Annotated in this window: 54 protein-coding genes and 1 pseudogene (2 of these 55 only partly in view); 47 read left to right on the top strand and 8 right to left on the bottom strand. The window is 45.8% G+C overall.

Features of this window, described 5'->3' with window-relative positions:
• Positions 1-372, top strand: the final stretch of a protein-coding gene (gene alsS / locus WH46_RS02690) for an acetolactate synthase AlsS (protein WP_046225748.1). The gene continues 1,305 nt to the left of window position 1, outside the view; the window shows 372 of its 1,677 coding nt (coding positions 1,306-1,677); its start codon lies beyond the left edge, outside the window; its stop codon occupies positions 370-372.
• A 75-nt stretch (positions 373-447) separates the two neighbouring features.
• Positions 448-1,173 (top strand): acetolactate decarboxylase, encoded by a 726-nt coding sequence (gene budA, locus WH46_RS02685; protein WP_046225581.1) that lies wholly within the window; start codon positions 448-450, stop codon positions 1,171-1,173.
• Positions 1,174-1,411: 238 nt separating this feature from the next.
• On the opposite strand, the gene WH46_RS02680 is transcribed toward budA, so the two are convergent.
• Both WH46_RS02680 and WH46_RS02675 read right to left on the bottom strand, forming a co-directional pair.
• A complete protein-coding gene (locus tag WH46_RS02680) occupies positions 1,412-2,119 on the bottom strand; it encodes an AIM24 family protein (protein ID WP_082208287.1) in 708 nt (235 codons plus the stop codon).
• A gap of 60 nt (positions 2,120-2,179) precedes the next feature.
• Positions 2,180-2,593 (bottom strand): hypothetical protein, encoded by a 414-nt coding sequence (locus WH46_RS02675; RefSeq protein WP_017812812.1) that lies wholly within the window; start codon positions 2,591-2,593, stop codon positions 2,180-2,182.
• A 424-nt stretch (positions 2,594-3,017) separates the two neighbouring features.
• Here WH46_RS02675 and WH46_RS24200 point away from each other — a divergent pair, with 424 nt between their 5' ends.
• Both WH46_RS24200 and WH46_RS02670 read left to right on the top strand, forming a co-directional pair.
• On the top strand, positions 3,018-3,182 hold the full coding sequence (locus WH46_RS24200) for a hypothetical protein (protein WP_197088240.1): 165 nt from the start codon (positions 3,018-3,020) through the stop codon (positions 3,180-3,182).
• A gap of 281 nt (positions 3,183-3,463) precedes the next feature.
• Positions 3,464-4,303: an EcsC family protein gene (locus tag WH46_RS02670; RefSeq protein WP_017812814.1), complete on the top strand. Its 840-nt coding sequence runs from the start codon at positions 3,464-3,466 to the stop codon at positions 4,301-4,303.
• Positions 4,304-4,453: 150 nt separating this feature from the next.
• Here WH46_RS02670 and WH46_RS02665 read toward each other — a convergent pair whose 3' ends face one another.
• Entirely contained in the window at positions 4,454-4,954 is a 501-nt protein-coding gene (locus tag WH46_RS02665; protein ID WP_046225580.1) for a hypothetical protein, read from the bottom strand.
• A gap of 254 nt (positions 4,955-5,208) precedes the next feature.
• On the opposite strand from WH46_RS02665, the gene WH46_RS02660 reads away from it, so the two are divergent.
• The gene (locus WH46_RS02660; RefSeq protein ID WP_017812816.1) at positions 5,209-5,922 is read left to right on the top strand and encodes a metal-dependent hydrolase; all 714 of its coding nucleotides are present in this window, start codon (positions 5,209-5,211) and stop codon (positions 5,920-5,922) included.
• Positions 5,923-6,177: 255 nt separating this feature from the next.
• Here WH46_RS02660 and WH46_RS02655 read toward each other — a convergent pair whose 3' ends face one another.
• The gene (locus WH46_RS02655) at positions 6,178-6,591 is read right to left on the bottom strand and encodes an ImmA/IrrE family metallo-endopeptidase (protein ID WP_046225579.1); all 414 of its coding nucleotides are present in this window, start codon (positions 6,589-6,591) and stop codon (positions 6,178-6,180) included.
• 107 nt (positions 6,592-6,698) lie between these two features.
• On the bottom strand, positions 6,699-7,139 hold the full coding sequence (locus WH46_RS02650) for a helix-turn-helix domain-containing protein (RefSeq protein ID WP_046225578.1): 441 nt from the start codon (positions 7,137-7,139) through the stop codon (positions 6,699-6,701).
• A 461-nt stretch (positions 7,140-7,600) separates the two neighbouring features.
• Here WH46_RS02650 and WH46_RS02645 point away from each other — a divergent pair, with 461 nt between their 5' ends.
• The 19 genes and pseudogenes from WH46_RS02645 to WH46_RS02560 all read left to right on the top strand — a co-directional run bounded on the left by WH46_RS02645 (position 7,601) and on the right by WH46_RS02560 (position 23,296).
• Positions 7,601-8,107 carry an ArpU family phage packaging/lysis transcriptional regulator gene (locus WH46_RS02645; protein ID WP_046225577.1) on the top strand — a complete coding sequence of 169 codons (507 nt, stop codon included), beginning with the start codon at positions 7,601-7,603 and terminating at the stop codon, positions 8,105-8,107.
• A 329-nt stretch (positions 8,108-8,436) separates the two neighbouring features.
• Entirely contained in the window at positions 8,437-8,910 is a 474-nt protein-coding gene (locus tag WH46_RS02640) for a hypothetical protein (protein ID WP_017812820.1), read from the top strand.
• Positions 8,911-9,234: 324 nt separating this feature from the next.
• The gene (locus WH46_RS02635) at positions 9,235-9,660 is read left to right on the top strand and encodes a phage tail terminator family protein (protein WP_046225576.1); all 426 of its coding nucleotides are present in this window, start codon (positions 9,235-9,237) and stop codon (positions 9,658-9,660) included.
• Positions 9,661-9,707: 47 nt separating this feature from the next.
• Positions 9,708-9,869 carry a YqzN/YkzM domain-containing protein gene (locus tag WH46_RS23975; RefSeq protein ID WP_017812822.1) on the top strand — a complete coding sequence of 54 codons (162 nt, stop codon included), beginning with the start codon at positions 9,708-9,710 and terminating at the stop codon, positions 9,867-9,869.
• A complete protein-coding gene (locus tag WH46_RS02630; protein WP_046225575.1) occupies positions 9,870-11,186 on the top strand; it encodes a phage tail sheath family protein in 1,317 nt (438 codons plus the stop codon). It begins immediately after the preceding gene.
• 1 nt (position 11,187) lies between these two features.
• Positions 11,188-11,649, top strand: coding sequence for a phage tail tube protein (locus tag WH46_RS02625; RefSeq protein ID WP_046225574.1), 462 nt, complete (start codon positions 11,188-11,190; stop codon positions 11,647-11,649).
• Between the two features lie 181 nt (positions 11,650-11,830).
• A complete protein-coding gene (locus WH46_RS02620) occupies positions 11,831-12,253 on the top strand; it encodes a phage tail assembly chaperone (protein WP_046225573.1) in 423 nt (140 codons plus the stop codon).
• A 182-nt stretch (positions 12,254-12,435) separates the two neighbouring features.
• Positions 12,436-14,367: a hypothetical protein gene (locus WH46_RS02615; RefSeq protein WP_046225572.1), complete on the top strand. Its 1,932-nt coding sequence runs from the start codon at positions 12,436-12,438 to the stop codon at positions 14,365-14,367.
• A 1-nt stretch (position 14,368) separates the two neighbouring features.
• Entirely contained in the window at positions 14,369-15,124 is a 756-nt protein-coding gene (locus WH46_RS02610) for a LysM peptidoglycan-binding domain-containing protein (protein ID WP_046225571.1), read from the top strand.
• Positions 15,121-16,086, top strand: coding sequence for an XkdQ/YqbQ family protein (locus WH46_RS02605; protein ID WP_046225570.1), 966 nt, complete (start codon positions 15,121-15,123; stop codon positions 16,084-16,086). The genes WH46_RS02610 and WH46_RS02605 overlap by 4 nt, the downstream gene beginning before the upstream one ends.
• A gap of 2 nt (positions 16,087-16,088) precedes the next feature.
• Positions 16,089-16,376 carry a DUF2577 domain-containing protein gene (locus tag WH46_RS02600; RefSeq protein ID WP_017812829.1) on the top strand — a complete coding sequence of 96 codons (288 nt, stop codon included), beginning with the start codon at positions 16,089-16,091 and terminating at the stop codon, positions 16,374-16,376.
• Positions 16,373-16,783: a DUF2634 domain-containing protein gene (locus WH46_RS02595; RefSeq protein ID WP_017812830.1), complete on the top strand. Its 411-nt coding sequence runs from the start codon at positions 16,373-16,375 to the stop codon at positions 16,781-16,783. Before WH46_RS02600 ends, WH46_RS02595 begins: the two co-directional genes overlap by 4 nt.
• Before the next feature lie 4 nt (positions 16,784-16,787).
• Positions 16,788-17,867 carry a baseplate J/gp47 family protein gene (locus WH46_RS02590; RefSeq protein ID WP_046225569.1) on the top strand — a complete coding sequence of 360 codons (1,080 nt, stop codon included), beginning with the start codon at positions 16,788-16,790 and terminating at the stop codon, positions 17,865-17,867.
• Positions 17,860-18,447: a putative phage tail protein gene (locus tag WH46_RS02585; RefSeq protein ID WP_046225568.1), complete on the top strand. Its 588-nt coding sequence runs from the start codon at positions 17,860-17,862 to the stop codon at positions 18,445-18,447. Before WH46_RS02590 ends, WH46_RS02585 begins: the two co-directional genes overlap by 8 nt.
• On the top strand, positions 18,444-18,725 hold the full coding sequence (locus WH46_RS02580; RefSeq protein ID WP_046225567.1) for a hypothetical protein: 282 nt from the start codon (positions 18,444-18,446) through the stop codon (positions 18,723-18,725). The genes WH46_RS02585 and WH46_RS02580 overlap by 4 nt, the downstream gene beginning before the upstream one ends.
• A gap of 2 nt (positions 18,726-18,727) precedes the next feature.
• Entirely contained in the window at positions 18,728-20,920 is a 2,193-nt protein-coding gene (locus WH46_RS02575; RefSeq protein WP_046225566.1) for a hypothetical protein, read from the top strand.
• A 588-nt stretch (positions 20,921-21,508) separates the two neighbouring features.
• Positions 21,509-21,907, top strand: a pseudogene (locus tag WH46_RS02570) (phage holin family protein); the annotation flags it as partial.
• Positions 21,908-22,034: 127 nt separating this feature from the next.
• Complete coding sequence (locus tag WH46_RS02565; protein WP_046225565.1) at positions 22,035-22,994, top strand: glycoside hydrolase family 25 protein; 960 nt, start codon at positions 22,035-22,037, stop codon at positions 22,992-22,994.
• A 23-nt stretch (positions 22,995-23,017) separates the two neighbouring features.
• Complete coding sequence (locus WH46_RS02560) at positions 23,018-23,296, top strand: holin (protein WP_046225564.1); 279 nt, start codon at positions 23,018-23,020, stop codon at positions 23,294-23,296.
• A 256-nt stretch (positions 23,297-23,552) separates the two neighbouring features.
• On the opposite strand, the gene WH46_RS02555 is transcribed toward WH46_RS02560, so the two are convergent.
• The gene (locus WH46_RS02555) at positions 23,553-25,448 is read right to left on the bottom strand and encodes a 5'-nucleotidase C-terminal domain-containing protein (protein ID WP_069202827.1); all 1,896 of its coding nucleotides are present in this window, start codon (positions 25,446-25,448) and stop codon (positions 23,553-23,555) included.
• A gap of 460 nt (positions 25,449-25,908) precedes the next feature.
• On the opposite strand from WH46_RS02555, the gene WH46_RS02550 reads away from it, so the two are divergent.
• From WH46_RS02550 to WH46_RS02530, 5 genes are all read left to right on the top strand, one after another.
• Positions 25,909-27,549: an ABC transporter substrate-binding protein gene (locus tag WH46_RS02550; protein ID WP_046225563.1), complete on the top strand. Its 1,641-nt coding sequence runs from the start codon at positions 25,909-25,911 to the stop codon at positions 27,547-27,549.
• Between the two features lie 146 nt (positions 27,550-27,695).
• The gene (locus tag WH46_RS02545; RefSeq protein ID WP_017812840.1) at positions 27,696-28,700 is read left to right on the top strand and encodes an ABC transporter permease; all 1,005 of its coding nucleotides are present in this window, start codon (positions 27,696-27,698) and stop codon (positions 28,698-28,700) included.
• 11 nt (positions 28,701-28,711) lie between these two features.
• On the top strand, positions 28,712-29,608 hold the full coding sequence (gene nikC, locus WH46_RS02540) for a nickel transporter permease (RefSeq protein WP_017812841.1): 897 nt from the start codon (positions 28,712-28,714) through the stop codon (positions 29,606-29,608).
• A gap of 349 nt (positions 29,609-29,957) precedes the next feature.
• Positions 29,958-31,376, top strand: coding sequence for a deoxyguanosinetriphosphate triphosphohydrolase family protein (locus tag WH46_RS02535; protein ID WP_407944391.1), 1,419 nt, complete (start codon positions 29,958-29,960; stop codon positions 31,374-31,376).
• A 209-nt stretch (positions 31,377-31,585) separates the two neighbouring features.
• Positions 31,586-32,524: an MsnO8 family LLM class oxidoreductase gene (locus WH46_RS02530; RefSeq protein WP_046225562.1), complete on the top strand. Its 939-nt coding sequence runs from the start codon at positions 31,586-31,588 to the stop codon at positions 32,522-32,524.
• Between the two features lie 179 nt (positions 32,525-32,703).
• On the opposite strand, the gene WH46_RS02525 is transcribed toward WH46_RS02530, so the two are convergent.
• Complete coding sequence (locus tag WH46_RS02525; protein WP_046225561.1) at positions 32,704-33,657, bottom strand: D-2-hydroxyacid dehydrogenase; 954 nt, start codon at positions 33,655-33,657, stop codon at positions 32,704-32,706.
• A 296-nt stretch (positions 33,658-33,953) separates the two neighbouring features.
• Between WH46_RS02525 and thpR the strand changes: the two genes are divergently transcribed.
• The 11 genes from thpR (at position 33,954) to tsaD (ending at position 48,710) form a co-directional block, all read left to right on the top strand.
• Positions 33,954-34,526, top strand: coding sequence for an RNA 2',3'-cyclic phosphodiesterase (thpR, locus tag WH46_RS02520; protein WP_046225560.1), 573 nt, complete (start codon positions 33,954-33,956; stop codon positions 34,524-34,526).
• A 299-nt stretch (positions 34,527-34,825) separates the two neighbouring features.
• Positions 34,826-35,641: a cell wall hydrolase gene (locus WH46_RS02515; protein ID WP_046225559.1), complete on the top strand. Its 816-nt coding sequence runs from the start codon at positions 34,826-34,828 to the stop codon at positions 35,639-35,641.
• A gap of 111 nt (positions 35,642-35,752) precedes the next feature.
• Positions 35,753-36,439, top strand: coding sequence for a metal-dependent hydrolase (locus WH46_RS02510; RefSeq protein ID WP_046225558.1), 687 nt, complete (start codon positions 35,753-35,755; stop codon positions 36,437-36,439).
• A 607-nt stretch (positions 36,440-37,046) separates the two neighbouring features.
• Entirely contained in the window at positions 37,047-41,648 is a 4,602-nt protein-coding gene (gltB, locus tag WH46_RS02505) for a glutamate synthase large subunit (protein WP_046225557.1), read from the top strand.
• 493 nt (positions 41,649-42,141) lie between these two features.
• Complete coding sequence (locus tag WH46_RS02500) at positions 42,142-43,077, top strand: ABC transporter ATP-binding protein (RefSeq protein WP_407944394.1); 936 nt, start codon at positions 42,142-42,144, stop codon at positions 43,075-43,077.
• Positions 43,070-43,846, top strand: coding sequence for an ABC transporter permease (locus tag WH46_RS02495; protein WP_046225556.1), 777 nt, complete (start codon positions 43,070-43,072; stop codon positions 43,844-43,846). The genes WH46_RS02500 and WH46_RS02495 overlap by 8 nt, the downstream gene beginning before the upstream one ends.
• Positions 43,847-44,140: 294 nt before the next feature.
• Positions 44,141-45,571, top strand: a complete 1,431-nt coding sequence (cls, locus tag WH46_RS02490) for a cardiolipin synthase (protein ID WP_017812851.1) — start codon at positions 44,141-44,143, stop codon at positions 45,569-45,571.
• A 211-nt stretch (positions 45,572-45,782) separates the two neighbouring features.
• Positions 45,783-46,277, top strand: a complete 495-nt coding sequence (tsaE, locus tag WH46_RS02485) for a tRNA (adenosine(37)-N6)-threonylcarbamoyltransferase complex ATPase subunit type 1 TsaE (protein WP_046225555.1) — start codon at positions 45,783-45,785, stop codon at positions 46,275-46,277.
• The gene (gene tsaB / locus WH46_RS02480) at positions 46,277-47,116 is read left to right on the top strand and encodes a tRNA (adenosine(37)-N6)-threonylcarbamoyltransferase complex dimerization subunit type 1 TsaB (RefSeq protein ID WP_046225554.1); all 840 of its coding nucleotides are present in this window, start codon (positions 46,277-46,279) and stop codon (positions 47,114-47,116) included. Before tsaE ends, tsaB begins: the two co-directional genes overlap by 1 nt.
• A gap of 65 nt (positions 47,117-47,181) precedes the next feature.
• A complete protein-coding gene (gene rimI, locus WH46_RS02475; protein ID WP_046225743.1) occupies positions 47,182-47,652 on the top strand; it encodes a ribosomal protein S18-alanine N-acetyltransferase in 471 nt (156 codons plus the stop codon).
• The gene (gene tsaD, locus WH46_RS02470; protein WP_046225553.1) at positions 47,649-48,710 is read left to right on the top strand and encodes a tRNA (adenosine(37)-N6)-threonylcarbamoyltransferase complex transferase subunit TsaD; all 1,062 of its coding nucleotides are present in this window, start codon (positions 47,649-47,651) and stop codon (positions 48,708-48,710) included. The genes rimI and tsaD overlap by 4 nt, the downstream gene beginning before the upstream one ends.
• Before the next feature lie 593 nt (positions 48,711-49,303).
• On the opposite strand, the gene WH46_RS02465 is transcribed toward tsaD, so the two are convergent.
• Entirely contained in the window at positions 49,304-51,247 is a 1,944-nt protein-coding gene (locus WH46_RS02465) for an ABC-F family ATP-binding cassette domain-containing protein (protein WP_046225552.1), read from the bottom strand.
• A gap of 404 nt (positions 51,248-51,651) precedes the next feature.
• On the opposite strand from WH46_RS02465, the gene WH46_RS02460 reads away from it, so the two are divergent.
• The 7 genes from WH46_RS02460 to WH46_RS02430 all read left to right on the top strand — a co-directional run.
• Positions 51,652-52,281: a 5-formyltetrahydrofolate cyclo-ligase gene (locus WH46_RS02460; protein ID WP_046225551.1), complete on the top strand. Its 630-nt coding sequence runs from the start codon at positions 51,652-51,654 to the stop codon at positions 52,279-52,281.
• 16 nt (positions 52,282-52,297) lie between these two features.
• Complete coding sequence (moaC, locus tag WH46_RS02455) at positions 52,298-52,819, top strand: cyclic pyranopterin monophosphate synthase MoaC (RefSeq protein WP_017812858.1); 522 nt, start codon at positions 52,298-52,300, stop codon at positions 52,817-52,819.
• A gap of 64 nt (positions 52,820-52,883) precedes the next feature.
• Positions 52,884-53,381: a MogA/MoaB family molybdenum cofactor biosynthesis protein gene (locus WH46_RS02450; protein ID WP_017812859.1), complete on the top strand. Its 498-nt coding sequence runs from the start codon at positions 52,884-52,886 to the stop codon at positions 53,379-53,381.
• 202 nt (positions 53,382-53,583) lie between these two features.
• Positions 53,584-53,817 (top strand): twin-arginine translocase TatA/TatE family subunit, encoded by a 234-nt coding sequence (locus WH46_RS02445; protein WP_046225550.1) that lies wholly within the window; start codon positions 53,584-53,586, stop codon positions 53,815-53,817.
• 200 nt (positions 53,818-54,017) lie between these two features.
• Positions 54,018-54,773 (top strand): twin-arginine translocase subunit TatC, encoded by a 756-nt coding sequence (tatC, locus tag WH46_RS02440; protein WP_156172215.1) that lies wholly within the window; start codon positions 54,018-54,020, stop codon positions 54,771-54,773.
• Between the two features lie 218 nt (positions 54,774-54,991).
• On the top strand, positions 54,992-56,164 hold the full coding sequence (locus WH46_RS02435) for a hypothetical protein (protein ID WP_046225548.1): 1,173 nt from the start codon (positions 54,992-54,994) through the stop codon (positions 56,162-56,164).
• Positions 56,164-57,671 carry the beginning of a diguanylate cyclase gene (locus WH46_RS02430; protein WP_046225547.1) on the top strand. 3,871 nt of this gene lie beyond the right edge of the window, so 1,508 of the gene's 5,379 nt are visible here — the first part of the coding sequence; the start codon lies at positions 56,164-56,166; its stop codon lies beyond the right edge, outside the window. The genes WH46_RS02435 and WH46_RS02430 overlap by 1 nt, the downstream gene beginning before the upstream one ends.

Raw genomic sequence — 57,671 nt, 5'->3', positions numbered from 1 at the left:
CCACAGGAGAAAGTCGTATCCATCTCCGGCGATGGAGGTTTCCTGTTCTCTTCGATGGAACTGGAAACAGCGGTACGTCTGCAATCCCCGCTTGTGCACATTGTATGGAATGATGGTACGTACGATATGGTAGCCTTCCAGCAGGAAATGAAATATGGACGTACCTCCGGTGTTCATTTTGGCGATGTGGATATTGTGAAATACGCAGAGAGCTTTGGTGCGATTGGACTGCGTGTACATCAACCAGGCGAACTGGAAGATGTACTGCGTCAGGCGCTAGCTCAGCAGGGGCCTGTCGTGGTCGATATTCCTATCGATTACCGGGATAATATCAAACTTGGTGCCAAGCTGTTGCCGGATGCAATGAACTGATCGGACAATATTCTATTTGTTATGCTCATTGACTGATACATCTATTGAACGGACCCATAAAAGGAGAGAATGATCATGAAAAACCCTGCAGTATATCAGGCTTCGACAATGGTTGCACTATTGAGCGGACTGTATGACGGTGCAATCACGTTCGGAGAACTCAAGCAATATGGTGATTTTGGAATTGGTACTTTCCACCAGCTGGATGGAGAGATGATCGCCTTTGACGGTTCATTCTACCATCTATATCCGAACGGTACAGCCAAACGCGTTCTGCTGGAAGAAAGTACGCCATTTTCGACCGTGACTTTTTTTGAAGCCCAGCAGACTCATGAGCTGAACCGGACCCTGAACCGGGAACAGCTGGAAAAAGTACTGGATGAACTCATTTCCAGTCCGAATCTGTTCCATGCGATCCGGATTGAAGGTACTTTCCGTGAAGTGCATACTCGTACAGTGCCTCATCAGGAGAAACCATACAAACCATTCGTGGAAGTAACCAAGTCCCAGCCGTCGTTCCACTTTACTAATGTCAAAGGTATTATTGCCGGATTCTGGACACCTGCTTTTGCACAGGGAATCGGCGTTGCCGGTTATCATCTGCACTTTATTAATGATGCTCGTAATGGCGGCGGACATGTGCTTGATTTTGTCGTGGAGAACTGCAAAATCACCCTGTGCAGCAGCGAGCAGTTCAATCTGTTGCTGCCAAGTAGTGAGACATATCTGCAGGCCGATCTGGCTACGCCAAATCTGGAACAGGATATTCTGACTGCAGAAGGTTCCGGTTCATCCCGCTAAGTACAAAAAGCAGAAAAATCCAGCGGTAACTGCAAGATGAGCCTGGAACAGAAAACATGTATCGATAAACAAAAAGACCTTCCTGTCAGCAATAAAACAGGAAGGTTTTTCTATGGTATCTGCAAGGCTGGACAAAGAGAATATTGTAGACAAAAAGAGGATCAAAATCGATAATGTGCAGTCTGCATCTGCAGGTTCTGTGATTACACATTTTCTTAATTGTTTTCATAGGTTGTTATTACTTGATAAAAATGCCGCCGAACGGAATCACTTCACGCAGGATACGACGAAACAGACTATCATCATTCAGATGCTGTTCCAATTCACCATTGTCATGACCACTCTGGATCAGAATAGAACCGCTGCCGGTTATCGCCCATTGGTAGCGCATATGCTGGCTGGCGAGATGATTGCCATAGACGCTTAGCTTCAGCGCCGCATTCTCCGGATAGGCGAGCAGGCTGCGTGCATCCACATAGATCGGTTCGGATGGATGCAGTTTCATTTCCATAACAGTGCCCTGGGTGAGCAGTCCGATTTCTCCCTGACCGCCGAACTTCACTTTGACTACATCCCGGGTAATCAGGATATTTTTGAGTTTGAGCAGGCGGGTCTGCATAGTAATACCTTCTGTATAATAGAACAAATGGCGAAAATCATACAACAGATCGCTGCCAGGTTCGATCGTGATTGGGATCAGATTGAAGCCCGGTGGGAGAGAGGTAACAAACCGGCATGGCCCGGTAAAGTCAGCCCGGATCAGATTACGCTTGCGGTACATGCCTTTGACATCCATCAGCCGGTCATGTCGTCCATTGGAAGGACCGTCATAGGCGATGATCTGTCCGGGATGCAGCATATGGAGCTTCTCCTGATCGGCTAATGCGAGCGTGACAGCCTGTCCGGAAACAGGCGGATGAGTAGATTGCTGCCATTGCAGTTGCACGGGAGCTCCTCCTTTATCCAATAAATAAAAATGCATTCCTAAACAAAGAGCCGCCGTAGCTTAACGGCGGCGCAGTCCGAAGCGGACGAGTCGGGTAAATATAAACCACAGAGCAACCAGTCCGATCGCGGAGAACACGATCGTTTTCCAGAAACGTGCACTTGCAGCACGTTCAGCTTCCGATTTTTGCAGCTGCTGGACGGTTTGAGCCAAAAGCTGATTTTGTTCTGCTAATCGGGCATTTTCTTCCCGATAGGCTTCCATACTGGTCTTGGCTTGATCCAGCTGGTTCATTGCATTGCTGTAGCCCTGTTTAAGTTCATTGACTTCTTCGGGCAGGCTGGTAAAGCTTTTGATTCCATTCTTATAGTCTTCCCACCAGCCAGCGTGGGCAGAAGGCTGGGCAGCTGTCAGTCCGGACAGAACGATTGCCGCGATCAGACCAGTTTGCAGGTAGCGGGATTTGAGTTTCACATGAATTCCTCCTTACTATGGAGCAGGTACTGACGTAAATGTATTCTACCTATATATTAACCAGAACGCTGAATATTGCTCGGGTGCTGATTCAGTACTGCCTTACACGGTTTACGTAGGAAAGGAAAAGAAGATGCATCTTTTTGCGAGGAATGAGCAGGTAGAAGCCTCCATCTGACAGACAGTTTCAGAAGAAATAGATACTGCGGAATCCGCATTTGAACACAGCCTATGTTTAACTGATCTATATCCGGGGTAATAAATACATGTCCTGGTGGACCAGCGGCGCGCTTTCACCTGCCAGCCTAAGTGGACATAACCGATTCAACTATGCTGTATAACGGATTACCGCCTTCTCATCCATCGTGAATGGAATCTTTTATATATCACTATTTTCTATTATAACATCCAAGGAGTGAACAACATGTACGATACCAAATTTGATCCCAATTTCAAGAAAATCATGATTACGGTCAATGGAGAGCCTGTAGGCGACGGATTGCTGATCGACCGTGTAACTTATGTGCCGGTACGTGACAATCGGGACCACCTGCAAGATACATCCAATGACACTGCACAGATGATTTAACAGCCGATACGTGCTTTGCACGCGGCTGTTCATCCCGGTGCGACGATCGATTTCCAATATAGTATACCAATAGACGCGGGCAGATGCTCCGCGGCTTTTTCATTTTAATAGTGATTATGTCAATATAGTCACCCTGCAGAATTTTCTCTGTTTTAGGCTTACAGGAGAGAATGAACGCAGAGCGGGAATTGTCTTGAAACGCAGAGAATCGGGTATAATACATAATACACAGACCTATACAGAAGGATACAGATACATATCAATAGTGAGGAGTCGATGGGATGCATACACAGGAGAGCCGTACAGAACTGGAACAGGAATTGCAGCAGATTGCCAAATGGGAGAAGGATCAGAGAGGGAGTTCGATTCTGGATAAAATTGGCCGAATCCCTTTTATGTTGCTGGATCGCATGACCCCCAAATTCATAAGGGACAAAATAGGAGCAGCGATCAATGAACTGGGACGCTTTATTCAGAACGGTGGCAAATATCTAATTTCTCCAAAAGGCATTATGCAGCGTCTGGCCAAGGCTAGCGATCAGGAAGGTACCGAGCTGACTCCGCGTGAAGTAGCGAAGCTGCCCCTTAAAGTGATGGATAATGCAGCTATGGATATTTCCAGAAGCCGGTCCAATCTGGCGGCACTCGAAGGAGCGGCATCCGGTGTAGGCGGTATTTTCACCATTGCTGCAGATATTCCGGCCATGATCGGTATCTCGCTCAAAGCGCTGCAGGAAATTGCTCTATGTTACGGGTATTATCCTTCCGATCCTCAAGAGCGTTTGTTTATTCTCAAATGTCTTCAATTCGCTTCATCGGATGTCGTCGGCAAAAAGGCGGTACTTGAGGAATTGGCTGATTTTGAAAAAGGAGATACCGGCAAAGAAGTATTCTCCCAGATTCAAGGCTGGCGCGAGGTGATAACTACTTACCGTGATAATTTTGGCTGGCGCAAGCTGTTCCAGGCAGTACCTGTAGCAGGGATTATTTTTGGCTCCTTTGTAAATAAAAATTCTCTGGAAGCATTAACCGAAGTCGGTCGCACGCTATATCGCAAACGCCGCATTATGGAGCGACTGCAGCAGATGGAACAGGCAGAGTCCGGTGCAGCGGAAGCTTGAGTAGGTATGGTATATGAGATAAGAAATAATAAAGATAAAAACAAAGAAGGCGGATATTGACACTTGGATGTCATATCCGCCTTCTTTGTTTTTATTTACACGAACATATGTGCTATAATAATTCAGTTCCGTCTACTGCTGTATAAGATCCTAATGAAGATGCAGCTGCTGTATGTGCATATTCAGGATAGTATGGTCCGGATATTCTGCATGATTTTCAGCGAACAGCGCTGTAATTTGCCGGTCATTATGGTCATCGACCCATACTTTGCGCAGAGTGCCTTCCATATGCTGCTCTGCTACCGGTACATAATGATCCACTCTGCTGTTGAGGGATTGTACGGTGTCCATAAAAGCCTGCCAGGATACTTCTCGTTTGAACACCGGAGACGTCTGGGAATAGACCAGTTCATAATTGCCCTGGAGCAGTGCATCAGCCAGCTGATCCGGCTTGATCGAATCACTGGTTTCAGAGGCCGGTGTGACTTTGACCGAAGTGCGGTGTGGCTGGACAACCTGAACCGACTCTACGGATGCGCCATAGCCTTTGGCATGTTCTGATGGATCGACGGACAGTATAGTCGATTCGCTACAGCCGGCGAGCAGACTGCCAGCAAGCAGCACGGGGAGCCATTTGATGGATATTCTCATAATCATTCTCCTTAGGGAGGAGCCAAACAGGGCTCTTGGAAATAATGGTTCGGTAACAAGCGGGTTCTATCATTACCATACTATAATTCAGCGACCTAGAGGGCCGGATATCCCAAAATTAACATCGGTCTGATAATAAAAACAGCTACTTTACAAAAGTCTGATCAGACGGGATATCGTCTGTGCCATAGGAGATATTATTATTCCCACAACATGACCAATGCACAAGCAAAATGGAAAGGAAGAACACGCTTATGATGGGGAAATCCCACTTTATTATCAGTACAGGTCTCACGGTATCGCTCATGACGATGGCCGGTGTTCCTGTAACTTCGGCTGCTGTAGTAGCTGCTGCCGTCAGTTCTTTATTACCCGATATTGATGAGCCTAATTCAATCCTCGTCTCCAAGACTTTGTCGGAGCCGATCCTGCGTATTCTGCAGACGATTATGCTGGCTTCTGTTGTCTGGATTCTATGGAAAGGATTATTTGGGATGCCGTGGGATATTGGCATAGCTGTAGCGATTGTATTTGTCGCTTTTTTGCCGACCCGGTCGCTGCGCAAAGTAGTCATGTTCCTGATCGGTGTCGGTATTATCATCTATGGACGGGAAATCGCGCCGTGGAACTATATGGGCGGCAGTCTGCTTATTATCTGTACATTCTTGCCGCATCGCGGACTGACCCATACGATCTACGGTACTGCGGCCTGGACAGCGCTACTGTATGGTACGACTGCCCATCTGGGCTCCAGTATCTGGATCGCTGGCGGTACTTCCTATTTCCTGCATCTGCTGGCTGACTCGCTGACCAATCGCGGTGTAAGGCTGCTGCCGCCACTCAAGTGGAAACTGCGCTTCAATCTGATGAGTACAGGGACCAAAAAAGGGTCGGCTGTCGAGAATGTCTGTATTATCCTGACGCTCATTATTGCCGGTATCGTATTCCTGCCAAAGTTAACCGGTTAAAAGAGTCAATACAAGACCAGGAGAGCAGAAGTGCTGCTTTGCATGATTGAATTGCGAATGGGTACACAGAGGGAGTAGCATGAACAGGCAGAGAAAAGCTGGAATCTGCCTGCTTAAGGAAGAGTCGTATGCGCAAGATTGATTACCAGGAATAGCAGGCAACACAAAAAGGAACGGCTTGATCAGACCGTTCCTTTTTGGTATGCAGTGAAATACATCCAGTTCACACCTTGCATTCGACAAACATATGTTCGGTCAAAGGTCAAAAAAATATAGCATCTCGCGGGGGATACCGGTTCGCATCGCAAAAGCTTCCAGTGTCTCGCCGGGACGCTGCTCCTGCCCGGCCGTCAGCAGAGTGATCGCAAACGAATTTGCCTGCCTCTCCAGCTTGCCCGGCCAGAAATAGGAGTGCTCTTCCAGGAAAAAGCGGCTCAATCCTTTGTGCAGGCGATCATGACCCAATTCATGCGCACATACAAATCGCTGCCATTGGTCGGGTAAGCCCTGATTAATTACAATGAAGCGCCGTCTGAGTTTTTTGTAGTACAGTCCTTTGGTGGACTTGCCTAGATCCATGTAGCGAATATGTATGCCGAGCGCTTCAGCAATTTCAAAAGGGCAGTTTGTCTTATACTTGTGGACCAGATGAGCTGCAGTATCATCCATCGGTACAATCACCTCGTAAGCGTTTGGCGTTATGGTGCAGCTGTAATCTCCAACTGCCGGTAATGCGACGGCTGCATGTTACAGTCGTCTGCATTGATGACGATCCTTCAGGAACGGTTACGGCGGTCATCGGGAGCGACCGGTTTGCGCTTGTTCATTTGTTTGGCTTCCCAGAATAGTCCGGTTAACACATCCTTGATCCGCTGCTTGTCTTCATCATCCAGCGGCACACCGTCAAACATCAATTCACCATCTTCCTCAAGCATTTTTTTGAAATCACGCTTATCCCGCGAATTGGCCCATTCGGGTGTCTGCTGATTTTCTTCCGGACGCAGGTATCCGGCACGATCCATCATTTCCGCATAAGGTACATTCAGCGCTCTGGTGATTTTCTCAATCGTCTGGGGCTTGGGTACACCGCGTTTGCCATTTTCTATTCGTGAGATTTGTGAGGTGCTGATGCCGGCAAGGTCTGCCAGTTGGTTAATACTCCAGTTTTTCTGCTCACGTATTTGCTTCAAATAACTGCCAAATGAAGAATTATCCACCGACAAAACACCCTTTCTATAGGCACTGTAAACACGAATCCAATCTAAATATACAGAAGTAGATGCCAAAGCTTAATATATGTACTATACCCCAATATTGCCATTAGGTAAACAATGGAAAAGTTTACTTTGCCAAAAGGCACAAACTATAGAGCATAATGAAGATAATAATCGATTAATTGATTCAAACGGCTAAAAATGAGAGTTTACGAATAACAGATAAGCATGTTATCTTAGGAATAAGAAATGCGAACAAGATACGAACAAATGATAATAAATGGAATTTTTAATGGTTGAATGAAATAAAAGAAGGTTAAATATCTACCATCGTTGCCAAAAGACAAAAAAGAAAATGCCAGATGGAAATGATGAAATACTGTCTCTTAAGGATAAGAATTCTTTTGCTGTACCTGCTGCTGATTTCCTTTACCTTAATATATTACATCGAGGAGTGTTGTACAATGAATCCAATGATTTCCCTGCCTGAGCTGGACCGTCGTCAGACCCGTGCTGCAGTAGAAGCAGTTTTCGAGAAATACCGTATCTACAAAACGATTACATTTGAGATGAGAGAGACATCACTTACAGCTTCATATGAAGCAAGAATGCATGGGCCGACCCATGTGACCGGAGATCCGACAGCAGGAGCAGCTATTTATAATGTAGATACTCCGGCAGCGCGTCGGGCCTATTGTGAACGGATAGAAGCGATTGTGGAACGACTGGGTGAACGTGAGCAGCTGCTTGTACGGGAACGTTATCTCAAGCACGATGATATTTTCGATTATAAAGTATACAGCTATCTGTTTGATCCACCGATCAGTAAAGACACCTACGTCAAAATCCGTGCCCGTGCTTTTTACAAAATGGCACTGGCGCTGGCGGATACCGGGATGATCCGGCTGGATGAACTGATGCCGCAAAAGAAACGGGTTCGCCGGACGGATGCTGCGTGCACTACTTCATGATCGGTAAGACGGAATACGTACTTTATTAATAATGAGAAAACAGTATTCACGAGCAAGCTGTCCGCCGAGACGGGCAGCTTTTTTTTGCTTGCTGATTCGCTTGAGGGTTTCACAGGTAATTCATAATGACAGGTTAAGATCGCCTAACAAGCAGAAAACAACAGAAGATGATAATATATAGTATATGCTGCTGTTTTTATGTTATTTTATGGTAAAATAGTAGGTGTTTATAATACTGCGGATAATCGCTATACATAGACGATCAGACAGCTATCCAGCCACTGCAGGCGATCATCCCATATATGTTAATGGACAGGAGCTCTGATTTTGTGAAAAGGGAATTACGCACTGCGAGGACATCTGCCATTCCGGCAGCTGCCGACCGGTTTCGATTACAGCATGTATACAAAGCATGGTTGTTCGACAGCACAGTCGTCTCGCTGCTGGTCAGCAGCCTGAGTTCGATTTATCTTAATTTTGCACTGCAAAACTCTGTGCTCGTCTCGGAGATGGGACTGCGTTCACAGTTGATTGTTTGGATGCTGTTTCTTGTGCCGCTGTTCGGTTATTCGCTGGTGGTACTGGCACCGCTGAACCGCTGGCTGCGTCTGAATATTCGGCGTATGCCACTGCAGTTTCTTCTATTTAATGGAATCGGTATTATCGTTAGCTGGGCGATCATGATGTGGATTCCACTGCCAGGGTGGCTCAGTTCACCGGTATTGTTGTGGAGTATTCCGGTATTTGCCATGATTTCGTATCTGTTCTCCAGCGTGTTTCTCACCTCATCACCGATGGAATAACACACTATATATCTAGGTTCGGGAACACACCAAGTCTGCCTGCGGGCAGGCTTTTTTTGTGCGGAATAATCTAGCGTCTTTTTACCGCTCTTCTTCCCCCGAACTCAGCCGATAACCGTCCTTTTTTCGTCCATAGCACCGTCTCCGTTAGGAGAAATCCAGTGTAAGATTGTATTATCGGAAATCGAGAGACACGGAACACCGCAGGAATATGGATATTCCAAATAATAAGTCTTTAACCAAGCGGTGCAAAAATTCCTCATCTCGATTCCGTAAAGTATAACCGAAGGAGATGATTATTTTTCTCGGTAAAGGAGGAGAAATATGGATGCACAACAGGTGATTACCTATGTGCAATTATCACTGCACGAGAAATTCCCTTATATTCCATTTGATCGTGCAGAAAAAAAAGAGTTAAAGCAGCCACGATTGGAATATCGCCTAGTCGCAGTTGACTTCACAAGAGAACGTAGTGATCGGTTTGTACGTGTGTATACACTGGAAGTAAGATACGTACCGGCTGCCGGGCACTATGCAGATGAGCAGATCGAAGATTTGTTTGAGGCATTAGAGACTATTGGGACTGGGGAAGATCTATGTCGAGCTAGCGAATTGCGATGGGATACAGAAGATGGAGTTCCACGAATTCGGGTAAACTATCCGGTACGTACTGTTCGCTCGGCAGTTCCAGGTATACTGATGAATACAATGGATCAGCACGTATATCCTGCCTCTCATATCAGTAAATGAACACAAATTTACAAACCAGGTAAATGGTATTCAAAGGAGAGAAAACAATGGCTGAGGTATCTTACCGTAAAGAGCAATTTATGCAATCAACAAAATTTACTTCACTTGAAAAAGATGTACTATCTGCACTTCTGTCAGAAAATGAACAGTACACTATTGAACAAGCAACATCCATGCTACATCAATTTATGAATAAGGAGGCCAATTAAATGGCTGGAGGAACTTATACAACACAAAACAAAATTCGCCCTGGTGTATATATCAACTTTGTATCGGAGGGCAAACTTCCTGGAACACTGGGTGAGCGTGGTACCGCAAGTCTTGCGCTAAATCTGGATTGGGGAGCACCTAAGAAAATGCTTACTATTACCGCTGGTGATAATACCCTACAAACACTTGGCTACGATTATACTTCTCCACAGATGCTTCTGATTCGCGAAGCGCTCAAACGTGCACAAAAGCTTCTGGTATATCGTTTAAATGACGGTACACCTGCTTCTGTAAAAGTGGAGCCTCTGACAGCTACAGCTAAATATAGTGGTACGCGTGGCAATCAGTTGACCATTGTAGTGGAAGCAAATATTAATAATGAAAAACAATTCGACGTAACCACGCTGCTAGAGGGTACAGTAATCGATAAGCAGACCGTAAGTGCTGTAGAACAGTTGGTGAGTAACACCTACGTTGTCTTTAGTGGTAAGGGAACTCCTGTACCGACAGCAGGTGCCCCACTAGCTGGAGGTACAAGCGCGCTGGCCACCAATGCAGATCATACTGCATATCTGGAGCAACTTGAGGCTTTAGAGTTTCAGACAGTTGGTCTGGTTTCGGATGATGCCTCTCTAAAATCCGTATATGCTGCTTATATCAAACGCCTGCGTAGCAATGAAGGTAAAAAGGTACAGGCTGTAGTGGCCAATTATCCCAATGCTGATCATGAAGGTGTAATTAGTGTTAAAAATGGTGTTGTACTAAGTGATGGCACTGTACTGGATGCAAAGCAAAGTGTAGCCTGGGTAACAGGAGCAACTGCTGGTGCTGCAGTTAATGCTTCTTTGACCTATAGTGCTTATGATGATGCTGTAGATGTAAATGGCAAGCTGACCCATACCGAGACAGAATCAGCTTTGCGAAAAGGAGAGTTCATATTTACAGCCAGCAGTGATCGTGCTGTAGTGGAACAAGATATCAATACCTTTGTGTCTTATACACCGGATAAAGCGCGTCATTTTGCCAAAAACCGTGTGGTACGTGTACTCGACAGTATTGCTAATGATCTTAAACGTATTTTTGAATCATATTTTATTGGTAAAGTGAACAATAATACCGATGGACGCAGTTTATTCCGTTCCCAGTGTGTCGCTTATCTTACAGATCTACAAAATATTGGAGCGGTGCAGAACTTTGATGCTCAAGCTGATATCAGTGTGACTGCAGGTAATGAAGTGGATAGTATTGTAGTGGAAGTCAATGTGCAACCAGTAGATTCCGTTGAAAAAGTATACATGAAAGTGAAGGTGGTTTAAGATGACATTTCTAAAAGCAAAAGATACCATTTCCGGTCAGGAAGGCCGCGCATTTGCAACAATTAATAATCAAGTAGAAGAAATGTTTTATATCAAAACGCTGGAAGCTACAGTAGAGAAACAAAAAGCTGAAGTGAAAACATTGGGACGCCGTGGAGTACAGCACAAAGCAACAGGCTGGTCTGGATCAGGTACCATGACTATTTTCTACATGACTTCTCGCTTCCGTCAAATGATGCTAGATTATATGAAAACTGGCGTAGACACGTACTTTGATATTGAAGTGACGAATGAAGATCCAACATCCAGCATTGGTTATCAGACTATTATTCTGCGTGATGTGAATCTGGACAGTGTCATTATGGCATCACTGGACACTGAATCGGATGCATTGGAAGAAGAAGTAAGCTTTACTTTTGATGGGGTAGATATTAATCAGGCCTTTGGAGCACCAGCTCAGTAATTCAATTTATTCTCATAACAACGTACTAACGTTATAAAAATGACTTATGTACCGGAGGCAAAGATCCTACAATTGGAACTATTCCGGTACATCTGTCATATGTCTAAGCAAATATGTAATAGGATATCCAAGTATATACTAAGTGAATAACTATATTTATAACTATTAGGAGGAATTATCAATGAGTGAATTAAGTCTATTTTTTGCACAAAACGTATCTTCTGACGTGGTAGAGGAATTTGTAGTATCTGCACGCTTCAAAGATGCAGATGGTAACCCTGTCAGCTGGAAGCTTCGCAGTATGAATGAGGACGAAAATCAGGAATGTCGTAAAGCAGCTACTCGTAAAGTCAAAGGAAAGAATGGCATGTATACACCGGAGATTGAGCCAAACGAATATATGGCTAAATTGATTAGTGCCAGCGTAGTATATCCAGATCTAAAAAATGCAGAACTTCAAAAATCTTATGGTGTGATGGGAGCGGAGTCACTATTACGCAAGATGTTGTTGCCTGGTGAGTTTGCTGCTTTAGGTGAACGAGTACAGGAATTGAATGGCTTTAATCGAGATATGAATGAATTGGTAAATGACGTAAAAAACTAATTAGTGGGGGCGATAGTGAAGCTAATTTTGCTTACTACGCCCTCCATGAATTGCATATTCTTCCGCAGGATCTTATGCAAATGTCTGATCATGAACGTGCCGCCATTTATGCTATGATTGCTGTTCGAGTAGAGGCAGAAAAGCAGTCACAACGGAAGAGGACAAGAAAGGGGTGAATACTTATGCCAGCTGCCGGTTTTCTAGCAGCATTGGAAAGCGCAGGTGCCGTTCTTGGTCTATTCAACAGCATCCAAGAACTAATTGATAAGATATCAGAGAAATTCAGTCAATTCATTGAGAAAGTTAAAAAATCCATACAAATGATATATGAAAGCCTAAAATCGATTGCAGAAATGACACTAATGCCTGCGATGCAACAGCAATCCTTAAAAGACTTAATTATTGTAAATTCGGGTGGAAATAATAAAGGGAATAAAATATTCGATTCTTTTAAAGCAGAAGCGTTAAGAACGGGACAGGATGTACAAGAATATTTGAAGGGTGGTATTAGTCTTTTTTCAATCACAGATGAACAGGATAAACTTGAGAAATTGACAGACTATGCTAATCGCTTGAGTATACTATCTCCAGATCACAAAAGTATGAGCGAAAGTGTAGATTCCCTTATTAAAGCTTACTCTGGGGATTCCTCTGGACTTGCTTCAAACTTTGGCATTTCTCAAGGTGTTATTGACCAGTCAGGTATTAAAGAAAAAGCTTCCCAAGGAGACTTGGGTGGCTTCATTGCTTCACTCGAACAAATCATGAATCAATCTGGGAAAACAAAAGCTGCACTTGACCATATGGTAGATACTCCTTTGAACGAATGGAATACATTAGTAAACAATTTTAAGAATAGTTTAAGTCAAATGGGAGAAGGTGCCATGGGCACATTGTTGCCACTGTTAAAAAAATTAAATGAGGCTTTTGCTAGTGGGAAATTTGATCCATTTATTAAGCAGGTGGGTAGTGTATTGAGTGTTCTGGCTGGGGTAGTCAGAATATTAGTAGAAGGTTTTCTAAAATTGATTAACTTCGTACAGGAGAATTGGTCAATTATTAAACCTATTTTGATAGCTATTGCGACGGTCTTTTTGGTTACCATTATTTCGCAATTAATTATGATAGGAGCTTTATTGTTTTTACTAAATCTCCCCTTAATATTGGTAATTGGACTTATAGCTGTCGTCATAATGTATCTAAGCATGATTGGTATCACCGGTGAAGATGTGCTTGGTTATCTAATAGGTAGTTTTCTTGTGTTTTTTGGTACTATATTAAACTTTTTTATTATGTTATATAATCATTTCGCTACTTTATATGAATTCTTAGCTAATTTATTTATTGATCCTAAATACGCTTTTGATCAATTTGTATACTCTACAAAAGTTGGTTTTTTGGGATTGATGTACAGGCTCACAAGGGCTGCCGAAGATTTTGCTATCGGTTTTGCAAGTGCTATCAATCAGGCTATAAAGCCAGTCGCTGATTATTATAATTCGATGTTGCCTTTGATCAATCAATTTCATAATTCAGGATTACAAGAAATTCATATCTCTACAGACGAAGAAATCAAAGCAAATGGGCACACATTTAGTAATGAAATTAAAAAGCAAATGGACTCTATCCCAGAGCCAACCTCTGATAAAAATGTAGTTTCATTACCGCGAAAAGATTACTATGATACAACAAAGCTGATGGCAATGGGACCTGAAATAGCTGGTTGGCTCAGTGGCGCATTTAACTTTATGGGAAATAGTTTTTTGGGCGATGGTAGAGAGTATCCACCTAAAAAAGGTGATAAAGGTAATGCGGCAACAAATGACTATTTAAATCATTATCTTCCCAATATGCCTAGTGATATTAATAATGTAAAAAATGTTGATAAAATTCGCGGCATTCAAGATCCAGTCGATATTTCCAGTGAAGATATAAAATTGCTACGTGATTTAGCTGAACTGCAAGCAATTCAACATTTTGTGAGTTTGACCCCAACGGTACAAGTGACAACAGGCGATATTAATAATGGTGCGGATCTTGATACTATTGTTAGTCGTATCGGACAGAAACTAGAAGAAGAATTTGTCTCCACTGCGCAGGGGGTGTATATGTGATATGGAAGAGTACGGATTCTTTTTAACTTATAATAACCAGGATGAAGTCGTTCGTTTACCAGTCAATCCTGAAAAAATTGAAATTAACAGTAGCGGAGACGGAAAGAACTACACCATTATTGGGCTTGGGGAAATTAATTCAATTCAGCCGAATAAGCTGCGTGAAATTACACTGGAGAGCTTTTTTCCGGGTCAACGATACCCGTTCGTTGTTGGTAGGGAATTGCAAACGCCATATTATTATGTAGAGATGATTCAAAAATGGATGGAGACTAAGCGTCCCATCCGATTTGTTTTTTCTTCCTTACAACTTCCAGATTACGCTTTATACGGAAATACTTCTAAACAAGCTGTATCAGCTAAAGCCGAACGATTTACTTTAAACAGGGCATTTATGGCAATCAACATGGCAGTCAGTATCGAGAAATTCGATTGGACACTGGCGGCAGGAGAATCGGGCGACATCCAATTTAAGCTGTCCTTGAAAGAGTATGTCTTTTACCGTGCACTTAAAGTCAAAATTAAAAAAGACAAGGAAAAGTCTACTGTAGCCAAAAAGCGTACTGATACTAAAGAAACTCCTAAAACCTATAAATTGGTTGCTGGAGATTCGCTATGGAAGATTGCCAAAAAACAACTGGGTGATGGAAGTCGTTATAAAGAAATTCAAAAGCTTAACAATATTAAAGATAGTGAGCTGCGTAATCTGCCAATTGGAATGGTGATCAAGCTGCCACAGAAAGAGGCCGCCAAATGATTCAGCTCCATATTGATAATAAGCAAGGCAGTCTCTGGGATATCTCTGGCATTGCCTCTGATATTACCTGGAAGACCAGCCGGATAGGCAAGCCAGCTTCATTGGAATTTACGTTGGTTAGTGATGGTCTATACCAGAAAAAAGACTTTGATGTACAAAATGGGTATGTGGTTCGCTTCATCTACAATGGAGCGAACCTTTTTTATGGCTATATTTTTACTGTGAGTACTGGTACAGATAAACAGATAAAGATAACTGCTTATGATCAGGTACGCTACTTGCTGGGTAATGACACCTTTGTTTTTATCAATGTAACTGCAGATGAGGTAATCCAGCAAATCGCAATTAAAAATAAATTAAAGCTGGGAAAACTGGATAAAGGTAAATACACCATTCCGTCACTGATTGAAGATAATAAAAAGCTGCTAGATATTATCATGGGTGCTCTAGACCATACACTGGCGTATAAATCACAACTCATGGTCTTTTATGATGATTTCGGGAAGCTCAGATTACAGGATATTCGAAGTATGAAACCCTCTGTTATCTTGGGACAAGGCCATTATTTGTATGATTATTCTATCAAAAAAAGTATTGACTCAGAAACGTATAATCAGATCAAATTCTACCGTGACAATAAAGATACCGGACATCGAGATATTTTTATAAAAAAAGATTCCAATAATATAGGAGCATGGGGATTATTGCAAAAATACGAAAAAGCAGAGGATAACTGGAATATAGCTCAAATTGAAGAAGCACTCTCACTCAACCTGAAGCTGTATAATCGCGAACAGGTTACCCTATCTGTAGATGCAATTGGTGATGTCAACGTGCGTGCAGGACAATTTGCTTATATTTTACTTGATGAATTTGAAGTACAGGTTTATCTGGTAGAAGAATGCAGTCACAAATTTTCAGGGACAGATCATACCATGTCCCTAGATGTGAAGGTGGTGTAAATATGCTTGATGTTATTCGTAAGGCGAGTCTGGGAGCAGTATCTAACGCAAATCCTATGGCAGTGATGTATGGAACTGTATTAAATAATCAGCCGCTGGAAATTAATATTGATCAGCGGTTTACCCTTCCGGCTGCGGTATTGGTTATACCAGAAACGATCAGCAAGCTGACTAAGGAGCAAAATGGAACGCTGACGACCGGATTACAGATTGGCGATAGAGTATTGCTGCTTCGTGTCCAAGGCGGTCAAAGCTATGTTGTGCTGGATCGGCTGGTGAATAGCCTATGATTCCGACGGGGCTGCAATTACAACCGGATCAGGACATTGATACAACAAATCTGATTATGTCTGGATTAACGTACAAGGTGGATTGGGAACGTGGAACTATTGCCGGTACAATAGATGGCCTGGATTCTTTACGGCAGGCTGTATTGAAAATCCTTACGACAGAGCGTTATCGGCACCTGATTTATAGCAATGATTATGGTACGGAATATAAAGAGATTCTTGGCAAAGATCAACTATATGTACGCGCGGAAATTCGGAGAATGATCACGGAAGCTCTTCTGCAGGATGATCGGATTGAGCAAATTAACGATTTTCTTACAATATGGAATTCAGGGGATGACATCCGGGTGAGTTTTACGGTGCAAACCATATATGGTTCGTTTCAGATTAACGAGGAGGTGAGCTGAATTCATGTATGAGGCACAAACGTATGAAGTTTTACTGGAGCGTATGCTAGACCGTGTAGCGGACCAAATGGATAAACGAGAGGGTAGTATCATCTATGATGCCTTAGCACCAGCGGCATTGGAGCTGGCTCAAATGTACGCTGAACTGGATATTCAGCTAAATCTTTCTTTTGCAGATACAGCGACAGGCGAATACCTGGAACGTCGTACCGCTGAGTATGGCATTCAAAGGGAGCCGGCTACTTATGCTGTTCGTAAAGGGATTTTTTATAAAGGAGACGGCACACGTACGGAAGTACCTATTGGCAGCCGACTCGCCAGCGGAGAGTTGATTTATAGTGTGACTTCACGTCTAAGTGCCGGTGAGTATGCATTGACCTGCGAAACCGCAGGGGAGATTGGTAATACGACAGCCGGAGCTTTGCTACCGCTGGATTATATCGCCGGGCTGGCTGTAGCTGAATTGAATATTGTACTTGTACCTGGAGAAGATGCCGAAGATGATGAGACATTAAGATCCAGATATTTACAGGCCATTAATGAACAACCATTTGGCGGTAATATCTCAGATTACAAGCAAACCATCAATGAGATAGAGGGAGTTAGCGGAGTCAAAGTATTTCCGGTCTGGAAAGGAGGAGGAACGGTCAAATGTACCATTATTGCCAGTAATGGACGTCGCCCTTCAACGGAGCTGATTAATCGTGTACAAACAGCTATTGATCCGGTGGTAAATAGTGGAGAAGGTATAGGCCTTGCTCCAATTGGACATCGGGTCACTATTGCAGGAGTGGAAGAATTATCCATTACAGTAAGTACAAAACTTACATTGGAACCGGGTGTTACTGTAGGGCAGGTGAAACTGGATGTCAATGATACACTGGCAGCATATGTGAAAGAACTGACAGCTAAATGGAAAGATCAAGAGCAGATTATTATTCGTATTAGCCAGCTGGATGCTCGTATTGTAGGTATTAAAGGGGTTGCAGATGTCACAGATACAATGGTGAATGGTAAGCCGGTAAATCTAATGTTGGGAACTGAACAGATTGCCGTATGGGGAGGAGTAGGTACCCTTGAATAACCGACTAATGCAGTATGAGCCAGAATATTACCATTCCATACGAGAATTTATTGCTTTGTTAAATACAGAAGAGATCGAGTTGGATCAGCTTGAAGCTAATCGCTTGAAGTTACTGGCGGACCAGTTTGTTATGACGTCTAGCGAAATATCATTGCGTCGTAGGGAGCAACAATTGCAAATCCAGGCAGACCCAACAATCGAAACGCTGGATTTTCGTCGCCGTCGGATTGTGAACCGCTATACAACCAAGCCGCCCTTTACTATTCGTTATTTACAACAGAAGTTAGATCAGCTATTGGGGGCAGGCAAAGCAAATGCAACCGTAGATATCCAAAATTTTGCACTAACGGTTATGGCCAATCTGACAGATGCTTCAATATTCAAAGAAGTGAATTACACAGTGCAGACGATTAAACCGGCTAATATGACTTATGTACAGCAAACATCATTACGTGAGTCTATTATGCTTCGCGAAACGGCATATCGTTACAGCACTGAACGTAATACCAGATTGTCTACCCGCTGGAAGCTCGGAAGCACACCATTTACTATGCTGGGAGAGGAGATCAGAATCCTATGATTCAGAATAGTTATCTACAGGAAATAGCTGATTATACCAACCAACGTATAGCCAAAGTAACCCTGAATGGCAATTACGATATCAATCAATTTAGAATCAAACAAGTGACAACTGAAATAGTAGAGCTGGAATATTTGATTCCAGCAGCGGATCTCTCATCGGTGACCCAGTTAGAATTACGTTCTGCCAGTAATGAAGTTATCAGCAGTAGCGAAGTGTTTATTCCTGTTGTTGCAGATACAGTTGTTAAACAATATGTAGAAGTGAAGGGGGCGTAAGTATGGATTATCGGGCAAAAACGGATTGGAACTATAACGATACCGTAACTGAACAGGATATGAACCGTATTGAGGCAGGACTCGGAGATCTGCACGAACGATTGGATACAGAACTACGGCAAGAAATTGTATTACAGCCTGGAATGCAGACAATAACAACTAAACGCGATACACCATTTCGACTTTCTGGACTGACAGGGCGCATGCTTTTAAATCTGGAGGCACGGACATGGGGGCAGAATAAAAGCCTCAGTGGATTAGCTGGTTTTCAATCAACAATTACACTGGATAACAATAAAAGTGTAGTTGGTGGAGGTTCAGTAAAAATCACAGCAACTACTGCCAATACCATTGCAGATGCAGTTTCAACCAAACCATATTCATTAAAAGCTGGAAAAAAATACGTGGCTGTAGGTCATATCTATAATGAATCGGCGAAAAGTGTACTACTAGCGCTGCAGGGAACGGCTGTAAGTACTCCTTTTTTTACTGATAAAGGTAAATGGGTTACTGTTTTCATGAAATATGCACCCAGCGTAGATGTAAGCAGTACACAAATTGTTGCCAGACTTAATGCGGCTGCATCAGGTAATGTAGCTTATGCTGATGGACTTAGAATGTATGAAATTTCGGATACGGAATATACTGCTCTTGATAAAATGACGACAGAACAGGTTGCTATGAAATATCCTTATACGGAAGGTTTTGCAGGAATACGTAACCCTTATGCAATACGTTGGACAAGTGTAGCTCAAAAAGAAGTAGCCGCATTTTTAGCGTTTGATACGGAATTAATAGCCTCGCCAGTGATTGCTAATGAAACAGATTGTGACACACTATTTGTAGGATCGGACAGACAGTATTATAAAAACACTGTTTGGCGGAAGCGCACCTTATCTGGTGATTTAAATTGGATAATTAGTGCTAGTTTATCAGGTTTTAAAGAAATTAAAATTGTCGGATATGAATCTTATTCACCTGGTGCTGTTATTCCAATGAAATTTGATGGAAGCATTATGCCGAATACTGTTTCTAATAAAGCAGATGTAGCTTCCTTCGATAGTACAGGTACTTTGTATTTAACAATCTCATCAACTGATAGTGGTTGGGCAGATGGATACTCACCGACTACAGATGAATTAAAAGCATATATGTATGGTTGGAAAATGTATGATGGATCTACGAATGCTAATGATGGTCTCGGTGTATATTCTCGTACGGACGGATTGAACAAGCGTTGGACCCCACTTGCTAGTTTTAATGGTAGAGATTATAGCGGCAATGTGTCTACTGTACCTTTAGGTAGACCTGAGCTTTTAATTTCTGGGGGATACCGTATATCTCGTCCAACAACTGATTATATGATTATTTATCATTTATCAACGCCAGCTATTGAATGTTTAACTTTTGAAGGCCAATTAAGTTTTATAGAAGGAGACAACACTATTGAAATCGGATCCGGTATAGTTTTAAGGGAACGAGCTAATCCCTATCGTGATCAAGTAGCTTGGAATATAAATAACGGTTCTCCATCGAGTATAGGCATTGGCTATAACAATTCCTTAACTAAGCAAAGAATAGATAAATTTATTGCTATTTATAAAGATAATAAAAACGATAAATGGACCTTATATCCAAATACTGTAACTTATGCGGGGGCGTTAGCTCAGCAGTCTTTTGAAAATTATGATATTAATGCGTCTTATTCAGTAACCTATGTTCCTTTAGATAAATATCCGGTTAGTTCCTTCATAGGCAGTTATTTTTATAACGAAAAATCTATACTCTCTGAGCTGATACAGAGTGTAGAGCAAATTTCTCATCGTGTATCAATAGTAGAGAATGAAAAAGCTGATAAAGATCAAACTCCATGGCTTTATCCTACTCTTTTAAATGGGTGGGCTGCGCTTAATTCTGATACCGTAGTACGATATAGAAAAACTTCTGATGGTTTAGTTATTGTACAAGGACTTGTGTCTGGAGGTTCTAGCTTAGGACAAACAACAGTGTTTCGCCTTCCTCCAGGATATAAACCTAAAAGAACAATTCAACCACTGACTTATTATAGAGATAATACAGGCTTAAGACCAACTAATTTGGATATATATCCAGATGGAGCAGTTAAGTTGGAAGGCAGTGGCATAGCATCAAATAATATTTTAGCTCTAATATTTACATTTCCTACGGAATTATAGATTAAAGAAAGGTGATTAAAAATGAAGGATGTAACTTTTTTTGATGCTAAAGGATTTTATTTGTAATACAAATTGATTACCGATAATTAGTATTCTAGAATCCAGCCTTATTTAAATGAAGGAAAGTTGAAAACCGGTTATATAGTTGGCATTAGCATACCAGCAGGGTTGTATAACCCTCAATTAAATCTAAGTGAGCTTGAAAAAAGGTTAGCCAAAGACCAGGATACTTGCTCAGAATCTTTTAACCACAATATGATTCATGGCTTTGGTTATGAGGAGCAACAGTAGAAGAAATTGACACTCTTAATCTACTACCGGAACTTTCTGAGCCTGACAAATTTAAGCAAGAGATCACAAAACAACAAGCTAATATAGGGGACTTTATTTTATCAGGAGGTGAATCTTAATTGGCTTACCTGTAGCAGCTCTTAATGTTTACTGTATTACCATTTTTGAGACAGGCAGCCGAACTAATTACCAAAACAGTATGATCAACTGAGTGTAATGATGTCATCGTTTGAATCAGCACTGTAAAGACTCATTTTCATATTTATGTTCATGAAGTAGAGAAAGGAGCAGAAGGGGATGGGGGAGCCGTGGCCGCAAATCATCAAGGTAGTTTCGACAGCGTATGGCGCTGCTGTGGGCTACCTGTTTGGGGGTTGGGATGTGTTGATTAATTTATTATTGGTACTTGTCATTGTAGACTGGTTCTCCGGGTGGGCGGCTGCCTGGATGAGAGGCGAGTTGAAGAGTAGGGTAGGATTCAAAGGAATTATTCGCAAAGTCGCGATTTTCGTTGTTGTTGCTATAGCTCATTTCATAGATCAGGCGCTGGGAAGTCTGCATTACTTCCAGGATGCCGTGATCTTTTTTTATCTGGCGAATGAATTGCTCTCGGTTATCGAAAATGCCGGTAAAATGGGGCTGCCGATGCCTAACATTCTTCGCAACGCCGTGCATATTTTTGAATCGAAAAGTACGCCGCCGGAAAATCCGATGCTGATCGATGAAGCCCAGCCGGAAGCCGTCAAAGAAATCAAGGAAATCAAAGAAAATCAGGAACAACAGGAACGTCAGATGGATCATCATTCAAAGGAGGAGAGCGGGGATGCAGGCGAGAAGCACGCGTAATGCCCAGGGTATCGATGTATCCCACTGGCAGGGCAATATTAACTGGAATCAGGTACGTGCAGCAGGCAAACAATTTGTTTTTATCAAAGCCAGTGAAGGAACAAGCTACCGCGATGATCGGTTTATATCCAATATTCAGGGCGCCCGTGCAGCAGGAATGCTGGTGGGCGCCTATCATTTTCTGAACGCGCAAAATGCAGCCGCCGCCCGAAAAGAAGCTGCTCATTTTATTGACTGCCTGAAGAAGATAGGCGGAGCGGACAGTCTGGATCTGCCGCCGGTGATGGATTATGAGGATAATCCCGGCAAGCTTGGCCGAAGCCAGATCAACGCTGTCGCACTGGCTTTTCTGCAGGAGGTGGAGCGTCTGAGTAGCTGTCGTCCCATTGTGTACACGGGGAATGCTTTTGCAGCGCAATTTGACCGCAGTCTCGGTGAGTATGATCTATGGATCGCCCGCTACAGCGTTACTCGTGTACCGGATGATTGCACCGCTTGGCAGCAATGGGATTTCTGGCAGTACACCGACGCTGGTCAGGTCCCGGGTATTCAGGGCGGCGTAGATCTGAATGAATACCAGGGCACAATCAGTGAGCTGCAGACCCGATATGCAAAGACTCATAACAATCATCAGGGAGATGAAAAGCCCATGACCGCAGAGGAAAAGAAAGCTTTTACCGCATTGGAAGCCACCGTCAAGGCACAAAGTGACCGAATCGCGTCTCTAACCGACAGCCGGGATATGCTGAAGTCCAGTATCAGCAAAATGGATAACCGGGTTCAACAAATAGAGCACAATCGCAGTATGAAGATTCCGGAATGGGCACAGGACGCTGTTAGCAAAGCAGTAGCCGCAGGTATTGTCGATGATCCGGAAGGTGGCAGCTACGACTTTTACCGTCTGATTACTGTGCTGTATCGCAAAGGAATTATCTGAAATAGGGGAGAGGAGAGAAAGATATGGAACTGTTTAATGATGTACTGGCATTTGCGTCTACACTGGCTGTGATTATCCTGGCACTTGTTCAGATGGTCAAAATGGCGATTACTATTCCTAAAAATCTGGTGCCGGTGTTGGGGATGATGATCGGGCTGCTGATTGGTGCGGCAGCTTATCCATTTACCGAATTGGATCTGGTTGCTCGGTTGTGGGCTGGTGGACTGGGTGGTCTGTCGGCGACCGGATTGTTCGAGCTGGCATTCAATCCGAAAAACGGAACGACCAAAGAAAGTCGTTAACGGATATGCCGAACGTATTAATATGAAATATGCTGCACTCTGATCACTACTGACTACACAGTCTTCAACCGTACACTTAAGAAGCAAGAAGTGTAAGCTTCTATGAAATGAATACTAATAAACCAAAAAAGGACCTGGCATATAACCGGGTCCTTTTTGTATTTACAGCTGATTGGAATACTTTACATTCGTATGCATATCATACATATTAAATATCCCATATTCCAGGATCACATCTTACACACTGAACTATCGATTACGAAGCATCCGGCAGTTCAAGTTTTTGACCTGGATAGATCCAGTGGGCATTGGTCAAGTCATTGGTATCCCGCAGTTCCTGCCATGTTGTTCCGTGTTTTTTGGCGATAGAGTACAGAGTATCACCGCTTTTTACTACATATACATCAGCGTCCGATGATGCAGCAGGAGCTGTCGGTTTGGCTGGAGCTGGTTTGGTTGCTGTTGATGGCTTGGCTGGAGCCGGTTTTGCTGGAGTCACAGGCTTGACTGGAGCTGCCGGTTTGGTCGCAGCGGGTTTGTCAGCAGGAGCAGGTGCTGGCTTGGTAGCACTGCCCGGTGTTGGTGCTGCTGTAATCCGCTTCTCGGATGCTGGCATATCCACACTGCCCAGGGACTGCATATGCTGAATCAGTGCTTCGTCCAGTGTTCCGTAGGTTCCGGTCTGCTGTTTGCCGAGGAACATTTTGTATTCGTCGCCGCCGGCTACAAGGAAATCATTGGTAGCGACGTTGTAGGTTTTGTTCAGATCCAGTGGTGCACCCGCTACCGTTACGGAGTGAACTCGGCTGCCTGCCGGTTTGGCAGGATCAATTTTGTACGTGATTCCGGATACATGGGCAAAGGCACCTTTGGCAGTTGGATAGTCGGTAGCGCCATTTTCCAGAGCTGCCAGAATATCTGCACCTGTCACATCGATGGAAATGACCAGGTTACCAAATGGAAGAACAGTAACGACATCGCCTTTGGTCACTGATCCGGCGTCGATCGAAGCACGGATACCACCGCCATTAGTAATAGCTGCATCTGCACCCGATACGGAACGCATCGCGTCAGTGATCAGATCACCAAGATTAGTTTCGCCTGCGCGTACTTTTTCACGGGAACCATCCAGCAGTACAGAGGATTTGGCTACTTCTTCATTCAGGATTGGCTCCTGGGAAGACTTGATCGAAGTGATCAGACTGGCAACTTCCGGATCCGGAGTTACGCCAGCAGCTGCTTTCTCATCTACAGTGTAGGCTTCTTTTTTGGTTACATCCCCTTTGTCGACCCACAGGTCGACGACACCCAGATGCTCGCCGTATTCACCCGTACTGGCGATCAGGGTACCATTTTCCAGCTGCCCTTTTTCCAGCAGGGTATGACTGTGACCATCGATAAATACATCGATACCTGGCACAGCGTTGACAATATCAATACTGGTCTGTTCAGTAGATTGATCCATACCGATATGACCCATAGCTACGATAACATCAACTTTGCCCTGCAGCTCGGCTACCATTTTGCGAGCAGCTTCGGTAGGATCTGTAAAGCTGACATTGGTTACGTTATTAGGATTGGTTTTGTAAGCCGTCTCTGGTGTAGTCAGACCGAAGAATCCGATTTTTACACCATTTACTTCACGGATGATATAAGGCTCAAAAGGAGCAGCGCCGGTATCCTTTTGAGTGAGATTGGCAGAGATAAACGGGAAATTAGCCATTTTGGACAATTCCACCAGTCGTTCATAACCATAGTCGAACTCATGGTTACCTGGCGTCAATGCTGCAAAGTTCATTTCGTTCATGACTTTGATAATACTCTCGCCGCGAACAAGAGTAGCAAATGAAGTACCGTGTACAGCATCTCCGTCATCTACGAGCAGTGTATTCGGATTGGCTTCCCGATACAGATCGGCAAGTCCGGCAATTTTGGCAAGTCCCATATATGGAGACTCTTCCAGGGCATGAGCATGAACATCGTTCGTATGTAAGAGAGTGATATGCGTACCTGTTCCCGCATCCTGTTCAATCTGCTGCTTGATGCCTTCTACTGTGAGAGCAGTTGGAGCAGCAGCATGTACCAGACTGGACATGTTCAAAGTGAACATTGCTGACACAGCCAAGCTGAAAATCATTTTTTTTGTTACCATAAGTATTGTAAGCCTCCCCTTTTGCTTGATATCACTTCATTCTAGCAGTTTTTTATTAAAAGTGTTACTACCTTTAGTGAGTTTGTTTGTTAAATAACTAGTAAATTAGCATAATTATGAAATTAAATACATAAAATATATTACTATATTGTCCAAATATAACAGGAGAACAAAAGTAATACTTCGCTTGACTAAATGTAAGCGGATACTAAAATAAATATAAAGGCAGTAATGCCATAAAAAGGCGAAAGTGTATCGAAAACTGTCGTTTGATGTTAGTTATTAAAATGAAAATCATAAAATATGTAAAAATTCATTGCCAAACACGACATCATAATGTAAATTAAATTCATCCTGTGGTCAATTCCAATTTCTTCTATCTGTAATAGTATACATATAGAGACAGAGATAGTGGATACAGATTGGGTTGATCATGATTTTGCCATTCAGAAGGGAGCCAATGCTTGTGAGAAAAAGTTGGACAATTATGGTTACGCTGGTTTTATCGTTTGTACTGATCCTGTCAGGCTGCAGTGGCAATAACGATTCAGCTGCACCGGCTGCTTCCGATTCAGGCGGCGAAGCCGCTGGCGGTGGAACACTGATTGTAGGACGTGGTGGCGATTCGGCTGCACTTGATCCATCGATTGTAACTGATGGAGAGTCACTCAAGATTGCCCAGCAGGTATTTGATCCCCTGCTTGCATACAAATCAGGTACTACCGAAGTGGAACCTGCCCTCGCAGAGAGCTGGACCATTTCTGATGATGGTCTAACGTATACTTTCAAGCTGCGTAAAGGTGTAAAGTTCCATGATGGCACGGATTTTAATGCAGATGCTGTCGTGTTTAACTTTAACCGCTGGAATGATCCGAAAAGCGAATTCAAGTTCGAAGGAGACTCCTTTGACTATTATGATTCCATGTTCGGTCCCGAAGAAGCACGTGTAATCAAAAGTGTAAAAGCGGTAGATGAGTCTACTGTTGAGTTCCAATTGAACAACCCTCAAGCTCCTTTCCTGCAAAATCTGGCTATGCCTCCATTTTCTATTGCCAGTCCTACCGCTATTGAAAAAGAAAAAGAAAACTTCAAATCGAATCCTGTAGGTACCGGCCCATTCGTATTCAAGGAATGGAAACGCAGTGACTCGATTACACTCGATAAAAATCCAAATTACTGGCAGCAGGGTCTGCCCAAAGTAGATCAGGTAATTGTTCGTGCTATCCCGGATAATACTGCCCGTTTCAATGCGCTGCAAAACGGCGAGATTGACCTGATGGAAGATCTGAGCCCGGATGATCTGGCAACACTGGAAAGCAATCCGGATCTACAGAAATTCAACCGCCCGCCTTTCAATGTAGCCTATCTGGGCTTCAATACAGCCAAAAAACCATTTGATAATCCCAAAGTGCGCGTAGCACTCAACTATGCAGTAGATAAAAAAGGTATTATTGACGCTTTCTTTGCCGGTCAGGCAGAGGCTGCAGTGAACCCGATCCCACCAACGCTGTGGGGCTATAACAAGAGTGTCGAAGATTATCCGTTTGACCTGGCCAAAGCCAAGCAGCTGCTGGCAGATGCCGGTTATCCAAACGGTATTGATCAGGAACTGACATTCTATGCTATGCCAGTATCCCGTCCGTATATGCCGGATGGACGCAAAGTAGCTGAAGTCATTCAGGCAAGTTTTGCCCAAATCGGTGTAAAAGTATCGATCCAGTCACCAGAGTGGGCGACCTATCTGGATGATCTGAGCAAAGGGGAAAAAGACGATCTGTTCATCATCGGCTGGACCGGCGATAATGGCGACCCGGATAACTTCTTCTACCCGCTGCTCGACAAAGACTCTATCGGAGGTAATAACTACAGCCAGTATGTGAGCGAACCGCTGCACAAAGTACTGGTGCAGGCACAGCAGGAAACCGATCAGGATGCACGTGCCAAGCTGTATGAGCAGGCTCAGGTTATTGTCAAAAAAGACGCACCATGGGTACCGCTTGTACACTCTACACCACTACTTGCTGCAACGTCCAAGCTGAAAGGCTATACACCTTCGCCAACAGGTTCGGAGCCTTACGCAGATATCTACATCGAGCAGTAAACAACTAAAAAGAGCGGAAGAGCAGATTGAATTCCGTGCTTCCGCTCTTTTGTTTTATCGCATCAAGAGAGCTGGAGTGACATGTTGGCCTAGTGGCAGTCGTGTCATTTCACTATCCAAATGAACGTATGGCGGGTGATGAATGCGTGGGTTCCTATATTGCAAAACGTCTGCTCGTACTGATACCGGTACTGCTGGGCATGACACTCATTGTTTTTTCCATTATACATGCTATTCCTGGTGATCCGGCAGATACGATACTGGGAGATAAGGCAACCGAGCAATCCAAGCAGGCACTGCGTGAACAGCTCGGTCTGGATCGCCCCTGGCTGGAACAGTATTTTGCCTATCTGGGTGATCTGCTGACCGGTGATCTGGGAAATTCTATCCGTACCCGCGAGCCAATCACAGAAGAAATTGGCCCTTATCTGGCTGCTACAGTAGAACTGACTGTAGCGAGTATGCTGTTTGCGATTATTATTGGTGTAAATGCAGGAATCGTGAGCGCATGGAAACATAATTCCTGGTTCGACTACATTTGTATGCTGATTGCACTGGTTGGCGTATCCATGCCGATCTTCTGGCTCGGGTTAATGGAGCAGTGGATATTCGCCAATGAACTGCATTGGCTGCCATCGATCGGACGGATGAACTCGCGCAATCCTATGGAAGGCATTACCGGATTCTATGTATTGGATGCGATAATCTCCGGTCAGTGGTCACAGCTGTGGACCGTGATGAAGCATCTGATTCTGCCATCGATTGCATTGGGGACGATCCCTATGGCAGTTATTGCACGGATGACTCGCTCCAGCATGCTGGAAGTCATGCAGTCCGATTATATCCGTACAGCCAAAGCCAAAGGTATTTCCAAATTCCTGGTTATTTACAAGCATGGTCTGAAAAACGCCTTTATTCCTGTGCTGACAGTTATCGGTATTCAGACGGGTGCGCTGCTTGGCGGTGCCGTACTGACCGAGACGATCTTCGCTTGGCCGGGTGTGGGAAGATACATTTATGAAGCAATCAGCAACCGTGATTATCCGGTGATCCAATCGGGCATCCTGATTATTGCGGTCATGTTCGTAATTATTAATCTGCTGGTGGATCTGCTCTATGCTTTATTTGATCCGCGCATCCAGTACAAGTAAGAGGTGAGAATATGACACAAGCATCACTGGATACGGGGTCGGGAGCACAGCTCAAGGAAATCAAGTCAGGACCATGGCGGGATGGGATTCGCCTGTTCATGCGCAACAAAACAGCAGTAGTCGGATTGGTCATCGTTCTGTTCTTCGTCCTGTTGGCGCTGCTGGCTCCGCTAATTACGCCTTATGATTATACGGCTCAGGTATTGTCGGAGCGATTGCAGTCTCCATCGGCAGAGCACTGGTTTGGCACGGATGATCTGGGACGGGATATTTTCACAAGAACGATCTATGGAGCCCGGATTTCTCTCTGGGTAGGGTTACTTTCTGTGGTCGGTTCGATTATTATCGGTACACTGCTCGGTCTGGTAGCCGGATTTTATGGCAAATGGGTAGATATGATCATTTCCCGTTTCTTCGATATTCTGCTCGCTTTTCCGGGAATTCTGCTGGCGATTGCGATCGTTGCCATTCTGGGACCTTCTTTGCAAAATGCACTGTATGCGATCGCGATTGTTAATATTCCTACCTACGGCCGATTGGTACGTGCCCGCGTACTGTCATTACGACAGGAAGAATTTATTACAGCAGCTCGGGCGATTGGCGTCCGGGATTCACGGATTCTGCTGCGCCATATTCTGCCGAATAGTCTCACACCGATTATCGTGCAGGGTACACTCGGCGTGGCAACCGCCATTATCGAGGCAGCCGGTCTTGGATTCCTTGGATTGGGTGCTCAGCCACCTGATCCGGAGTGGGGAAAAATGTTGTCGGATTCCCGTCAATTTATCCAAACCGCGCCATGGACAGTAATTTTCCCGGGACTATGTATCCTGCTCACATCGCTTGGATTTAATCTGATGGGAGACGGTCTGCGGGATACCTTTGATCCGAAGCTCAAAAACCGCTAATAATTGTTTCCATCCAAACGCATAAAATGAATCCGGATCTGATGATCCGGATTTTTTTCTTCTATAATATAGGGGACGCGCACAGCAGCATAGAGGATAGCTTTGAGAAGACAGACAGCGTATAGATATCAAACCGAAGTAAGTCTAATGATAAAGAGGCAAATAAAAACATGATCTAATTCCTGGTATACTGTCTGGGGAAATATATCCTGAAACGGTTAAATAAAAGCGTAAGAGCATATAACTCATTCATCGGTTCACAGGATATCCTTCCCTACAGGCTAAAAAATGTGTATAATCACTCCAATCCGGCACGTTAGAGGATGCAGAAAATATAGGAGAACATGATATGGATAAATTTGTGGAATTAAAATCGATGCGGGAGCATCGTCAATATGAGGAAGACAAGCATGAAGCTTCGCGTGAAGCCTATGAACGGGATTATTCCCGGCTTATTCATTCGCCGACCTTTCGCCGTTTGCAGGGAAAATCCCAGGTATTCGGTGCAGGAACTGGTGACTATTATCGTACCCGTCTGACGCATTCCCTGGAAGTCGCCCAGATTGCCAGACAGGCAGCCAAAAGTCTGCTCAGCCATTATCCTGAAATTGATGAGCAGCGCGGAGAGAATCCGGGACTGATCATACATCCCGAAGTGGTCGAATGTGCTTCGATTGCGCATGATTTTGGACATCCCCCTTTTGGACACAAAGGAGAGGAAGTACTCGCTCATATTTTGGAAGACTGGATCGAGCAGAAGACGGCCGAAACGCTGAAGGGCAGAGATGTGTCCGAGCAAGAGCGTGCACAAATACATCTGCAGATCCGCGAGAAATATGAGCATTTCGAAGGTAATGCGCATAATTTTCGGCTCATTATGTTTCTGGAGAAGCGGGAGAATCTGAATGGACTAAACCTGTGTGATGCTGTCCTGCTGGGCATCAACAAATATCCTTACTCGGGTCTGGTCAACAAAAAGGGATTGTATCAGCATGAATGGCAATATATTCGTCAGATTCGTGAAAAATGGGGCATTCCCGATGGCAAGACGACGCTGGAAGCACAATTGATGGATCTTTGTGATGATATTGCCTATTCGGCACATGATCTGGAGGATGGCATCAAGGCAGGCAAAATTGAGGTGCATGAGCATTTCATGCATGATCCTCATATCCGCCGCCTGATCATGGAGAAGATTACTACCCTGGAAGACCGATTCTGGAAAGGGTGGGACAATGAGCGGATTGAAGCCAAAGTCGATGAAGTGCTGAATGCCTATCTGCGTGTATGGGGAGAGAAGCTGCCTACTTGTGGACTGGATTACTCCCGCACCCGCCGCGAAGTCAAAGCGTATTGGGTAAATCATTTTGTCAGTCAGCTTGGCGTTATTGAAGACCAGAATTGGAAAAAAATCACCTTTGTCTCGGATAACCGTGAAGATGAAGATATGCTGCGTACCGTAAGTGTACTCAAAAGTTTCGCCTGGGTAACCATGATCCGTGATCTGCGGGTGCAACGTCTGCAAAAGCGCAGCGAATGGATTATTCGCCGTCTGTGGAAAGCGTTTGTCGATCAGGATACCTCTATGGCCATTATTCCTCCCGATTGGCTGCAGCGTTTTGAACATGATCAGGCGAGTCCGGAGCCGGTATGGACTTGGGAGCGTATGATTATTGATTATATCGCCGGCATGACCGATGCATTTGCCGAGAAGATCTATAATGAATTATATGGTCTCAAAGTCGGCTCGATCTATGATGTGGACTAAACGGGTTGATAATATATAATGATCATATTTTATGTTTATTAAACGGCTAGGCGACAGTCATTCAAGCTGTTCTATTGACTGCCAAACAGGTCTGACAAAACCATTTCCAAACGACTTTCTACTATTATAATGTATGCACGCAAATGAACATTTTATTCGCGTAAATCAGACAAGCGTAGACTGCAAAATGAACAGAGGAGGAGGCATCCATGACTTACGAGAAAATACCTCTTGGCATATTGGATATGTCGCCTGTACTGGAAGGTGCTTCGGTAGAGGCTGCACTGGAGCGTTCCGTGCAGCTGGCGATCATGGCAGAAAATGCAGGTTATCATCGATTTTGGCTATCCGAACATCATGATATGGCACAGCTGGCATGTACTGCGCCTGAAATCCTGCTTTCCCATATTGGAGCACGAACTTCATCAATACGCCTCGGTGCCGGAGCGGTATTACTGCCGCATTATCGTCCGATGAAAGTAGCCGAGACGTTTCGAATGCTGGGAGCCTTATACCCGGGGCGTATCGATCTGGGTATCGGACGTGCTCCGGGCGGATCGGCACATGCAGCGATTGCACTGAGCGGCAACTATTTGTCCCATGTTGCCCAGATGCCGGAGCTGGTCCGAGATCTGCGTAGTCTTCTACAGGACGAATATAAGGTAGAAGATACCCTTGTGCAGGCTCGACCGCAACCGGCTTATCCGCTGGAATGCTGGATGCTCGGTACGAATCGCAAAAGTGCAGTTCTGGCTGCCCAGAATGGTACCGGATATGTATTTGGTTATTTTATGAGCGGTAGTGATGGAGAAGCTGCAGTCGAACATTATCGGGCGAACTTCCAGCCTTCTGCCTTGCATACGGAGCCGCGGGTCATACTCGCTGTAAAGGTGATCGCTGGACAGACCGACCAGGAAGCAGAACGATTGTATGAACGTTGGAAAACTTCGCCTGCAGGTATTGCATCAATCGGCGAAGAGATTCCTGCCCCTATTGTGGGTGGTCAGCAATCAATCTGGCAGCAATTTCAGGAATTAAGTCTTCGATATAGGGCGGATGAACTACTGCTAATTTGCCCGCTTAATCGTTATCAAGAGCGTATTAACGTTTATGAATCGATTGCCTCATGGACACCTCAACCAAACTAATAATTACTGCTACAACCTTGGAAATGACATATTTATTACATGTAGTGATTGAATATACAGTTCGATATAACTACGAAAATCAGGGATTATCCTGATTTACAAACCTAAAAAGAGGCGTTTCCCATAGCGGAAATCGCCTCTTTTTATAGTACAATAATGCTTATTTATTCACACTAAAATTAGTATTGTCTGCTATAATCCACCAGATTGACAGGCAGAGTCTGATCCTGCTGATAGGCTTTGAGATTTTCGGTAAAAATGTCAATGACACGGTCGGTATAATGCTCATTGCTGCCTGCAATATGAGGAGTAATGATGACCTGATCCATATCCCAAAGCGCATGATCTTCCGGCAGCGGCTCGGGATCAAATACATCAAGGCCTGCTCCCGCGATACTTCCGGATTGGAGAGCTTCTACCAGTGCATCCGTATCGACCGAAGGACCGCGGCCCACATTAATAAATATACTGCTGTCTTTCATCACGGCAAACCGCTCCCGGTTAAACAGCTGCTTGGTCTCCTGGGTGAGTGGCAAAATATTGACTACATAATCCCCTTGACCAAGTGCTTCATCAAGCTGTTCCATCGTATACATCTGATCGATTCCATCCTGATCCTTACCGGAACGTCGCACACCAATCGTTCGCATACCAAATGCTTTGGCGAGTTGTGCTGTACCTGCTCCAATATTACCGACTCCTACAATTACGATAGTCTTGCCGTGGAGCTCGGTAAATGTTCCACTCTCATCCCAGGCATGTTTTGTCTGGTTACGAATGGCCCGGTGCAGATTGCGTGAAAACGCAAGCATGTAGGCAAAAATCTGCTCCGAGATCGGGATAGTGTGTACGCCGTTGGCACTGGTTAACAGCACCTGTTTGTGCTCCAGCTGCTCCATAGGCATTTTATCCACGCCTGCCGACCAGGTTTGTATCCATTTTACAGGACAGTTATCCGATAAAATGAAATCCTGAAGCTTGCGTGACCAGCCGAGGATAATTTCTGCTTCGGCGAGTATGGCATCCGTAGTGTCGCGAACCGGAACGGTAACAATCTCATACGATGGTGCAGCTTCTTGTACTTTCTGCTTCTGTGATTCGGTGAGTTCCTGAAGAACAACGATTTTGGACATAAATATACCTCCCCGGTGAATAAACAATAATGTGCGTTATCTTCCAAATGATAACAAATTAACTCCTGTATACCAAATTGCTTTTATGAAAGAAGACTGTATTTTATGCTATTACCTGAATGGCTCCAGATCGAATCCGAACTAAAATATCAATTAATCGTTTTGCACAGTTTTGAAGATTAGTGTATACTGGTTGAGATCGTTCGGAACAGGTGTTCGTAATTGAGCGGTGATATAGTGTACGACAACTTCAATTACTTATTCAAATGTAAAAAGGATAGAAAGGGAGTGTAAGGATGGGAACCCAGCCCGGACAGGAACGTGTATTTGCAGCTGTACCAATCAAGGGTAAGGCAGCACAGACATTAGCTGCATGGAGCAGGATGGTACAAGAACATTACTTGTTCCGCCGCTGGACCTATGCTGAGGATATGCATATTACACTCCAGTTTTTTGGCGACGTGGATGTAGAGCAATTGCCGCAGCTTTGCACAGCTCTACAAAAGACAGCTGCAGAGAGCCAGCCCTTTCAGTTGCAGCTGGGACCCGCTGGAATATTCGGCAATCCTTTGGCTCCGCGAGTGCTATGGATTGGACCGGAGGGAGATACGGATAGTCTGCATCATCTGCAATCCGGAGTACAGCAAGTATGTATACCGCTTGGATTCGTACCGGAGCAGCGTCCGTATCATCCGCATCTGACAGTAGCTCGTAAATATAATGGTAACGAGCCGTTTGCAGACCTTTCTACTGATCTTTATCCCTCACCGGATTGCTGGCTGGTGGAGGAATTTGTATTGTATCGGACCCGTTTGGGGCATCAGCCAATGTATGAGGTGGCAGGTCAATTTCCGCTTCTTGGACGGTGACTATACCTAAAATCGTGAATTTGTCAATTTGACAAAAGTAAACAACTTATAATAATATACTTGCTGCTGCAATCCCGCGGCATTTTATAGGGGAATAGCATGATAATCATGCTCAAATAATCATTGAATTTCGGTAAATTCGGAGATTCAAATTCAAGTTGGCATTGCTCTGCATCACCGGAGGCGAAATAACACTGTGAACCACATGTGATTCAAAATTTGAATGTTGGTGTATTCAAATGGAAGGTCAAAAAGGTTACATAGGGTTAGGAGTATGCTAACAGTACTGGAGGAAGAAAATGGATTTTATTAGACGCAATCAGTGGATTACGCCTTTACTCGGCGTGCTTTTTATATTCGTTATGTCCCTCCCTTTCTGGATGGATTCCAAAATGACGAGCGAACAATCCTTTACTGAGCTGCCTGCATGGGGTGCACAGCCGGCGGGTTCGGTTCATCATGCCCAGAATGTCAGGACCGGCACTACATTTATGACATGGAACGAGAATCATACCCAAAAATTGATTCATCAGGTCAAGTCAGAACAAGCTGCAGCACTCAAAGCGGAACAGCACAAGAAAAAAGCTGCACAAATCAAGGCGAACACCGCTACAGCCAAGGCAAAAGCAATGCCGACGGCAGTGACGGCAAGTTCGTCAATTAGTGATTCCACCCCAACCCACTTATACTTTACTCGGACAAAGCTGCTTAGCCAGAGTAATAAATCTCAGGCTACCTGGACCTACGCATTGTCTGATAAAGAACAGCTCCTGCTCGAACGTATTGTTATGGCAGAGGCTGAAGGCGAACCGTACGAAGGCAAAGTGGCAGTTGCCAATGTTGTCTTAAACCGGCTGCGGTCCGCTAATTTCCCCGACACGATTAAAGATGTAATCTATCAGAGATATCAATTCTCTCCGGTAACCAATGGCAGATTCGAGCGTGTGACACCTAACGCCGATTCGGTAAAAGCTGTACATGCAGCATTGGAAGGCCAAAAGGAAGTTCCGGACAATACGTATTATTTTGTGTCGCTTTCCCTGGCGACAGATTTTGATATTCCCAATACCCGTACCAAGGTAGAGAAAATTGGTCACCATACGTTTTATAAATAAGCTGCCGCTTGCTGGAGCTTGTTCTGTCTGCCGTGCGAAGTTACACTTCTGCTGCGGATGATGATACAATAAACGGTGGAAAATCAATTCAATACCGGAGGTGCTTCATCCATGAAAATCACATATTACGGTCAATCCTGTCTGCTGGTCGAAGAAGGCGGCAAAAAGGTCATTATCGACCCATTTCTGTCCGGCAATCCGCAAGTCAATGTTGATCCCAAAGACATCCAGGTGGATGCGGTTATTCTGACACATGGTCACGGTGATCACTACGGTGACACAGTGGAGATTGCCAAGAATAATAATTGTCCGGTGATTGCAATCGTTGAATTGGCACAGTATGCAGCCAGCCAGGGAGCTCCCGAAGTAGTAGGGATGAATCTGGGCGGAGCCAAGCAATTTGACGGATTCAAAGTCAAATTCACGCTTGCCTTCCATACTTCTTCCATTCAGGATGGAGATCAGACCATTTATCTGGGCGAACCTGCAGGTATCCTGCTGACTATGGGTGGCAAAACGCTGTACCATGCAGGTGACACCGCACTGTTCGGCGATATGAAGCTGATCGGTGAATTGAACACTATCGACGTAGCTGCGCTGCCGATTGGTGACTTCTATACCATGGGTCCCGAAGATGCACTGCTGGCTGCCGAATGGAGCAAAGCTGGTCATGTCATCCCTGTGCACTACAATACCTTCCCGCCGATCGAGCAGGATGGGGATGCTTTTGTTGCGGAATTGCAAAAGAAATGCCTGAAGGGCTCTGTGCTCCAGGTTGGCGAAAGTGTAGATATTTAATCTATACGTATGCGTGATTGATTGTAAAAATTGGTTAATGAGTAACTCCAAATATTCCGGACAAGCCGTTATGTACTTCTCTGGATAAATAAATAGCTTTGATTCTGCTAAGGAAGCGCCCGGCTCTGTAAGATGGAGCCTGGCGCTTTTTGATATAGCACTTTTTAATATCCAAATAGTCCAATAAAATAATTGAATATAATATTAATTATAATGTATAATCATACACTATAATATATTGTGCTGCGTTATCACACTAATGCTTTGACGCAAAATAATAATTTATCAGATATATAAAAAGTTTGAATTGCTATGATGTGAGCTCAGTGTTAAAATGTATAAAACCCATTAGGTTACAACGATATCACATACGCTGAGTAAGTCGCTTGAATCCATAAGTGGATAATTATTCTTCCGCTGTTACTCCCAAACTTTATATTCAAATAGGCTGCTTCCATTGCATTCGAATCTGCAGAGATGTATATCCCGATGAATGGAGAGAGCAGTCTGTTTTGTATACCCTATCCTTTAGCAGCATTCTTCTTCGTATGGCCGTCCTCTGGCTCGTCTTCTGACATTTCACTTCATAATAGAAAGGTTGCGTATTATGAACATTACAGGTTTACCTCCGAAGCAGGGTCTTTATGACCCGCAGTTTGAAAAAGATGCCTGCGGTATGGGATTTACCGCGCATATCAAAGGAACACCTAGTCACCAGATTGTTAGTCAGGCACTCACGATGCTCGAAAACATGGAGCACCGCGGCGGTCAGGGCAGTGAACCGAATTCCGGTGACGGAGCCGGTATTATGGTCCAGATTCCACATCGCTTTTTTGTTAAGGAAGCCCGTACAAACGGATTTGAACTGCCCGAAAAGGGACAATACGGCGTAGCCATTGTTTTCTTGTCCCGTGATGAAGAGCTGCGCAGCCGTCATGAAGCTGTGCTGAAAAGTATTATTGAGCAGGAAGGTCAGGTATACCTCGGAGCACGTACCGTACCGACGGATGACAGTACGCTCGGCAAGTCCGCCAAAGATGCCAAGCCGGTTGTACGCCAGTTTTTCATTGGACGCAGTGAGGCGCTGCAAGGTCAGGATGAGCTGTCTTTTGAACGCAAGCTGTATGTCATTCGCCGTCTGGCAGAACGTCATATTCGTTTTGCGGAAGAAGCGGGTGGAGAGACGTTCTACATTCCAAGTCTGTCCTGTCGTAAAGTCGTCTACAAAGGGATGCTGACAACTGCCCAGGTCGGAGAATTCTATCTCGATCTGCGAGATGAAGAGTTTGAATCGGCGATGGCACTCGTGCATTCCCGTTTCAGTACCAATACGTTTCCAAGCTGGGATCGTGCCCATCCGTATCGTTTTATGATTCATAACGGTGAGATCAATACGATGCGCGGTAATGTGAACTGGATGCATGCCCGTCAGTCCCTGTTCGAGAGTGAAGTATTCGGCGCGGATATCGACAAGATCCGTCCGGTTATCAACCCGGATGGTTCGGATACGGCGATGTTTGATAATACGCTGGAGTTCCTTTATCTGAATGGACGTTCCCTGCCGCATGTAGCGATGATGATGGTACCGGAGCCATGGAGCAATCACGACACCATGGATGAGAAGAAAAAGGCGTTTTACCAGTATCATAGCTGTCTGATGGAACCATGGGATGGACCTGCCGCTATGGCATTTACCGATGGTATTCAGATTGGTGCGATGCTTGACCGTAATGGTCTGCGCCCGGCGCGTTATTATGTAACCAAAGACGATCGGATTATTCTCTCTTCCGAAGTCGGTGTACTCGATATACCGGCAGAGGATATTTTATACAAAGACCGGCTGCGTCCTGGACGGATGCTGCTGATCGATACACAGGAAGGCCGTATCATTTCCGATGAAGAAATCAAGGAAAAGATCGCTTCCGAGCAGCCGTATGCCGAGTGGCTGGAAGAACATCTCATGAATCTGGAAGAAGTTCCGGAAGCACCGGAAGCGATTCAGCCGGATCATGATAATGTACAGCAGCTGCAGCTGGCATTTGGTTATACCTTTGAAGAATTGCGCAAGGTGATCGAACCGATGGCAACTACCGGAGCAGAAGCGATTGGTTCGATGGGCTATGATGCACCGCTGGCTGTTTTATCGGATCAGCCGCAGCGCCTGTATAACTATTTCAAGCAAATGTTTGCTCAGGTAACCAATCCACCGATCGATGCGATTCGTGAGGAGATTGTGACCTCGACAGCTACAGCGATCGGACCGGAGCGCAATTTGCTCGATCCGCAGCCGGAGAGCTGTCGTCAGATTATTTTGAATACACCTATTTTGTCCAATGAAGATTTTGCCAAAGTACGTCATGTACGTCGTCCGGGCTTCAAGGCAATGACGATTCCAATCTTCTTTGAGGCATCCAAAGGTGCCGAAGGACTGCGTGCTGCACTGGTTAATCTATGTGAAGCAGCAGACCGTGTTATCGCCAAAGGCCATAATTTCCTGATTCTGTCCGACCGTGGTACAGACAAGGATAATGCGGCAATACCGGCGCTGCTGGCAGTAGCATGTCTGCATCACCATCTGATTCGCCAAGGAACACGTACCCGTGTCAGCCTGCTGCTCGAATCCGGTGAGCCGCGTGACGTGCATCATTTTGCATTGCTACTTGGTTATGGTATCAGCGCAGTCAATCCATATCTCGCATTCGAGACGATGCAGGATATGATCAAGCAAGGTCTGCTGCGTGGTATCTCTCATGACAAAGCGGTCAAAAACTATATTAAAGCCGTCACCAAAGGTGTCGTCAAGATTCTGTCCAAAATGGGAATTTCTACAATTCAATCCTATCGCGGCGCACAGATCTTCGAAGCTGTTGGTCTGAAGCAGGACTTTGTGGATCAATACTTTACCTGGACACCTTCCCGGATTGGCGGAATTGGTCTGGAAGAAGTGGCTCAGGAAGCCCTGTCACAGCATACTCGTGCGTTTACGGATAAAGACGGTAATGATCGTGTACTGGATTCTGGTGGCGATTATCAGTGGCGTAATGACGGGGAGCAGCATTTGTTCAACCCGCAGACGATTCATCTGCTGCAGCATGCTGTACGTACCGGTGATTACAAGCTCTACAAAAAATACGCTGCTCTGGTCGAGGGTGAGAATGAACAGCGTTTGACCCTGCGCTCGATGCTGCAGTTCAAGCCAAATGGGGCACCGATTCCACTGGAAGAAGTAGAGCCGATCGAATCGATCATGCGCCGCTTCAAGACCGGTGCGATGTCGTTTGGTTCGATCAGCAAGGAAGCACATGAGAGTCTGGCAATCGCGATGAACCGGATCGGCGGCAAGAGTAACACGGGCGAAGGCGGGGAAGACCCTGCGCGCTTCGTACCGGATGCCAATGGCGATTCCCGCCGCAGTGCGATCAAACAGGTTGCGTCCGGGCGGTTTGGCGTAACCTCCAACTATTTGGTCAATGCCGACGAAATCCAGATCAAAATGGCACAGGGTGCCAAGCCGGGTGAAGGCGGACAGCTGCCAGGCCGTAAAGTATATCCATGGGTAGCGGAAGTGCGTGGTTCCACGCCGGGTGTAGGCCTGATCTCACCGCCGCCGCATCATGATATTTATTCGATCGAGGATCTGGCCGAACTGATCTATGATCTCAAAAATGCCAACCCTCGTGCAGCGATCAATGTGAAGCTCGTATCCGAAGTGGGCGTCGGTACGATTGCAGCCGGTGTTGCCAAAGGACGTGCCGATATTATCCTCGTCAGCGGGTATGATGGTGGTACAGGAGCTTCTCCACAGGGTTCGATCCGCCATGCGGGTCTGCCATGGGAACTTGGACTGGCAGAGACCCAGCAGACGCTGATCATGAACAATCTGCGTGATCGTGTTGTACTGGAAACGGACGGCAAAATGCTGAGCGGACGCGATCTTGCGGTAGCTGCACTGCTCGGTGCCGAGGAATATGGTTTCTCTACCGCACCACTCGTAACGCTGGGTTGTATTATGATGCGTGTCTGTCAGATGGATACCTGTCCGGTTGGCGTAGCGACGCAAAACCCGGAACTGCGCAAAAACTTCACCGGTGATCCGGAACATGTAGTAAACTTCATGAAGTTTGTAGCAGAAGATCTGCGCGAAATTATGGCAGAGCTTGGTTTCCGTACTGTGCAGGAAATGGTAGGCCGTCTGGATTGTCTGGATGCTGCCAATGCTGCAGATCACTGGAAGAAAAAAGGACTGGATCTGTCTGTACTGCTGCATGAGCCTAAGCTTCCGGAAGGCAGCGAACGCTTCAATGTACAGCAGCAGAATCATCAGCTGGAAGAGACGCTGGATATGCAGCAGCTGCTTCCACTGGCGGCGTCTGCTCTGGAGAACGGCAGCCGTGTACAAGCGGAGCTTGCCATCTGCAACGTGAATCGGGCAACCGGAACGATTCTCGGTAGTGAAGTTACTCGTAAATACGGGGCAGCAGGTCTGCCGGAAGATACAATTACTTTCAATTTCAAAGGTTCGGCAGGTCAGAGCTTTGGCGCATTCGTACCGAAAGGGATGACACTTCAGGTCGAAGGCGATTGTAATGACTATGTCGGCAAAGGATTGTCCGGTGGTAAAATCATCGTCAAACCGGATGCCCAGGCGACCTTTGCAGCCGAAGAAAATATTATTATCGGTAATACGGCACTCTACGGAGCTACCAGCGGTGAAGCGTATATTAACGGTATTGCGGGCGAGCGGTTTGCCGTTCGTAACTCCGGTGCGAATATCGTAGTAGAAGGTACCGGTGATCATGGCTGCGAATATATGACTGGCGGACGTGTTGTCGTACTGGGTACAACCGGTCGTAACTTTGCAGCGGGAATGTCCGGTGGTGTAGCGTATGTACTTGATCCGAGTCATGATTTTGTCGGACGCTGCAATCTGGAGATGGTGCTGCTGGAATCGCTGGATGAACCGGAAGAGCTGGAAGAAGTGCGTGCACTGATCGAGCGTCATGTTCGTTATACCGGCAGTCCGGCAGGGCAGCGGGTACTGGAAGATTGGGAACATCAATCCCAGGATTTTGTACGTGTCATTCCAAAAGACTACAAACGGATGACCGAACAAATCCGCAAAGTTCACGAAAGCGGTCTGACTGGCGAAGCGGCATTGCTCGCTGCCTTCGAGGCCAATATGCGTGAACTGGCCCGTTCCGGTGCGTAGTTTGCTTGCAGGTCTCATGATGATGCTGGCGATATTTGATATTTTGGAATAACACAGCATCAAAGATAGAATAGAGAATCCGTGGAATCCAATCGTGGAATTGGAATGGTCTGGTAGCATAAGCTGCAGATCATCCGACTCCCGAGCGGAGCCTACGGGTTCTTTTTTTATCATCAGGGCAGTGTTACAATGATAACGCCAAGCACTGGCTGGGTATGCCGGAATGGCAGTTCACCAATACCATACATAGAATGCCAGACAAAAGGGAATTACAGTACAGGAAATAGGACAGCAGACAACAGTGAATTACACTATGGAGTGCCAAGCAATCAATTAGCATTACATTGAATACACAGTCAGAAAGGAGCTTTACCTTATGGATCTTTCATCAACAAAGAATACTTCCGGCACAGAGACATCTTCGTCGTCTTCTGTACCCTCAGCCAATGTGAAGTCAGCTGATCATATGGACAGTAGTCCCCGTCTGGATGCGATTCTGCCTGCAGGCAGTGAGCTCCCAGTCGTACAATTTCGCGGTGTTACCAAAAAGATCGGTTCCAAAACGATTATCGATAATCTGACGCTGGATGTACCTCGGGGGCGCGTATTCGGATTTCTCGGTCCCAACGGTTCGGGCAAGACGACTACTATTCGGATGCTGGTTGGACTGATGTCGATAACATCTGGCGATATACTGATCGAAGGTCAGAATATCCGTACCCACTTTGAGGAAGCCATTGCCAAAGTCGGAGCCATTGTCGAGAATCCGGAAATGTACAAATACATGAGCGGATATCAGAATCTGATGCAATATGCACGAATGTCACCGGGTGTCGACAAGCAGCGAATCAGCGAAGTGGTACAGTTTGTCGGTCTGGGCAATCGTATTTATGACAAAGTCAGCACCTACTCTCTCGGGATGCGTCAGCGTCTCGGTGTGGCACAGGCGCTTCTGCATCGTCCACGTCTACTGGTGCTGGATGAACCAACGAACGGTCTGGACCCGCAGGGAATCCGGGAACTACGTGACTACTTGCGCGCGCTCAGTCGGGAAGAAGGCACGACTGTCTTCGTCTCCAGTCATTTATTATCCGAAATGGAACTGATGTGTGATACAGTTGCCGTGATCAACGGTGGTCGTCTGGTAGATGTAAGGCATCTGGATGCTTCGACTACCGCAGCAGATGGGGCTGGAGTCAAGATGATGATACGCTTTGAGACCGATCAGCCGGAGCTTGCTGCACAGCTGAGTGGAGGCGGACTGGTCAGCGGTAGCAGCTGGACGATTGCTGCGGATCGTCAGGAGATTGCCCGGCTAAATGCACTGCTGGTCAACAACGGTATTGCTGTCTACAGTATTACTCCTATCCGGGAGACGCTGGAAGACCAGTTCCTCGCGATGACGAGAGAGGGGGAGCGTCATGAGTGATTTTGTACAGTTGGTCTGGAATGAAACGCTGAAAATCTATCTGCGCGTCTCTACCTGGATTTTGCTGATCTTCCTGGTCGTTATTTCGCCAACGATGCTGCTGCTTATGCATATGAGTGAAATTCGGCTCGGTGCTCATCAGGCGATTGGGCAGTCTTTTACAATGTATTTTCTGGTTATTCTGTTCTCGCTTATTATTGCCTCGGATTCGGTAGCAGGGGAGTTTGCTACGGGAACGATCAAGCTGCTGCTGATTCGCCCTTGGAAGCGCTGGAAGATTCTCTGCTCCAAGTTCCTGTCGGTTGCTCTGTTCACTCTCGTATTGACACTGCTGTTCCTGCTGGTGATTAGCGTAATATCGTATATGCTGTTTCCTTCATCGTCTTCTGCATTGTTTGGTGATAGTGAAGGAAGTTTGTTCTTGCTTTTGCTGTATAATTACATTCGTGCGCTTTTACTGGCTTCTTTTGCCTTTATGCTGTCTGCTCTGTTTCGCTCAACCGCTTTAGCGATTACGCTGGCGATTCTGCTTTATTTTGCAGGCAATATCATTACGCCGCTGCTTCATGCTTTTCTGCAGCCCAAGGATTACTGGATCGTCAAGATTTTCCTGCCGACGAATCTGGATCTGACGCAGTACATGAAAGACCCCAACGGATTGTTTGGCGTAACTTCCATTGGTTGGTCGCTGATGGTACTGGCTGTATACTTTGTAATCTTTATGCTTATCTCCTGGTGGTCATTTACCAAACGGGATGTAAAGGCTTGATAATAGGGTCTCAGCATGAGAATAATGAGATCGACCCTATCCTGAATAGCAGTACTGCGCGTCCTTCCTGCCGGAAGGGCGTTTTGCTGATGCTATCAACTGCCGGATGCAGCTCTTTTCATTAAGCCAAATTAGCAAAGGTATCATATGGAATATTTTACAAGGGTCTGGAGTGAATCAGTTGGGGGATGCTGTGGTTATATGGATAACAGTACAATTGTCGCTAAATAAGTACAGCATCTGATATGATACGGTTTGTATACCATTTTTATTTAGCCGGAAAGGAAGCGCAGCATGATCTGGTTGTTTATTTTGTGCATTATATTTATTTCCCAGATAGGTACGATTCTGGTATTGGAGTTCCGTTCACCGACCAAAGCGGTCGCCTGGATGTTTATTTCCTTTTGCGTTCCTTTTATCGGGTTTATCGTGTATTACTTTGTGGCACGCAACTATCGCAGCCGCAGAACGATCCGTAAAAAAGGAACGATTATTTTCCGTGAAGTACGCAGTCGGCTCTGGAAGCAAGCCGCTGTTATCCGCTCGGCCGAAGATATGGGCAATGAAGAATTTCTGGCACAGGGACGATTGTTCTCGCTGCTGTCCCATCTGACCGAGAATCCAATCACTTCATGCAGCCAGATCGAAGTGCTGACCGATGGCAAGCCGACTTTTACGGCAATGCTCAAGGCACTGGAACAGGCTCAGCACCATATACACATCCAGTTCTACATTTTCCGCGATGATATGATTGGCCGGGAATTTACCGAAGTGCTGATCCGTAAAGCGCAGTCCGGTGTCAAAGTACGGATGATGTGCGATGGACTGGGCAGTTATCATCTCAAGCACAAATTTGTCAAAAAGCTCAAAGCTGCCGGTGTAGAATTCCATTTCTTTTTGCCACCGTTTACTTCGTTTATTCAGCGTGAAGTCAATTACCGTAATCACCGCAAAATTCTCGTTATCGATGGAGAGGTCGGTTTTATCGGCGGACTGAATATCGGTGATGATTACCTTGGACTCTACTCCAGTCTTGGATACTGGCGGGATACGCACCTGGAAGTTCGCGGGGATACGGTTTACTTTTTACAGATTGTGTTTCTGGAAGACTGGGAGTTTGCTTCCGGTCAGCGAATCACCGATCCGGTCTATTTCCCCGAGCATCAGTGTGCCGGACAAGAACGGGCATTGATCGTAGCCAGCGGTCCGGATCGTAACTGGAATGCCATCCAGGAGATGTGTTTCAGTGCACTGGCTGTAGCTAAGCGGCGTATCTGTATCACAACGCCGTATTTTATCCCGGATCAGAGTATTTATGCAGCGATCAAGACAGCTGCGGTCAGCGGGGTAGAAGTGGATATTATTATTCCCAAAATATCCGATTCCCAGATTGTTCAATACGCATCCCTCTCTTATATCGAGGAACTGATGAGAGTCGGCGTACGGATTCACCAGTATGAAAAAGGATTCGTTCATGCCAAAGTAATGATTATCGATGATCTGCTTGCGTCGGTCGGTACAGCCAATATGGATATGCGCAGCTTTTATAGCAATTTCGAGCTGTCTGCCATTTTGTTTGAACAGGAGACGATCGAGCGGCTGATGGAGGATTTCAATCGGGATCTGAAGGAAAGCAGCCGAATCAATTATCATGAATTTATCCGTCGTTCCCGGGTACAGAAGACTATGGAGACTTTGTCACGCATGCTGTCGCCTCTTTTGTAGGACAGCCGGATTCATGAACAAGATAACCCTGATACAAAAAGGAACAGACCGGCCTAAGCAGCAGTGGAATATGATATAATCTCTGTAACAGCCTGCATGTTGCAGAGATTTTTTTGCGATAAAGCAGGATTATCGGCTGTGCCGGTACAAGATTATTGATAGAAAGCAGAATAGCCGCAGGAATTTGCGACTATTTGCAACGGAGGCACTCATGGCGAATCAGAAGCCGCAACATTACTACGAATACCGGAGCCATAATCTGGAGGAGACAGAGCAACTGGCTGCTTTTCTGGCACAGCGTGCCATACCGGGGACGATGATTACACTTGATGGTGATCTGGGAGCCGGCAAGACGCATTTTTCCAAAGCATTTGCTCGCCATCTGGAAGTTCCGGGCATGGTGAACAGCCCTACTTTTACCATTATCAAAGAGTATGAGGGACGTATGCCCTTTTACCATATGGATGTATACCGGATCAGTGAGCCGGAAGCAGCTGATCTGGGATTGGATGAATATTTTTTTGGAGAAGGTGCGACGCTGGTCGAGTGGTCAAGCCGAATCGAGGATCTGCTACCCGAAGAGCGGCTGGCTATCCAGATTACCGTAAATGAAGATGACAGCCGTACAATTGCCTGCACCGGTTATGGCGAACCCTATGCCGCATGGTGCCAGGAGCTCATACAGAATGGAGTCAGTGACAATTGATGAATGAAATGAACAGACAACCGCGCAAGCGGTTTTTGGTTTTGGATACGGCTACGGCTGCGCAGGCTGTAGCCATTATGGAAGATGAACAGGTACTGGCTGCTCATAGCAGTAATGCCGATCGCAATCATTCGGTAGGCTTGATGGACAGTATTACTACGCTCATGACGCAGACAGGTACGGAGCGTCATCAGCTGGATGGAATTGCAGTAGGGATCGGTCCCGGTTCGTATACGGGAATCCGGATTGCTGTGACGACGGCCAAGACACTGGCATGGACGCTTCAGATTCCTGTTGCAGGCTTCTCGAGTCTGGCTGCGCTGGCATGGAGCGGTTATCATGCTCGTGCCGAAAGGGAAGAGACAGATACAACGCAGTCGGCAGATCATGAAGCACAGTCGTTTTCCTTTGCCGAGACAGCATCTGGACTGGACTGGATCATTCCATTGATCGATGCCCGGCGTGCGCAGGTCTATACTGGTCTTTTTCAGATTAGTGCAGAACAGCAATTGCCGCAGCAGTTACAGGATGACCGGATTATCTTGATGGATGAATGGATGCAGCGCATGGGTGAATATTATCAATCCCTGCCGGAAACCGAGCGTCCACAGCGTATCCTGATCGTTGGAGAGACAGCAGCCCATACCGAACGTGCAGAACAGCTGCGCACGATTGTAGGAGAGCGTCTGCAGATCCGTGCCAGCAGTCTCGAAGCGCAGCGTGCCGGACAGATTGGCGCCGCGCGTCTGCTCGCCGGACAGAATGACCCTGTGCATACCTTGTTACCCAATTACACGCAGCTGTCGGAGGCGGAAGCCAATCTGCTGCGTCATTCCTAGAGAGAGGAAGTGCAGCTGTGGAATCACTATTCAGCCCTCGTGAGGAGCAACCGGCTCTTCGCAGGATGACGATCGAAGATATTACGAAAATTATTGAAATTGAACATGAGGCATTTACTCTTCCATGGACCGAAGAAGCATTCCGCAATGAGCTGACGATGAACCATTTTGCCCGTTATCTGGTAATTGAACTGGAGGGTATCATTGTTGGCTATGCAGGGATGTGGACCATTATGGATGAAGCCCATGTGACCAATATAGCGATCCGCGAATCATGCCGTGGTCGCAAATTGGGACAGATGCTGCTGCTCCGGCTGATGGAATGGGCAGTAGAACTCGGAATGGTACGGATGACGCTGGAAGTTCGCGTCACGAATGAGCCAGCCCAGAATCTGTACCGCAAGCTTGGTTTTGTAGATGCAGGGGTACGTAAGGGATACTATTCGGACAATAATGAGGATGCACTGATTATGTGGTGTGAGCTTCCGCAGCATGGGGAGCATGGAAATATGGAAGGAAGCGTGGATTATTCATGATAAAGCAGGAGCACCAGCAGCAGGTGTGCAATATTCTGGCGGTCGAGACGAGCTGCGACGAGACCTCGGTAGCTATTGTCCAAAACGGTAAAAAGGTATTGTCCAATCTGGTATCCAGCCAGATCGAGACGCATAAGGCATTTGGCGGCGTTGTTCCGGAAGTGGCTTCCCGCAAGCATGTGGAGAGTATTACACTGATGATTGAGGAAGCGATCAACGAATCGGGATTGTCTCTGCAGGATATCTCCGCTGTAGCCGTAACCGAAGGACCGGGACTTGTCGGTGCGCTGCTGGTAGGGATTATGGCGGCCAAAAGCCTGGCTTTTGCGCTGGACAAACCGCTGATCGGTACGCATCATATCGCCGGTCATATTTATGCGAACAATCTGGTAGCAGACATACAGTATCCATCGCTGGCTCTGGTCGTATCCGGAGGTCATACCGAGCTGGTATTGCTGGAGGGCGAAGGTCAGTTCAAGCTGATCGGCAGCACCCGTGATGATGCTGTGGGCGAAGCGTATGACAAGGTGGCGCGCGCACTCGGGTTCCCTTACCCTGGGGGGCCTTATGTAGACAATCTGGCAATGGAAGCAGCTTCTGCTGTTGATCTGCCGCGTGTCTGGCTGGAGCCGGGATCGTATGATTTTAGCCTGAGTGGTCTCAAATCAGCAGTACTGAATGTAGTGAACCAGAAGAAGATGCGCGGAGAAGAGCCGATGACGGCCGAGATTGCCCGTGGATTCCAGGAAGCCGTCGTCGAAGTATTGGTGGAAAAGGCTATTCGTGCTGTGCATGCCTACGGTGTACGTCAGCTGCTACTGTGCGGCGGCGTAGCGGTCAACAAAGGACTGCGCAAAACGCTTACCGAGCGATGTGAACGCGAGCAGATTGAGCTGCTGATTCCGCCATTTGAGTACTGTACCGATAATGCAGCCATGATTGGTGCTGCTGCTTATCTCAAATGGAAACATGGAGAATTTTCCGAACTGGATATCAAGGGTGATCCGTCCATGTCTCTGGAAAAATGGTCGGTCGCAAGTTCGCCACAACTCGGTTGATTCAAAAAGTGATTGTACAGCTATTAAAGGCAGTCGCAGAACAAGTATAGATGTGCCAGCTAGATAGCAAGATTATACATCTGGTCAAATTACCAGCAAATAAAAGGCTGTTCCCGGAAGCAATGATACTTCAGGGGAACAGCCTTTTTATAATAGAATGTTTTACTTAATGGATGTCAATTGGATAATAAGTCACTTCAGACAATTAACAAATGGAAAATAATGGATTTTAAATTGCGCAGCATGAGCAGTCGTGACTGTCAAGATGTTAACAAGTTTATCCACATATCCCCTGCAATTTGTGTATAAGATTGAAATAAGGCGTTGCATTAACCTTTTCTTTAAATCTGAAACAGGGGATAGAATATAACTGGAATTATTATCAAATCTGTGGACAATGTGCATAACTCGGTGGATAAATATGGATAAAATCAGAAAGTGGCGATTTATAAGCAAAAATCGAATAGTAACATCCAATATTTCCCGTTGATAACCCTGCCTAACTGTGGATAAACCTGTTTACAAATCCAAACGCTCTTTCTTACAAAAAGTATATATATTTTACAAATTCGTGGACAGCTCTTGACAGCAACCTACTCGGCTGCAAGCAGTTCCCATTCTTCATAGGCATCTTCCAGTGCCTGCTGATGACGTGCAATCTCTTCTTGACGGGATTGCACGGCTTCGTAGTCCTGATACACCTCAGGTAACGTAAGCTGCTCTTCCAGTTCGGAAATTCGTTCTTCCCAGCCGGCGATATCAACTTCCAACTGCTCCAGCCGACGCTTGCGGTTGCGTTCTTCCCGTTTGGCTTGTTTGCCTTCTTCATAAGAATTGGCAGGTACAGCTATACCGGAAGCAGCAGCCGTCGCAGCCGACTTGGCTTGCACAGCAGCAGCAGCTTCTTCAGCGAGCTCCTTCAGTTCCTGCTTTTTGGCCGTATAATCATCAAAGTTACCGAGATAAGTAGTCAATCCATCCGGACGCAGTTCCAGAATGCGTTCTGCCATTTTATTAAGGAAATAACGGTCATGGGAAATGAATAGCAGCGTGCCTTCATAATCCATTAATGCCGATTCCAGTACTTCCTTGCTCATTAGATCCAGATGGTTGGTCGGCTCATCGAGAATAAGTACATTGGCTTCAAGCAGCATAAGTTTGGTCAGGGAAACTCGGGCTTTCTCGCCCCCGCTAAGTGCAGATACTTTTTTGAGTACATCTTCACCGCTGAACAGGAAGTTGCCAAGCACTGTACGGATACGAACCTCTTCCAGATGCGGGAAACTGCCCCACACTTCTTCAAGTACGGTATTATTCGGGTTCAGATGCCCCTGTTCCTGGTCATAGTAACCAATCTTGGTTTTGGCGCCCCATTCGATCTTGCCTGCATCGGGAGGATGATCACCGATCAGGGATTTGAGCAGAGTGGTCTTGCCGGTACCATTGGGACCGATGAGTGCAACCATATCTCCACGCCATAATTCAAAGGAAATCGGCTCGAACAGACGCTGTTTGTCTTCATAGGACAAGGTCAGATTATTCACGCGTAGCACATCTTTACCCGATACGACAGAAGCTGTAAAGGAGAAGCTGGCTTTTTTGAGATCACCCGCAGGACGATCCATGCGATCCATTTTCTCCAGTGCCCGGCGGCGGCTCTGTGCACGTTTGGTAGTTGAGGCACGTACGATATTTTTCTGGATAAATTCTTCCATTTTGGCGATTTCATCCTGCTGTTTATCGAATTGTTTGACGGCCGTCTCGTATTCCGCTGCTTTGATATCGATATAGCGGCTATAGTTGCCCGTATACCGTTTGGAGCGGTGGCGTTCAATCTCGACGATGCCAGTTACCAGACGGTCGAGGAAATAGCGGTCATGAGAGACGACCAGCAGAGCGCCGGAATAGGCACGCAGATAATCTTCCAGCCAGGCCAGCGTATCCAGATCCAAATGGTTGGTAGGCTCATCGAGCATCAGTAGATCGGGTGCCTGCAGCAGGATGCGGGCCAGAGCCAGCCGGGTTTTCTGACCGCCGCTGAGTGTGGATACGGGAGTGTCCTGGGAGAATTCGGCAAAGCCCATTCCGTGCAGAATACTGCGAATACGTGTCTCCATCTCATATCCGCCGCGTTCGCGGAACCAATCGGATCGCTGGGCATAACGCTCCAGCAGATCGGCATAGGCTTTTTCATCTGCCATGCGATCCGGATCGGCAATCTGCTGCTCCATGGTGCGCAGCTCCTGCTCGGTATCGATCAGATCAGCGTATACCGAGCGCATTTCTTCACCGATCGTACTGCCGTGATGCAGTCCGCTGTTCTGTGCCAGGTAGCCCAGCGTCAATTCTTTGCTGCGAAATACCTGACCGCTATCGTAGGACATTTCACCAGCCAGTATTTTGAGCAGAGTCGATTTGCCGGCCCCGTTTACACCGACCAGACCAATACGTTCTCTTTCCTCAATTTGCAGGTTAATCCCATCCAGAATGGGGGTAATTCCGTATAGTTTGGTAATTCCGCTTGCTTGTAATAGCATCTATTATCATCCTTCCAAGTGCCGGAGTGCCGGACACGAACTTAATGTAATCAGAGACAGAAACAGCATGTGGAACATTCAATGATTGATCACTTTCGCAAGAGTATCGGGTTCTTCCACTGTCTGCCGTTTTTGTTATGGCAAAGAAGATTATATCCTTATTATAAAAGAGCTTGCTTCTCATCATGCAGGAAGCAGCCGGGATCGGTCTTAGACCATCCTATTCAGTGTACATGAAACCGCGTTATTTTGCATGGCTTATTCCTTGTACAGCAGATGGTTACGATACTGTAAATGATGCAAAGTGAAATTGGTTTTTTGACAGGAAAGTGTTACACTGTCAATATGAATGACTCAGGCCTACCATCCGGTCAAGCAGCCTGATCTGCAGGAGGAGGTAGCTGGTGAATTTAGAATCCGGAAAATCTCTTTTGCGCAAGCAGCTTAAACAGCGGCGTCTGAATATGGACCCTGCACAGAGAATCAAAGAATCGGCAGACATCTGTACTGCCGCTCAGTCATATATAGAACAGTTACGTACTGCAAACGACTCCTCCCCATTAACGATATTCAGTTATCTGGCTTATCGGGATGAACCGGACACGCTTCCGCTACTGGAGTATTGTTGGCAGCAGGGAGATACAGTACTGGTACCGCGTATTGATCTTCATCATAAAGGTATTTTCCATCTGCATCGTATTGATTCGATTACCGATGTACAGCCAGGTGCTTATGGCATTCCGGAACCGAGTGAAGGATTACCTGCTTTTCCGCAGGAACAATGGCAGGAGATTGATCTGGTTATTGTTCCTGGGCTGGGATATGACTTACAGGGCAGCCGGATCGGTTATGGTGGCGGATACTATGATCGTTTTATGCACAAGTTAACAGTATCGTCCAAACAGCGTCCATTATTGGGGGCTTTTGCTTTTGAAACGCAGATCATGCCATCTATTCCAATGGAGTCGCATGATTTTCGGATTGATATTTTATTTACCGCTTCGGGATATCGGTATACGAAGCAGCAGGTTTAGGGAGAGTTGGGATACAATGAGCCATCGGGAAAATGAAGAATATGAAGGATTACCGGTATCTTCGGGCAAGCTGACCCATTTCAATGAGCAGGGTCGGGCGCGCATGGTCGATATTTCCGGCAAGGAAAGTTCGGTAAGAAAAGCGGTTGCTTCTACTCGTGTTATCATGAAGCCGGATACACTGGCAGCTATCAAAGCGGGCCAGATTGGCAAGGGAGATGTACTGGCTGTTGCGCAGGTGGCAGGTATTCAGGCTGCCAAGCGTACATCGGACTGGATTCCAATGTGTCATCCGCTACCGCTCACCGGTATTAATGTTACCTTTGAGGATAATGGCCGGGATGAGCTGCATATCGAGGTAGAGGTGAAGACCGAAGGCAAAACCGGTGTGGAAATGGAAGCACTCACAGCCGCTTCGGCAGTCGCTCTGACCGTCTACGATATGTGCAAGGCGCTGCAAAAAGATATGATTATCGGTCCAACACTGCTGCTCTCCAAAAGCGGAGGCAAAAGTGGAGACTATACGATAGATTCATAGATATCCTGTACAGATCAATAAAATACAGAATATGGATTGGCATAGAGATAGGGAGGGTGAGCGTATGGTTTGGAGAACGGCTATTCTCACAGCCAGCGATAAAGGAGCACGTGGAGAGCGTGAAGATACAAGCGCACAGGTCATCCGTGAACTGGTAGAAGAAGAACTGGGCGGTAAGATTGTAGAATATCGTGTGGTACCGGATGAACCGGATGAGATTATTGCTGCATTAATTGAAATGACAGAATATTTTAACGCCGATCTAATTCTGACAACAGGTGGAACAGAGCTGGCCCAGCGTGATGTGACGCCGGAAGCAACGCGCCGTGTGATTCAGCGTGAAGTACCCGGAATGGCAGAAGCCATGCGCGCTACCGTAATGCAGAAAAACCGTTCAGCCATGTTGTTTCGCGGGATCTGCGGGATTCGCGAACGCAGCCTGATCGTTAATCTTCCGGGTTCTCCCAAAGGCGTACATGAGCACCTGGCAGCCATTATGGACCAGTTGCCGGAAGCGCTGCTGATGATTACCGGACAATACAGTCCGAATGATGAGCGATAAACGGATGTATATTTCACAGCAAAGCTAATTGTGAAAATATAGAAGTTATGGAACTCCTACAGGACTATCGCAATTTTTCGTCATGAGAAATTGTGTTTTTTGTCGTGGTAATGTAATCCAATAATGAATTGAAATGCGTAGCTATGCTATGATAGGAGAACAACAGGCCTGTTCCCGTTGGAGAATGAAGGAGGAGTTCCACATGTTTAGTTCAATTGGTCCTACCGGTTTTATTTTGTTAATCATTCTTGCGCTGATTTTATTTGGCCCCAACAAGCTGCCCGAACTGGGTCGTGCTGTAGGCCGGACGTTCCGTGAATTCAAGGAAGGTACACGCGATATGATGAAGGATGAGGACAAGACAACCAAAGTTCATGCCGATTCGATCCAGAGTGCCGAAGTGGTACCGGAAGTACGCACGGAAGAGAAACGTTAATCTACGCAGTTAAAGCCACATCCTGGCTGAATATAGACGGAGCTGTAAGCCGCTCACCTCTGTACGGAGAATGAAAATCGCTGTATCGGCCATGTTCCGAATCCCTTCCCCGGTGGAAGGGATTTTCTTTTCCAAGTCAATCCGCCTGGATGATCGATCCGAGGTTGACTGGAGATATGGCATTGAATGGAGGAACCCCATTGTTTAATTCCGAAAAAGATATGTCCCTCGTTGATCATCTTACCGAACTCAGGCGGCGGTTGATTATTGTAATTGCTGTGCTGTTTTTGGGTCTGATTGCCGGCCTGCTGGTGGCCCAGCCTGTCTATCAGTACCTGGTTGCCGCAGAGACTGCCCGTCAGCTGGTATTCCATGTATTCTCGTTCTGGGATGGCATTGGTCTTTATATGAAGATCGCTATGGTTGTTGCTATTGCACTGACACTGCCCTGTGCAGTTTATCAATTATGGGCATTTGTCAGTCCGGGGCTGCTGCCGCATGAACGAAGGGCAGCGCGCAAGTATATTCCGTTTGTATTTGTTATGTTTCTGCTGGGTGTGCTGTTTGCCTATTATATAATTTTTCCGATGGCTCTTGCGTTTACCTCTCAGGTAACACGCAGTATGGGACTGGAAGAAACGTATGGTGTAGTGCAGTACTTTACCTTTATGTCGAACATTGTATTTCCTGTAGCGGGATTGTTCGAACTGCCGATTATCGTCATGTTCCTGACAACGATCCGGATTCTGACACCGGCATTACTCTCCAAAATACGCAAGCCGGCTTATTTTGTATTGGTATTTGTAGCAGTTGTTATTACGCCACCAGACTTTATCTCGGATACATTGGTCGCTATTCCATTACTGATATTGTATGAACTAAGCGTCATTTTGGCCAAGGTCGTCTATCGCAGACAGCAGCGCAGAGATGCCGAGCGACTGCTGGAAGAAATCTAATTATAATGACAAGTATTCTGTAAAAGGGGAAGCCTTCCCGTCAGGCGAACCGACTCTGCAGAATACTTTTTTTATTTCCAGAAAAAACACTATCTTTTTTGGCGGCAGCAGATTATAAATAGTAAATACGGGTCAAATGCAACTGTCGAAAAAACAGAAATATTGTTGAAAACAGTACAGAAATACCGTTCATTACAGATAATAAAGGGGTTAGACGGTTGAAGAAAATTGTATTTCTGATTATCACGTTTTTACTGATTTTTATCCTTCCGCTGCTGGGAAGTCTGGCAAAATGGGGCGGGCTGCCACCTGGATATGGTACCTTCCCCGTGCAGGAAGCCGTTCAGGATCCGGGTTTTAACGCCTTGTATTTTGCACTGGCTTGTATAGTGGCATTGTTTATTATGGTGTTTTACCTGTTTCCGCGTGTATTCGGGTTTCGCAAGACTCTGGTCGCAGCCGAAGTTCAGCGTTCCGAAGTGCAGTTTCCTTTCTGGTTCTGGGCCGCGCTGCCGGTTCTGGTAATTTGCTGGTTTATTATGTGGGCGCGCCTGTCGGTGCTTAGTCTGCTTGAGCCTTACACCTTTGTACCGTTATGGTGGTCTTTTATATGCATTCTTGATGGAATCGTATACAAGCGCAACCATGGAGTATCTCTGCTGTCCAAAAAGCCGCAAATTATGCAGCTGCTGGCAGTTGTGTCCTGCTTCAGCTGGTTCGCTTTTGAATATCTGAATTTCTTTGTTATGGAAAATTGGTATTATCCCAATAAAGAGATTTTCTCGGATTTTGGCAATATTTTCTGGTTCTCGCTCTCCTATACAACGGTGCTGCCGGCAATTATTGAATGGTATCTGCTGATGCTGACTATTCCGGCGCTGCGTGATCGTTACAGTAACGGACCGAAGCTTCACCTGAACAAGCCGACACTGATTGTGATGTATATTCTGGGGCTTGGTCTTGCACTGGCCATGGGTTATTTCCCGTTTGAATTATTTTGGGTATTGTGGGTCGCGCTGGTTCCTATGCTGTCTGCAGCCATGGGACTGATTCGGATGTGGACGCCATTTACTCCGATTCGCCAGGGCAACTGGTCCCCAATGCTGCTGATCGGATTGGCTACAGTCTGTAACGGATTTTTTTGGGAGCTGTGGAACTTTGGTAGTGAATGGTTCAATGAGGGCATTCCGCTGAATCCGAATTACTGGAAGTATTCCGTCCCTTATCTGGATAAATTCCATATCTTTTCCCAGATGCCGCTTCTCGGTTATTTTGGTTATTTGTTCTTTGGTGTGAATTGTTGGGTGATCTGGTTAACGGCAGCATATGTGTTCAAATTTAATCCTGATTTTGATTTGGTACAGAGACGGGATAAAGCGAGGGAAATCTAATGAATTGGAAAGATCAAAAATACACAGTGATAGAAGAGATTGCAGACCATGGCAGCAAGGCAATCTATCGGTGCATCGACAATCTTTCCGGCGAACCTGTTATTGCCAAAGTACTCGGCGCGAGATCATCGACGTACGAAGCAATTATGCGTATCAAAAAGGAGTATCAGCTGTTATCGGAGCTGAGTCCTGTTATTCCGGGCATCGTCCGACCGATTCAACTGGAAGAGCGTGGTGGCTACTTTGTGCTATCCATGGAAGACATTAACGGCGAGTCGCTCAAAAGTATTCTTCGGCAGCAGCGTCTGGATGTGCAGACAGTACTGCGACTGGCGATCAAGCTCGTGGATATGATCGGTGCCATTCATGAACGCGAAATTATCCACAAAGATATCAAACCCGCCAATCTGATCTGGAATCGGGAGACCGATCAGCTGCAGCTGATTGATTTTGATCTATCCACCCGCTGGAGTAACGAAAAGTCGGATCAGGCAGTTACTGGTATCATGGAAGGCAGCCTGCCTTATATTTCCCCTGAGCAGACGGGCCGAATCAATCGTCATATTGACTATCGTTCTGACTTTTACTCATTTGGAGTCGTACTGTATGAGATGCTGACAGGCACTCATCCGTATCCTTCCGATTCGGTTATGGATCAGATCTATTCCATTATTGCCAAAAAGCCGGTCTCTCCGGCACAGCAGAGCGAGGGACGTGTTCCGCAAGTACTGTCCAATATCGTAATGAAACTGCTGGAAAAGTCTCCCGAAGACCGCTATCGCAGCGCCTATGGTATTCGTTCCGATTTGAAAAAGTGCCTTTCCTCTGCGTCACGTACCGATTTTGAGATCGGTCTGGAAGATCGTAGTACGATTTTTCATATGCCGCAGAAATTATATGGCCGTGAAGAAGAATTAAATGTGCTGCAGTCAGCTTTTGTCCAGAGCATGGAAGATCGCCTTCAGCTGGCTCTGGTAGCAGGTGAAGCCGGTAGCGGAAAAACTGCGCTGGTCAATGAACTGCAGACGATTGTGTCTTATGAAAAAGGATATTTTGTGCAGGGTAAATTTGAACAATACAACAAAAACATTCCGTATAGTGCAATCATGGATGCTTTTCGAACTTTGCTGGCAGAATGGCTGAATGGACCTGCAGACGAAATGGCCGATATGCAGTATGCACTGAAGAGTCATTTGGGTGCGAATGCCGGTCTGATGACTCGCTGGTTGCCAGAACTGGAGCAGTTAATCGGTGTGCAGCCAAAGCCTGAGCCGCTGCTGCCTGTAGAAGAGAATAACCGTTTTTTCCTGTCTTTTGTCCGATTACTGGAAAGTCTGATTGGTCAACAGCGTCCGCTTGTTCTGTTTCTGGATGATCTGCAGTGGGCGGATTTATCCAGTATTCAGCTGATGTCGCGGCTGCTGGAAAATAAAAATCTCAAACGTATTTTTATTATCGGGTCTTATCGCTACGATGAGATTGGCGCCGGGCATTCATTGTCCGAAGC

This window comes from Paenibacillus dauci (genome assembly GCF_000971985.1).
In the GTDB taxonomy this organism is placed as follows: Bacteria; Bacillota; Bacilli; order Paenibacillales; family Paenibacillaceae; genus Saccharibacillus; species Saccharibacillus dauci.
The sequence above is the reverse complement of the archived record's forward strand: the minus strand, read 5'-3'. Positions and strand labels throughout refer to the sequence as shown.

Coding starts and splice junctions, on each gene's coding strand:
- budA (WP_046225581.1), top strand. CDS start 448: ATGAAAAACCCTGCAGTATATCAGGCTTCGACAATGGTTGCACTATTG.
- WH46_RS24200 (WP_197088240.1), top strand. CDS start 3,018: ATGTACGATACCAAATTTGATCCCAATTTCAAGAAAATCATGATTACG.
- WH46_RS02670 (WP_017812814.1), top strand. CDS start 3,464: ATGCATACACAGGAGAGCCGTACAGAACTGGAACAGGAATTGCAGCAG.
- WH46_RS02665 (WP_046225580.1), bottom strand. CDS start 4,954: ATGAGAATATCCATCAAATGGCTCCCCGTGCTGCTTGCTGGCAGTCTG.
- WH46_RS02660 (WP_017812816.1), top strand. CDS start 5,209: ATGATGGGGAAATCCCACTTTATTATCAGTACAGGTCTCACGGTATCG.
- WH46_RS02655 (WP_046225579.1), bottom strand. CDS start 6,591: ATGGATGATACTGCAGCTCATCTGGTCCACAAGTATAAGACAAACTGC.
- WH46_RS02645 (WP_046225577.1), top strand. CDS start 7,601: ATGAATCCAATGATTTCCCTGCCTGAGCTGGACCGTCGTCAGACCCGT.
- WH46_RS02635 (WP_046225576.1), top strand. CDS start 9,235: ATGGATGCACAACAGGTGATTACCTATGTGCAATTATCACTGCACGAG.
- WH46_RS23975 (WP_017812822.1), top strand. CDS start 9,708: ATGGCTGAGGTATCTTACCGTAAAGAGCAATTTATGCAATCAACAAAA.
- WH46_RS02630 (WP_046225575.1), top strand. CDS start 9,870: ATGGCTGGAGGAACTTATACAACACAAAACAAAATTCGCCCTGGTGTA.
- WH46_RS02625 (WP_046225574.1), top strand. CDS start 11,188: ATGACATTTCTAAAAGCAAAAGATACCATTTCCGGTCAGGAAGGCCGC.
- WH46_RS02620 (WP_046225573.1), top strand. CDS start 11,831: ATGAGTGAATTAAGTCTATTTTTTGCACAAAACGTATCTTCTGACGTG.
- WH46_RS02615 (WP_046225572.1), top strand. CDS start 12,436: ATGCCAGCTGCCGGTTTTCTAGCAGCATTGGAAAGCGCAGGTGCCGTT.
- WH46_RS02610 (WP_046225571.1), top strand. CDS start 14,369: ATGGAAGAGTACGGATTCTTTTTAACTTATAATAACCAGGATGAAGTC.
- WH46_RS02605 (WP_046225570.1), top strand. CDS start 15,121: ATGATTCAGCTCCATATTGATAATAAGCAAGGCAGTCTCTGGGATATC.
- WH46_RS02600 (WP_017812829.1), top strand. CDS start 16,089: ATGCTTGATGTTATTCGTAAGGCGAGTCTGGGAGCAGTATCTAACGCA.
- WH46_RS02595 (WP_017812830.1), top strand. CDS start 16,373: ATGATTCCGACGGGGCTGCAATTACAACCGGATCAGGACATTGATACA.
- WH46_RS02590 (WP_046225569.1), top strand. CDS start 16,788: ATGTATGAGGCACAAACGTATGAAGTTTTACTGGAGCGTATGCTAGAC.
- WH46_RS02580 (WP_046225567.1), top strand. CDS start 18,444: ATGATTCAGAATAGTTATCTACAGGAAATAGCTGATTATACCAACCAA.
- WH46_RS02575 (WP_046225566.1), top strand. CDS start 18,728: ATGGATTATCGGGCAAAAACGGATTGGAACTATAACGATACCGTAACT.
- WH46_RS02565 (WP_046225565.1), top strand. CDS start 22,035: ATGCAGGCGAGAAGCACGCGTAATGCCCAGGGTATCGATGTATCCCAC.
- WH46_RS02560 (WP_046225564.1), top strand. CDS start 23,018: ATGGAACTGTTTAATGATGTACTGGCATTTGCGTCTACACTGGCTGTG.
- WH46_RS02555 (WP_069202827.1), bottom strand. CDS start 25,448: ATGGTAACAAAAAAAATGATTTTCAGCTTGGCTGTGTCAGCAATGTTC.
- WH46_RS02550 (WP_046225563.1), top strand. CDS start 25,909: ATGCTTGTGAGAAAAAGTTGGACAATTATGGTTACGCTGGTTTTATCG.
- nikC (WP_017812841.1), top strand. CDS start 28,712: ATGACACAAGCATCACTGGATACGGGGTCGGGAGCACAGCTCAAGGAA.
- WH46_RS02535 (WP_407944391.1), top strand. CDS start 29,958: ATGGATAAATTTGTGGAATTAAAATCGATGCGGGAGCATCGTCAATAT.
- WH46_RS02530 (WP_046225562.1), top strand. CDS start 31,586: ATGACTTACGAGAAAATACCTCTTGGCATATTGGATATGTCGCCTGTA.
- WH46_RS02525 (WP_046225561.1), bottom strand. CDS start 33,657: ATGTCCAAAATCGTTGTTCTTCAGGAACTCACCGAATCACAGAAGCAG.
- thpR (WP_046225560.1), top strand. CDS start 33,954: ATGGGAACCCAGCCCGGACAGGAACGTGTATTTGCAGCTGTACCAATC.
- WH46_RS02515 (WP_046225559.1), top strand. CDS start 34,826: ATGGATTTTATTAGACGCAATCAGTGGATTACGCCTTTACTCGGCGTG.
- WH46_RS02510 (WP_046225558.1), top strand. CDS start 35,753: ATGAAAATCACATATTACGGTCAATCCTGTCTGCTGGTCGAAGAAGGC.
- gltB (WP_046225557.1), top strand. CDS start 37,047: ATGAACATTACAGGTTTACCTCCGAAGCAGGGTCTTTATGACCCGCAG.
- WH46_RS02495 (WP_046225556.1), top strand. CDS start 43,070: ATGAGTGATTTTGTACAGTTGGTCTGGAATGAAACGCTGAAAATCTAT.
- cls (WP_017812851.1), top strand. CDS start 44,141: ATGATCTGGTTGTTTATTTTGTGCATTATATTTATTTCCCAGATAGGT.
- tsaE (WP_046225555.1), top strand. CDS start 45,783: ATGGCGAATCAGAAGCCGCAACATTACTACGAATACCGGAGCCATAAT.
- tsaB (WP_046225554.1), top strand. CDS start 46,277: ATGAATGAAATGAACAGACAACCGCGCAAGCGGTTTTTGGTTTTGGAT.
- rimI (WP_046225743.1), top strand. CDS start 47,182: ATGACGATCGAAGATATTACGAAAATTATTGAAATTGAACATGAGGCA.
- tsaD (WP_046225553.1), top strand. CDS start 47,649: ATGATAAAGCAGGAGCACCAGCAGCAGGTGTGCAATATTCTGGCGGTC.
- WH46_RS02465 (WP_046225552.1), bottom strand. CDS start 51,247: ATGCTATTACAAGCAAGCGGAATTACCAAACTATACGGAATTACCCCC.
- moaC (WP_017812858.1), top strand. CDS start 52,298: ATGAGCCATCGGGAAAATGAAGAATATGAAGGATTACCGGTATCTTCG.
- WH46_RS02450 (WP_017812859.1), top strand. CDS start 52,884: ATGGTTTGGAGAACGGCTATTCTCACAGCCAGCGATAAAGGAGCACGT.
- WH46_RS02445 (WP_046225550.1), top strand. CDS start 53,584: ATGTTTAGTTCAATTGGTCCTACCGGTTTTATTTTGTTAATCATTCTT.